The sequence below is a fragment of the Methylopila henanensis genome, from assembly GCF_042681025.1.
Classification (GTDB): Bacteria; Pseudomonadota; Alphaproteobacteria; order Rhizobiales; family Methylopilaceae; genus Methylopila; species Methylopila henanensis.
Genome location: NZ_JBHUER010000004.1, coordinates 80146 through 134862, shown reverse-complemented (window position 1 = coordinate 134862; position 54717 = coordinate 80146). Strand labels below are relative to the sequence as shown.

The window sequence follows — 54717 nt, the reverse complement described above, 5'->3', positions numbered from 1 at the left end:
GTTGATCGCCGTGGTGCTGCTGTGCGCCTGGCTGATCCGCAGCTTCGGCGGCAAGCGCCTCGGAGGCTCGGCCGCGACCGGCCGCTCACGGCAGCCCCGGCTCGGCGTGCTCGACGTGCTCGCCATCGACGGACGCCGCCGCCTCGTGATCGTGCGCCGCGACAATGTCGAGCATCTGGTGCTGCTCGGCGGTCCGAACGACGTCGTGGTCGAGAGCGGCATCCTGCGCACGCCCGCCGGCTCCGGCCAGCGCGAGCCGATCGCCTTCCCGGCCGAGACGCGGTCGGCGGCGCCGCAGCCGGCGCCAGCCGCCTCCGCGCCCGTCCGCGCGCCGCAGCCTCAGCCCGAGCGCGCCCCCGCGGCGGCCCGCGCGCCCGAACCTCCCCGCGCGGCCCAGCCCGCGCCGACCCCGGCGAAGGCCGCCGAGGCCCCTCCCGTCGCGCCGCCTACGCGCGAAACCCCGAAGCCGCAGGCCCCGGCCGCGCCGGCCGTCGCCCCCGTAATTCGTCCGGGCGCGGCTCCCGCAGCGCCGCGTCAGGCGCCGCCGGTCGATGCTCCTCCGACCGCCGCCCCGGCTCAGCCGGCGGCCCCGAAGCCCCAGCCCGCGGCCGCTCCCGTCGCATCCGCGACCCCCGCCCCGGCCGTGCAGCCCGCCGCCGCCGCGCCGCGGTCGAGCGAGATCGCCGACCGTCTCGCCGCCGCGCTCAAACGCCCGGTGACGCCGGTCAACGACGCGCCGAAGCCGGCGCCGGCCGCGCCCAAGGTCGAGGCGCCAAAGGCCGAAGCCCCCAAGGTCGAGACGCCCCGGAGCGACGAGCCCAGGCCCGCCCCCGCCGCTGCGCCCGCTCCGAGACCGGCCGCGCCGGCTCCTGCGCCCGCCGCCGCCGCTCCGGCCCCGGCCACGCCCGCCGCCCCGAAGCCCGCCGCTCCCGCCGTGAAGCCGGAGCAGCGCGCCGCGCCGGCCCCCGCGCCGAAGGCCGACGACGACGATCCGCTGGCCTCGCTCGAAGCCGAGATGGCGAGCCTTCTCGGGCGGGACCTGAGCAAACCGCAGTCGTGACGACGCCCCGAACCACGGCGCCGGCGCTCCGCCGCGCGGAGCCGTGACGGGGATCGCGAACCGCGCCACGGCCGCGGCCGCCGCAGGGCTCGCGCTGGCGCTCGTCGCCGCGCCGGGACCGGCGTTCGCGCAGTCGATCACGCTCGATCTCGGACAGGGCGGCGGCGTCAGCGAGCGGGCGCTTCAGCTCGTCGCGCTGATCACGGTGCTGAGCCTCGCGCCGTCGATCCTGATCATGGTGACGTGCTTCACTCGCATCGTGGTGGTGCTGTCGCTGCTGCGCACGGCGATCGGCACCCAGACCGCCCCGCCGAACACCGTCGTCACGGCGCTGGCGCTGTTTCTCACCGCCTTCGTGATGGCCCCGACCTTCCAGGCCGCCTACGATCAGGCGATCGCCCCTCGCCTCGCCGGCCAGATCGACGACGCGACCGCCTTCCAGCGCGGCGTCGCGCCGTTCCGCGCCTTCATGCTGGCGCATGTGCGCGAGAAGGACCTGGCGTTGTTCCAGGAGCTGTCGCGCGAGCCGACGCCGGAGGGGCCGGAGGCGGTGTCGCTCAGGGTGCTGGTTCCAGCCTTCATGATCTCGGAGCTCCGGCGCGCCTTCGAGATCGGCTTCCTGCTGTTCGTGCCGTTCCTCGTCATCGACCTCGTGGTGGCCTCGGTGCTGATGTCGATGGGCATGATGATGCTGCCGCCGGCGATCGTGTCGCTGCCGTTCAAGCTCATCTTCTTCGTGCTGGTGGACGGCTGGAACCTGATCGCGGGCAGTCTGGTCCAGAGCTACGGCTAGCGCCACGCCCTGTCAGTTTGAAGCGCGGCGTCATGGTCCGGCTTGACCGGACCATTCATGCCCAGCGTAGAGCTCGGCGCCCACGGCGGGTCCTCCGGTCAAGCCGGAGGACGACGAGCGGATAGGGCGGCGCTCCATCGGTCGCGATGCGGCCCGGTTTCGCCAAACGCCGTTCAGCGACGCGCTCCACGCCCGCGCAACAAGGGAGCCTGCTTGGCGCCGGGAACCCCAGACGCTCAGTCGTCGGCGATCCAGCCGCGGCGGCGGGCGTGGCGGATTTCGTCGCGCGGGGTGACGGAGCCGATCCTGCGGTCGGGCACGGCAACCGGCCGTGAGCCCGCGAGCGCGTCGTAGTCCTCATAGGTGTCGACGGCGAGCATCGCGGCGTAGAACGGCGCGCGCGGGTCGTCCCGCTCGGCGTGCTCCCGCAGGAGCGCCTCCTTCACGCGGATGAAGCGCCCGCTCAGCGGACCCTGGCCTCCCGACATCTGGCTCCCTTCTACCCTTGGCCCCGGCGCCGCTCGCAAGAGCCGCGCTGAACGCAAAGAGCCCCGGCGTCGCCGCCGGGGCCCCTCGCAACCTCCGGCCTCAGGAAAGACCGGAAAGCGTCGAACCGATCACTCGCGGTTGCCGAACAGCGACAACAGCATGGTGAAGAGGTTGATGAAGTTCAGGTAGAGCGACAGAGCGCCCATGATCGCCGACCGGCTGAGCGTGTCGCCGTCATAGCCGCCGTAGTAGCTCTCCTTGATGCGCTGGGTGTCGTAGGCGGTGAGACCCGAGAACACCAGCACGCCGACGACCGACACCACGAACTGCACCATGGTCGAGCCGATGAAGATGTTCACCAGGCTCGCGATCACGATGCCGAACAGGCCCATGATCAGGAAGGTGCCCATGCCCGACAAGTCGCGCTTGGTCGTGTAGCCCCAAAGGCTGAGCGCGCCGAAGGCGGCCGCCGTGATGAAGAACACGCGCGCGATCGAGGCGCCGGTGTAGACGAGGAAGATCGACGACAGCGACAGGCCCATCAGGCCCGCGAAGACGTAGAAGGCGATCTGGCCCGAGGCCGGCGACATCTTGTGGAGACGCGCCGACAGGAAGAACACCATGCCGAGCGGGGCGAGCATGACGACCCACTTCAGCGGGCTCGCGAACAGCGCGTAGCCGAACTGGGTGAGATGCATGCCGCGGGCGGTGGCGACCGCGGAGGCCGGATCGCTGGTCACGGCGAGCATGAACGCGCCGATCGCGGCGAAGCCGGTGATGGCGAGGCCGAGCGACATGTAGTTGTAGACGCTCAGCATGTAGGAGCGCAGACCCTGGTCGACGACGGCCGACGTGGTCGCGCCTCCGACGGCCGTACGGCCCCAAGCGTTGCGTTGGAAGTCGGACATAGTCTGAGTTCCTCAATGATCCTTCAGAACCGCCGAACACCGGCGATCTCTTGCGGGATGATATGGTGAGGGCCGGTGCGCGCACAAGTTCGCGAGGCCCCGGCCTTGCTGACATCTTCGTCAGGTCGGCGCGGCGGGCGCATGTCAGGATTTGCGGCGACGCGGCCTCGACGGCGCGCCCACGCGCAGCACCGTGTCCGGCCCCATGAGCGCGATCAGCCGGCGGAGCTTCGCGGGCGCGACCGCCACGCAGCCCGCGGTCGGCGTGAAGCCGGGGCGCGCGGCGTGCAGGAAGATCGCGCTGCCGCGGCCCTGCCGCGCCGGGCGGTCGTTCCAGCCGAGCTCGACCACCAGGTCATAGAGGCCGTCGTCGCGCCACATCCGCTCGTGGGACGCAGCGAACGGCGTCCGCACGAGGCGGTTGTAGAGCCTGTGGCCGGCGGCGTCGCACCAGCCGTCGTCGGGGCGGATGGCGCGGGTCGGAGCGGCCGTCGTCGGCCGCCGCCCGCGGTCAGGCCGCCAGAACACGCGCCGCACGGCGAGGTCGCCGCGGGGGGTCGCGCCGTCGCCCTCGCGCTTGTCGACCACGACGCCGGCCGGTCCCAGCGCGCAGGGCAGGACGAACGGCCCCGCGGCGAGCCGCCCCCGCGCCCGCGCCCCGGGCAGCGGCCGGACGGCGATGATTTTGAGCGAACGGCGCATGGCGTGATCTGGTCGTCGCGGTCAGAATGGCGTGAGGCGTGGCGTGATGACGCCCGGCGACGGCCGGTTCACCTTGCCGAGCGCGGGGTACGTGCTCTAGTTCACGCGGCAGTCAAGCGGCGGAACTGCATCGGAGATGACCCCTGAATGGCCACCAAGCGCAAGATACTCGTAGTCGATGACGACGCTGACCTCCGCGGCGAGCTCACCGAACAGCTCAACCTGCACGACGAGTTCGAAGCGGATTCGGCCGAGACGGCCAGCATTGGCCTCGCCAAAGCGCGCGCGGACCATCTCGACCTCGTGCTGATGGACGTCGGCCTGCCGGACATCGACGGCCGCGAGGCCGTGAAGATGATGCGCCGCGACGGCTTCCGCGGGCCGGTCATCATGCTGACCGGACAGGATTCCGACGCCGACCAGATTCTCGGCCTCGAGGCCGGCGCCAACGACTATGTGGCGAAGCCGGTGCGTTTCGCGGTGCTGCTCGCCCGCATCCGCGCCCAGCTCCGCAGCCACGAGGCGAGCGAGGACGCGGTGTTCGCCGTCGGCCCTTACACGTTCAAGCCCGGCGCCAAGATGCTGGTGACCGACAAGAACGCCCGCATCCGCCTGACCGAGAAGGAAACCGCGATCCTGCGCTACCTTTATCGCGCCGGGCCCGCGGTGGTCGGGCGCGAAACGCTTCTTCAGGAAGTCTGGGGGTACAATTCGGGCGTGACGACTCACACGCTCGAAACGCACGTTTATCGGCTAAGACAGAAGATCGAGGCCGATCCGTCGAATGCGCGTCTGCTCGTCACGGAGGCCGGGGGCTACAAGCTCGTTCCCTGAGACGAGCTGACGACGTGCGTGCGGGGTTCGATTGGCGCTTGAGGACGACATCCGGACGCTCGGCCGCACGCCCCTGCTCGACGAGCTCGGCCGCGATGCGCTGCGGCTGATCGCGTTTTCCGCCGACCGGCTCGACCTCGCCGACGGCGCCGTCCTGTTTCGCGAAGGCGAGGACGCCCTCGGCGCGTTCGTCGTTGTTTCGGGCTTCGTCCGGCTGACGCGGTCGAACGGCGCCAGCCGCCGCGTCGGCGAAGGCGCGCTCATCGGCGAGCTCGCCCTGCTGTGCGAGACCCGCCGGCCTGCGACGGCCGCAGCCGAGGGTCAGGCCACGGTCTACCGGATCGCGCGCACGCTGTTCGCGCGGCTGTTCGACGAATATCCCGACCTCGCCCGGAAGCTGCGCGCCCGAATCGCGGCGCGCGTGACGACCAACGCCGAGGACCTCAAGGCGATCGAGGCGGCGCTCCGGCGCTGAGGCCGCGGGCCTGTCAGGCCTGCCGATGGACGGCGTCCGACCGCAGCGACGGCGACGCGAGCAGCGAGCCCTGCAGATAGGTCGCGCCCCACGCGGTCAGCATCTCGGCGACGGTCTCCGTCTCGACCTGCTCCGCCACCGTCTCGAACCCGAGTTCGCGCGACAGCGCCAGCAGAGCGCGGACGAAGGCCCCGCTGTCCGCCGATCGGCCGAGGTCGCGAACGAACGACCCGTCGATCTTCACCAGGTCGATCGCCAGCTCCTTCAGCGCCTTGAACGAGGTGTGGCCCGTGCCGAAATCGTCGATCGCGACCTTCACGCCGAGCGCCCGGAGGTCGGCGACGAAGCGCGACGTGGCGACGATGTCGGCGATCGCCGCGGTCTCGGTGATCTCCACCATCATCCGTTCGGCGAGGTCGGGGCGCAGCGTGAACCACGAGGTCAGCGCGTCCATCCAGCTTTCGTCGTTGGTGGTGGACGCCGAGATGTTGACCGCGAGCCGGATGTCGGGATCGGCCGCGAGCTTGCGGATCGCAAGGTCGAGCACGCGGTGGTCCAGCATGTGGACGATGCCGACTTCTTCCGCCGCCTCCACGAGCGGTCCGCCCGAGATGAGGTCGCCGCCCTCGGTGCGCACCCGCACCAGCGCCTCGCTCCAGACCGGCTCGCGCGAGTCGGCGCGGAACACCGGCTGGAACGCGAGCGCCACGCGGTGGGCGTTGAGCGCCGCCACCAGTTCGTCGGCGAGCCGCACATGGGCGCGGCGCGCGGCCTCCCGCTCGGGGTCCGGCGCGTAGATGCTGAAACCGGACGACACGCCGCTCGCCCGGTCGAGCGCGGTGCGGGCGCGCGACACCAGCTCCGTCGTGTCGCGGGCGTGGCGGGGCGCGACCACCGCGCCGACCGCGACCCGCACCGAGACTGGGCCGAACTCCGTGGCCATCGGCTCCTCGTTGACGGCGGCGAGCAGGCGGCGGCCAGCGACCTGAAGGTCGCTGGCGTCGCACTCCTGAAGCACGACGCCGAAGGTCGAGGTCGAGAACCGGCCAAGCGAATCGCCGCCGCGCATGGCGCCGCGCAGCCGGCGGGCGACCTCGACCACGGCGCGGTCTCCGATGTCGAAGCCGTAGGCGTCGTTGATGGCGCCGAGATTGACGAGCGCGGCGAGAGCGAAGGACGAGGAGGTCTGCATCCGCGCGCCGGCCGCCAGCGCGCTCGCGGCGATCTCGATCAGCCGCGCCCGCGCGAGCTGCCCGGTGAGCGGATCGAACCGCGACATCACGGCGATCTCGCCGGGGCGTTCCTGATGGTCGCCGAGACGCCGCACCACGCCGACGACCCGTTGCGGACGGCCGTCGGACCCTGCGTACCAGCGCCCGCGATCTTGGAGCCAGAGCCGCTGCGCCCGCCCGCCACGCAGGAGCGGATACTCGATCTCGAACGGAACGCCGGCGCCGTCGTCGGCCTGCGAGGCGCCGAACACCGCCGAACGGCGGGTGGTCAGCGCCTCGGGATCCAGCAGGGATTCGAAACGGGCCGCCTCATCGATACGAACCGAAGGCGGCAGCTGAAGCAGAGCCCGCGCGTTGGCCGTCCACTCCAGGCGGTCGGACGCCACGTCCCAGTCATAGGCGGCCTCGCCGACGGCCGACAGCGTCTCCTCGAGGGACAGCGGCTGGGCGGCTCGGGTCGCGGCCGTTTCGACATTCGGCATTCGATCGACCCATGGCTCGAGTGGACGGAGAATCGCGGCTCTGGACTCTAACGAAACTTCCTCTAGCTTTCCTGCAGGCGATCGTGGCTCAGACCATATGGTTTAAGTTCGGTTAACACATTTGCGGTCAGGCGAGGAATTCAAACCTCACTTAAGGTATGACAGACGCGCGGTGGTAAATTGATGCTGATGATCAGCGGCCCCTCCGGTGTGACCCGGTCCGCCTCCGTGGAGCGGACGCGTAAGGCCGCCGACGCCGCGGACCATGACGTCACGCGCGATTCGCCGCCGAAGGAAGCCTCGTCGCCCCCGAAGTTCGGCCGACGCGCGACCGACGCGCCGACTCCGGAGGCCCGCCCGCAGACCTCCGCCGACCCCGAGCCCGCCGCTCCCCGCTCCTACGCACCGCTCGTCGCGCAGTTGATCGCGGGCAAGCTCGGCGTTCCGCAGACCCGCCAGCGCCGACGCGGTCCCGTCGCGGACGCCATCTCGGCCTATCGCCGGACCCGCCGCGCCGTCGCGCGCGCGCCGCACGCGTTCGAAACCAAGGCCTGACGGCCCTTCCTTCCAGCGCACGCAAAAAAGCCGGCCCTTGTGAGGCCGGCTTTTTTTGTCGATGGCGCGAAGTCCTGACCGGAGCCGCCCGCAGGCGGCCGGGATCAGGCCTCCTTCGGCGTCAGGATCTGACGGCCGCGATACATGCCGGTCTTGAGGTCGACATGGTGCGGGCGGCGGAGCTCGCCGGAGTCCTTGTCTTCGACATAGGTCGGGGACTTGAGCGCGTCGGCCGAACGGCGGAAGCCGCGCTTCATCGGGGAGGTCTTTCGCTTCGGAACGGCCATTGTCAAAAACTCCGTCGGATCGGGCCGCAGCGCTCACGCGCGCGCGAATGTCGTTGGGCGGGGCGCTTTCGCCTCGCCGTCAAGCGCGGGCTTATAACGGCATCGCGGCCCGAACGCCAGAGCCAATCCCGCGGCGCCCGTTCGCGGGCTATCGCCCCAGACAGGCGGTGAGCGCGGCGGCCGCCCGCGCCCGCCGCACGATGACCGCCGCGTGCGACGACGCCTGCCGGTTCGGGCGCCGAGCGTCGCGGATGATCGGGTTCGGCAGCGCTGCGGCCATCACCGAGGCCTCCCGCGCCGTCAGGGCGCGCGCGCTCTTGCGGAAGGCGCGCCGCGCTCCGGCCTCGGCGCCGAACACCCCGTCCGGTCCCCACTCCGCGATGTTCAGATAGACCTCCATGATCCGGCGCTTGCTCCAGACCAGCTCGATGCCCTGGGCCAGCACGATCTCCAGCGGCTTGCGGAGATACGGCGCGCCCTGCCACAGGAACAGGTTCTTCGCGACCTGCATGGTGATGGTCGAGGCGCCGCGCCGCGGTCCGTTGTCGCCGCCCTCGCCGAGCACGAGCCGGACGGCCGCCCAGTCGACGCCGCCATGCTGGCAGAAGCGGGCGTCCTCGGAGACCACGACGGCCCGCGGCAGCGTCGCCGCGATCTGGTCGAGCGGCACCCAGACGCGCTCGACCGGCCTGAGCGTCAGCCAGCGCGCGACCATCAGCGTGGAGACCGGCGGAACGACCGTGTAGACGAGCGTCAGGATGAGCGGCGCCGCCGCCAGCAGCGTCAGGGCGATCACGACGAGCCGCAGCCATGGCGTCCTGCGGCCCAGCCTCAACGGCCTTCCGCTCGATATCGACGCCATCGGCACGCCCGTCGCCTCGTGAGAGCCGCAATGTAGCAGAGCGGAACCGGCGCGCCACCGGCCGGACGGCGTGATGACGCCGACTTGACGGGGCCGCGCCCTTGGGGCACGGCCGGGCTCCGCACACGAGGTCTCCCGCCATGGCCTATTCCGCCGTCGAGCGCCGGCTGTCCACGATCGCCGCCTCCGTCGAGGCCGCGCTCGACGGCGTCCTGAGCCTCGAGGCCGGCGCGGGCGAGACCGCCCGCCCCTCCCGGCTGGTGGAGGCCATGCGCTACGCCATGCTCGGCGGCGGCAAGCGGCTGCGGCCTGCGCTGGTGGTCCTGACGGCCGAGCTGTTCCGGGCCGACACGGCCGGGGCGCTGCGGGCCGGGCTCGCGGTCGAATGCGTGCATGGCTACAGCCTGATCCACGATGACCTGCCGGCGATGGACGACGACGCGCTCCGGCGCGGACGCCCGACGCTGCACCGCGCCTTCGACGAGGCCACCGCCATTCTGGCGGGCGACGCGCTGCTGACGCTCGCCTTCGATCTGCTCGCGGCGCCGGCGACGCATCCGGACGCGGACGTCCGCATCGGCCTGGTCGCGGAGCTGGCGCGCGCGGCGGGCGTCGGCGGCATGGTCGGCGGACAGATGCTCGATCTCGCCGCGGAGGGACGCTTCTCGGATGCTCCCGGCGGACCGCAGGACGAGGCGGCGGTGCTGCGGCTGCAGGCGATGAAGACGGGCGCCCTGATCGCGGCGCCGATCGCGATGGGGGCCGCGCTCGGCGGCGCGACGCCGGAGCAGCGCGCGGCGCTGACCGCCTATGGCCGCGCGCTGGGGGCCGCGTTCCAGGTCGCGGACGACCTGCTCGACGTCGAGGGCGAGGCGGCGACCGTGGGCAAGGCCACCGGCAAGGACGCCGCCGCCGGCAAGGCGACGCTGGTGGCCGCGCTCGGCGTCGAGGGCGCGCGGCGACGCCTCGTGGACCTCACCGCGCAGGCGAGCGGCGCGCTGTCGCCGTTCGGCGCGGACGCGGACGGCTTGCGCGACCTCGCGCGCTTCGTGGCCGAACGCCAGGCCTGACCGCGGCCTAGCTGTTCGAACCCGCGACCTTGTCGAGCCGGGCGCGCATCTCCGCCATCTCGCGACGAAGCTCGTCGAGATCGATGCTCGGCTTCTCGTCGCGCGCGGGCGCCGCCTGCTCCGGCGTGGAGGCGGCCTCCGTCTGCCCGGGGAAGGCGGTGAACATGCGGAACGCGCGCTCCATGATGGCGACGTTGGTCCGCATCTGCTCCTCGACCGCGGACTGGAAGCTCGCGCCGCCGAACGCCCCGAGGCTCGCGCGCATCTTGTCCTGGTCGCGCGTCAGGGCGCCCATCGAAAGCTCCAGATACTTCGGCACGATGCTCTGGATGCTGTCGCCGTAGAACCGGATCAACTGCCGGAGGAACGTGATGGGCAGCAGATTCTGGCCCTTGTTCTCCTGCTCGAAGATGATCTGCGTCAGCACCTGATGGGTGATGTCGTCGCCGGACTTGGCGTCGACCACATGAAAATCCTCACCCTTCTTCACCATCGCGGCGAGGTCTTCGAGCGTGACGTAGGTGCTCGTGCCGGTGTTGTACAAACGGCGGTTGGCGTACTTCTTGATCGTGATCGGATCGGTCGTGCTCGGCATATCGCCCTGATCTCCGCGCGTCTGGCGGCCTTGTTCTTCGGCTTCTTCGGCGTTCCTCCCGCGGCGCGGCACGCCCGCGCCGGCCGAGGCCATTGGACGATAAGGCGATAATGAGGCGGCGGCTAGATTTTTGTGCAGTGCGGAGCCTCCAAGGGCCGCTCCATACTCCGAAAGGTCTAGTCGTCCGGGGACGACGCTAGTCCATTCGGCGATTTGCGAGCCGAATCGACCTAGGTCGTCTTGACGTCGCGAACGGCGCCTACCGATAACCAGCACTCTTTCGGCCGTGCAGCGCGGTCGGCATCGAACGTGCGGAGGACTGAACATGGCCGAGACCGACGTCGTGATCGTGGGCGCCGCCCGCACCGCGGTCGGCGCCTTCAACGGCGCGCTGAGCTCCCTCCCCGCCCACGAACTCGGGAAGATCGCCATCAAGGCGGCGCTGGAGCGCGCCGGCGTGGAGCCGGGCGAGGTCTCCGAGACGATCCTCGGCCAGGTGCTGACCGCCGCCCAGGGGCAGAACCCGGCCCGACAGGCTTCGATCGCGGCCGGCATCCCGATCGAAGCGGCGGCGTGGGGCATCAACCAGGTGTGCGGCTCCGGCCTGCGCGCCGTGGCGCTCGCCGCCCAGGCGGTCGCTCAGGGCGACAGCGCCTTCGTCGTCGCCGGCGGCCAGGAGAGCATGAGCCAATCGGCCCACGCCGCGCACATGCGCGCCGGCACCAAGATGGGCGACGTCAAGTTCATCGACACGATGATCAAGGACGGCCTCTGGGACGCCTTCAACGGCTACCACATGGGCACCACCGCCGAGAACGTCGCGCAGAAGTGGCAGATCACCCGCGAGCAGCAGGACGAGTTCGCGGTCGCCTCGCAGAACAAGGCCGAGGCGGCGCAGAAGGCGGGCAAGTTCAAGGACGAGATCGCTCCGGTGACGATCTCGTCGAAGAAGGGCGACGTCGTCGTCGACCAGGACGAGTACATCCGCCACGGCGCGACCCTCGACAGCGTCGCCAAGCTGCGGCCTGCCTTCTCCAAGGACGGCACGGTGACCGCCGGCAACGCCTCGGGCATCAACGACGGCGCCGCGGCGCTGGTGGTGACCTCGGCGTCGGCGGCGTCGGCGAAGGGCCTGAAGCCGCTCGCCCGCATCGTGAGCTGGGCGCAGGCCGGCGTCGACCCGTCGGTGATGGGCTCCGGCCCGATCCCGGCCTCGCGCAAGGCGCTCGAGAAGGCCGGCTGGTCCATCGACGACCTCGACCTGATCGAGGCCAACGAGGCCTTCGCGGCGCAGGCCTGCGCGGTGAACAAGGACCTCGGCTGGGACCTCTCGAAGGTGAACGTCAACGGCGGCGCGATCGCGATCGGCCATCCGATCGGCGCCTCCGGCGCCCGCGTGCTGGTCACGCTGCTGCACGAGATGATCCGGCGGGACGCCAAGAAGGGCCTCGCCACGCTCTGCATCGGCGGCGGCATGGGCATCGCCCTGACGGTCGCCCGCGACTGAAGACGTCTTCTCGATAGCCGGCCGCCGCGGCGGCCGGCCGGTTCCTTGACGGGCGGGGACAACGCCCGAACCCTTTGTGATTCCTGGGAGGCACGACATGGCACGGACGGCGCTCGTCACCGGCGGCACGCGCGGCATCGGCGAGGCGATCTCGATCGCGCTCAAGAAGGCCGGCTACAACGTGGCCGCCACGTACGCGGGCAATGACGAGAAGGCGAACGCCTTCAAGGCGGAACACGGCATCGCCGTGTTCAAGTGGGACGTCGCCGATCCGGACGCCTGCGCCGCCGGCGTCGCCAAGGTCGAGGCCGAGGTCGGCCCGATCGACATCCTCGTGAACAACGCCGGCATCACCCGCGACGGCATGTTCCACAAGGCCACGTTCCAGCAGTGGCGCGAGGTGATGAGCACCAACCTCGACTCCATGTTCACGATGACCCGTCCCGTCATCGACGGCATGCGCGAGCGCGGCTTCGGGCGCATCATCAACATCACCTCGATCAACGGCCAGAAGGGCCAGATGGGCCAGGCCAACTACTCCGCCGCCAAGGCCGGCGTGATCGGCTTCACCAAGGCGCTGGCGCAGGAGAACGCCAAGAAAGGCGTGACCGTGAACGCCATCGCCCCCGGCTACATCGCGACCGAGATGGTGATGGCGGTGCCGGAGAAGGTGCGCGAGGGGATCATCGCCACGATCCCGGTCGGCCGCCTCGGCGAGAGCGAGGAGATCGCCGAAGCGGTGGTCTATCTCGCCGGCGAGAAGGCCGGCTTCGTGACCGGCTCCACGCTGACCATCAACGGCGGCCAGTACATCGCATGACGCCCGCCGACCCTTGGGTCCGGACAAACGAAACGGCCGGGTCTCCCCGGCCGTTTTTTTGTCCGCCGCGTCATGAACGGGCCCGGCCGGACCATGTCATGCCGCGCGCGGCGGCGGGCCCCTTCCAGCGATCCGCGGAACGCGGAGCCCGGCGGGCCCGATCCGCTTACTTGACGATCATCACGACCACGCCGCGGCCGGCCTTGGAGTCGAGCTCGGCCGCCGTGAGCTTGCCGTCCTTGTTCTTGTCCGCGGCGTTGAAGCGCTTGCGGGCGATCGACAGCCACTCGTCCATCTCGAGCGTGTCGTCACCGTCCTTGTTGGCGCGCTTCCAGTCGGCCTTGGTCAGCCGGCCTTCGGTCTCGTCCGGCTCGAGGGTCGAGTCGCCGTCCGGATTGATCTCCGCATAGAGCTTGCTCGCGAGGTGGATGACCTCGGCGATCTCGAGCGTGTCGTCGCCGTCCTTGTTGTAGGTCTTGATGACCTCGGCGCCCGTGATGGTCTTGGTCTGGGCGAACGCAGGCGCGGCGACGAACATCAGAGCGGCTGCGCCCATGACGAGGCGGCTGGCGGTCTTCATCTTGGCTCTCCAAATAATAATAAGTTCAGCGGCTCGGCGCATCGAAGTCCGCTGATGCACCATGCTGCTCTAGCTGGCGCAGCAAAATAAGAAAACAATAAAAAACAAGACTGTCCCCTGCGCGCCGTCCGGACGCCGGCGCGGCGCGCAGGCCAGAACGGCGCGCGTCAGTCCGACCGCGCGAGATTCGACGCCTGCTCGACCCACTTGTCGCGGGCGATGCGTCCGGGCGGCGTCATCTTGGCGTCGAGGGCTTCGCGCTCAGGGCCGTCGAGCCGGGCGATCTGCCAGAAGTGGAAAATGCCCTCCTCGTTCAGCAGCTTCTGCAGCTTGGGTCCAACGCCCGCGATCCTGGTGAGGTCGTCGGCCGGGCCCTTGGGCTCGTCCAGCCGCGCCGGCTCCGGGACCGGCTGGGTCGCGCGGTCCGCCTTCGCGGCCTTCGGAGCGCGGGCGAGGCCCGGCTCGTTCGAGAGGATGAAGTCGTGGATGCGCGGCGCGATCTCGGCGCGGAAGCGCGAGCCGTTGAACACGCCGTAATGGCCGACGCGCTCCTGCAGATAGTGCACGCGCTTGTCGTCGCTGAGGCTGGAGCAGAGCTTGTGCGCGGCCTTCGTCTGCCCGACGCCCGAAATGTCGTCGCGCTCGCCCTCGACCGTCATCAGCGCGCAGCGCGTGATCTTCGAGCAGTCGACCGGCTTGCCGCGGTGGGTCATCTCGCCCTTCGGCAGCGCGTGGCGGATGAACACGGTGTCGACCGTCTGCAGGTAGAACTCCGCGGTCAGGTCCATCACCGCGAGGTACTCGTCGTAGAACTCGCGGTGCTTCTCGGCGTTGTCGCCGTCGCCGTCCACGAGATGGTTGAAGAACTCGGTGTGCGCGGTGACGTGCCGGTCGAGGTTCATCGACACGAAGCCGGTAAGCTGCAGGAAGCCGGGATAGACCTGCCGCATCACGCCCGGATTGGGCCAGGGCACGACGGTGATGACGTTGCGCCGGAACCAGTCGAGGCCGCGCTCATGGGCGAGGTCGTTGACCGCCGTCGGGTTCTCGCGGGTGTCGATCGGCCCGCCCATCAGCGTCATGGAGCGCGGCACGTAGGGATCGTTCTCGGCCTCCATGCGCGCGATCGCCGCGAGCACCGGCACCGCCGGCTGGCACACCGCCATCACGTGGCAGTCGCCTTTCATGAAGCGGAAGATCGAGATCAGATAGTCGATGTAGTCGTCGAGGTCGAAGGCCCCCTCCGACAGCGGCACCATCCGCGCGTCGGTCCAGTCGGTGATGTAGACCTCGTGGTCCGGCAGCATCGCCTCGACCGTGCCGCGCAGCAGGGTGGCGTAGTGCCCGGACATCGGCGCCACGATGATCAGGTTCGGCTGCTTGCGCGCGTTCGCGCTCCGCATGCGCTCGAAATGGATGAGGTCGCAGAACGGCCGGCTCCACACCCGCTTCTCGGTCACCGCCACCCGCTCGCCGCGCGCGAGCGTGGTCGGAAGGCCGAATTCGGGCTTGCCGTAGCGGCGGGTGGCGCGCTCGAACACCTCGCAGAGCGCGCTCACCTTGCGGCCCCACTCCGTATGCGCGATTGGGTTCGCGGGATTCTTGAAGTACAGCTTTCCGGCGTCCGCGAGGGCGCGGGCGGGACCGAGGGAGGACTGCGCCGCCTCATAAAGCCAGTAGAGCGGCAGGGAGGTCGCCGAGCCGCCCCAGTCGGCGTAGGCGGGCGCGCCGCCGAACTCTCCGATTCCGCTTTCCTTGGAGCTGCGTGGCATCGGTCAACCCTCGCCGATTGTGCGGCGCATCATAGCGTCGGAGCCTCAAGATTCCGCCGATCTTGCGTTGCGTCAATGGGGCCATCGTCTGCGGCGTCGCAGCGTAGCCTTCCCTCGGCCCCTCCCCCCTGAAAACCGGAAAGCCCGTCTGGTGACGTCCCCTCTCTCTCCCCCGCGCGATCGCCTGCTGAACCAGCACCAGCTCCGGCTGGACACGCTGATCCGTCTGCGCTGGCTCGCTATCGCGGGCCAGAGCGTCGCGGTCGTCGCCGTGCATGTGGCGTTCGGCTTCCCGCTGCCGCTCGCGGCCTGCTTCGCCTTCATCGCCATGTCGGCCCTGCTGAACGTGGTTCTGCGGCTCAGCTACCCCGTGAGCCACCGGCTGCTGCCGTCGGCGGCCTGCGCGCTGCTCGCCTATGACGTGCTGCAGCTCGCGGCGCTGCTGTTCCTGACGGGCGGGATGGAGAATCCGTTCTCGATCCTGTTCCTCGCGCCGGTGATGATCTCGGCGACGGCCCTGCCGCCCCAGACCACCGCCATTCTCGGCGCCCTCGTCATGGGCTGCGCCACGATCCTCGGGGTGGCGCACCTTCCCCTGCCCTGGACGACTCCGCAGCCGCTGGAGATGCCGTTCCTCTATGTCGCGGGCATCTGGACCGCGCTGCTGCTCTCGCTCGGCTTCATCGGCGTCTACGCGTGGCGCGTCGCGGAGGAAGGGCGGGAGCTCAGCCAGGCGCTCGCGGCGACGGAGCTCGTGCTCGCGCGCGAACAGCATCTGTCCGCGCTCGACGGACTGGCGGCCGCCGCGGCCCACGAGCTCGGCACGCCGCTCGCCACCATCGCGCTGGTGTCGAAGGAGCTCGAAAGGGCGCTCGCGCCGGGCCCGCACGCCGAGGACATTGCCCTTCTGCGCGAGCAGGTCGCTCGCTGCCGCGAGATCCTAAAGAAGCTGACCTCCCTCGACGAGCACGGCGCGCCGTTCGACGTGCTCTCCATGAGCCACCTGCTCGAGGAGATCGTCGCCCCGCACCGCAATTTCGGCGTCGCGCTCGAGGTCGTCCTCACCGGCGACCCCGCGACCGCGCCACGGTGGCGGCGCAACCCGTCCGTGCTTTATGGCTTGGGCAATATCGCCGAGAACGCGGTCGACTTCGCCAAGGAGCGCGTGCGGCTGGCGGTGCGCTGGGACGACGACGAAGTGGCGATCGAGATCGCCGACGACGGCCCTGGCTTCGCGCCGGAGGTGCTGACCAAGCTCGGCGAGCCCTACATCTCGACCCGCTCCGACAGCCACGCCCATGACGTGGAGGCCGGGGGGCTCGGGCTCGGCTTCTTCATCGCCAAGACCCTGCTGGAGCGGTCCGGCGCCACCCTTGTGCTCGGCAACGCCGCCCCGCCGGCCTCCGGAGCCGTGGTGCGCGCGATCTGGCCGCGGGCTCGCTTCGCCGCGGACGCGGCCGGCGCGCTCGGGAGCCATGCGTAGTTCCCGCGCCGTTGACGGCGCAGGCGACTGTTGCTAGGAGACCGGCTCCGCGGCGGGCGCAAGCTCGCCCACAGACGTTCGTCGACGCGCCCTCAGAGCCGCGCGTCCACCGCAGACAAAAAGGAACGAGACGCCCATGGCCAACACGCCGTCGGCCAAGAAGGCCGTTCGCAAGATCGCCCGCCGCACCAAGGTGAACGGCGCGCGCCGCAGCCGGGTCCGCACCTTCCTCCGCAAGGTCGAAGAGGCCATCGCCTCCGGCCAGCCGGAGGAGGCAAAGACCGCCCTTCGCGCGGCCGAGCCGGAGATCATGCGCGCCGCCCAGAAGGGCGTGCTGCACAAGAACACCGCCTCGCGGAAGGTCTCGCGGCTCGCGGCCCGGGTGCGTTCCCTCAGCGCCTGAAAACGACGCTTCCAAGACGATCGAAAACCCGGCCAAGCGCCGGGTTTTTTCGTTTGTGTCCCTTTTGCGACGCGGGGCTCGATCGTCGCGACGCGCATGAATCCGTATTGACTCGCGGATTCCGCCGCTCCCCCGCCGAAGCCGGTTCCGCCGTCAATCGACGAGCAAAAAAAGCTATTCAATTTCATATGTTTACGGGCAAGTCACACGCAGGACCCCGGAATCCGGAGCCCCGCCGATCGGAATCACAGACAGCGCAAAAAGAATCTCGCGGCGCCCGGTGCGGAGGCTCCAGGCGCCACGTCAATTCGATTTTGCTGGCTATGCAGAGGTTTGAGCAAAGCGGCCCGGCGCCCACGGCGACGGCGTCATCCGATTCGCGCCTGCGCTGCGCCGATTCGCAGCTCCCCCACCCGTTGCGCGCCCTCGGACCGCTGTGTATCGTCCGAAGCCATGGAGAGACGCCGCAACTACTTCTTCCCTGCGGACGAGGATAAGATGGCGAGCTTCGAGAGAAACAACGATAGCGGGCTCTGTTTCGCAGTCGGCTGATGTGTTCTCTGTAGTAAAACCTCAACCTATGCACCGGCGTATCAGCGGCTTCGGCGCTAGCGGTAACACGCGCCTGGCGTAAGCGTATGCGCAACTTGGACAGAGAGGCGCTCGGCGCACTGCCGGCGAAGAGATTTCTATGGTTGAACCGCGCGGATCCTATGCTGGCGACGTCGCGCCGCGCGACGCCTGGGAGAGCCTTGAAACGGACCCCGCCGCAGCCCTGGTCGACGTCCGCACCAGCGCGGAGTGGTCGTTCGTAGGCGTGCCGGACCTGTCGCCGGCCGGCAAGCGCGTCCTGCTCCAGGAGTGGCAGCGCTTCCCGTCCATGCAGATCGATCCCGGCTTCGCGGAGGCCGTGGCGGAGACGCTGAAGTCCGCAGGCGCGACCGAGGACACGCCAGTCTATTTCCTTTGCCGCAGCGGCGCGCGCAGCCAGGCGGCGGCCGCCGCGCTCGCGGCGCTCGGCTGGACCCGCGCCTACAATGTCGTCGGGGGCTTCGAAGGCCCGCTGGACGGCGAACGCCGCCGGGGTTCGGTCGCCGGCTGGAAGGCCGACGGCCTTCCCTGGGTCCAGAGTTGATCCCTCCCGCGTCCGCCGCCCGTCCCCTATCCGATCGCCGCACCGAAATTTCCCGGAGATGTCCGATGCTTCCTGCGCAGTCCGAACGTTTTGCGGCCGCGTCTCCGGCGATTGGCGATGACGACGGCCACGAGGCGGCCTGGCGGCGGGCGACCGCACGCCTGCGCGCAGAGTATGGCGACGACGTCTATCTCAGCTGGTTCGGCCGCATCGCGCTCGACCGCGTCGAGGACGGCGTCGCGCATCTGACGGTGCCGACCCGTTTCCTGAAAAGCTGGATCCAGTCGCATTACGCCGACCGGATCACCGTGGTGCTTTCGGAGGAGGCTCCGGAGGTCGACCGCATCACGCTCACCGTCCGGGTCGCCGCGCCCAAGCTCGCCGCAAGCGGCGGCGACGTCATCGTAGCTCCCGCCCCGCGGATGGAGCAGCAGCAGGAGGAGCGCGCCTCGGCGCCGGTCCCGACAGGATTCGCTCCGTCGCGCGACGGCCAGCGGCTGACCGGCTCCCCGCTCGACAAGCGCCTCACGCTCGACACTTTCCTCGTCGGCCGCTCGAACCAGCTCGCGCACGCCGCCGCGCTTCAGGTGGCGAGCGCCAAGGCCGGCGATCCCGTCACCTTCAATCCGCTCGTGATCCACGCCGCGGTCGGCCTCGGCAAGACCCACCTGCTGCAGGCAACCGCCCACGCGGTCGAGGCGACGGGCCGCCGGGTCATGTACCTCACGGCCGAGAAGTTCATGTTCGACTTCGTGGCCTCGCTCAAGGCGCAGACCGCGCTGACCTTCAAGGAGCGGCTGCGGGCGATCGACCTCCTGATCATCGACGACCTCCAGTTCCTTCAGGGCAAGACCGTGCAGCAGGAGTTCGGCCACACGCTGAACGCGCTGCTCGACGGGCGCCAGCAGGTGATCGTCGCCGCCGACCGCGCGCCGTCCGAGCTCGAAAGCGTCGACGAACGCCTGCGCTCGCGCCTCGCCGGCGGCCTGACGCTCGAGATGGGCGCGCTCGACGAGGGCCTGCGCGCCAAGATTCTCGAGGTGCGGATCGAGGCGGCCCGCCGCCTGCATCCGAAGTTCGACGTGCCGGCCGACGTCGTCGCCTATGTCGCGCGCATCATCACCGCGAACGGCCGCGATCTCGACGGCGCGGTCAACCGGCTGCTCGCCCACAACACGCTGACCGGCGCTCCGATCAGCGTCGAGATGGCGGAGACCGCGCTGCGCGACCTCGTGCGGCAGGTCGAGCCGAAGCGTGTGAAGATCGAGGACATCCAGCGCATCGTCGCGCGGCACTACAACGTCAGCCGCGCCGACCTGCTGTCCTCGCGGCGCACCCAGACCGTGGTGCGTCCGCGCCAGGTCGCGATGTACCTCTCGAAGCAGATGACGCTGCGCTCCCTGCCCGAGATCGGGCGGCGCTTCGGCGGGCGCGACCACACCACGGTGCTGCACGCCGTGCGCAAGATCGACGAACTGGTCAAGACCGACGTCGCGCTCAGCGACGAGATCGAGCTGCTGAAGCGGATGCTGCTCGACTGAGGCCTCGGCGCCGGCCGCGCCCGTCGTCCCTTGCGCCGCGGCCGGCGCGTTTTCTCCAAGCGGCTCTTTGACTTTCGGATCAGATCGACCGCCTTTCGGCGCGTTGACTTCGCAGGCGCCGCACCCCTACTGTCCGCCCCGGTCAGCGGCGCGCCACCCCCGAACTTCGGCGCAGCCAAGCGGGCATCGGCAGCGAATCCGAGGTGAACGACGCGATGAAGGTTCTCGTCCCGGTCAAGCGAGTGGTCGACTACAACGTGAAAATCCGGGTGAAACCGGACGGGTCGGGCGTCGAGCTTGCGAACGTCAAAATGTCGATGAACCCGTTCGACGAGATCGCGGTCGAAGAAGCGCTGCGCCTCAAGGAGGCCGGCAAGGCGACCGAAGTGGTGGTCGTCTCCGTCGGCCCGGCCCAGGCGGCCGAAACCATCCGCACCGGCCTCGCCATGGGTGGCGACCGCGGCGTCCTAGTGAAGACCGACCAGCCGACGGAGCCGCTCGCCGTCGCCAAGATCCTCGCCAAGATCGTCGAGGAGGAGAAGCCGGGCCTGGTCGTGATGGGCAAGCAGGCGATCGACGACGACTGCAACCAGACCGGCCAGATGCTCGCGGCCCTGCTCGGCTGGCCGCAGGGCACCTTCGCCTCGAAGGTCGCGCCGGGCGGCGAGAGCGTCGAGGTCACCCGCGAGGTCGACGGCGGTCTCCAGACCGTGTCGCTCAAGCTGCCGGCGGTGGTCACCACCGACCTGCGCCTGAACGAGCCGCGCTACGCCTCGCTGCCCAACATCATGAAGGCGAAGAAGAAGCCGATCGACGAGAAGTCCGCGGCCGATCTCGGCGTCGACCTCGCGCCGCGGCTCGAGGTGCTGAAGACGACCGAACCGCCGAAGCGGCAGGCCGGCGCCAAGGTCGGCTCCGTCGCCGAACTCGTCGCGAAGCTCAAGTCCGAAGCGGGAGTGATCTGACCATGACGACCCTGCTCCTCGCCGACCATCACGAAGACCACCTCGGCGACGCCACCGCCAAGGCGCTGACCGCGGCCAGAGCGCTGGGCGCGCCCGTGCACGTGCTTGTCGCCGGCAAGGGCCCGCGCGGCGCGGCGGACGCCGCGGCCAGGCTCGAGGGCGTCGAGAAGGTGCTGCTCGTGAACGGGGAATCCTACGGCCATGGCCTCGCCGAGCCGTTCGCGGAGCTCATCCTTGGCCTGATGGGCTCCTATGACGCGCTTGTGGCCTCGTCCTCCACGACCGGGAAGAACATCCTGCCGCGCGTCGCCGCCAAGCTCGACGTGATGCAGATCTCCGACATCACCAAGGTCGAAGGCCCCGACACGTTCGAGCGGCCGATCTACGCCGGCAACGCGCTCCAGACGGTCAAGTCGAAAGACCCGAAGAAGGTCATCACCGTCCGCACGGCCTCCTTCGCGCCGACGGGCGACGGCGGCTCGGCCACGGTCGAGGAAATCTCGGGCGCGGCCGACCCTGCGCTGTCGAGCTTCGTGGGCGAGGACCTCACCCAGTCCGACCGGCCGGAGCTCGGCTCCGCCAAGGTCGTGGTCTCGGGCGGGCGGGCGCTCGGTTCGGCCGAGAAGTTCAAGGAGGTGATCGAGCCTCTCGCCGACGCCTTCGGCGCCGCGATCGGCGCGAGCCGGGCCGCGGTGGACGCGGGCTACGCGCCCAACGACCAGCAGGTCGGCCAAACCGGCAAGATCGTCGCCCCCGAACTCTACGTGGCCCTCGGCATCTCCGGCGCGATCCAGCATCTCGCCGGCATGAAGGACTCGAAGGTCATCGTCGCGATCAACAAGGACGAGGACGCGCCGATCTTCCAGGTGGCGGATTACGGCCTGGTGGCCGATCTCTTCGCCGCGGCGCCGGAGCTGCAGGCGGAGCTCGCCAAGGCCAAGTGACGAACCGCAGCGCCGGAAGAACCCTCTTCCGGCGCTGGTTTTGTGCGTTGCAATAACTATAATTATCCGGCGCGCCGTATGAGGCGCGCCAAGGACCCAAGAAACGGCCAGGCGGATCAAATGGCGACGGAGATTGGCAGGATCGGCGTGATCGGCGCCGGCCAGATGGGCAGCGGCATCGCGCATGTCTGCGCGCTCGCAGGCCTCGACGTCTCCTTCAACGACATCGACCAGAGCCGGATCGCCGCGGCGATCGAGCGGATCGACCACAACATCAAGCGTCAGGTCGGCAAGGGCGCCGTCACTGACGCGGACCGCGCCGCAGCCCTTGCGCGCATCCACCCCGTCAGCACCTACGCCGACCTCGCGGACTGCGATCTGGTGATCGAGGCCGCGACCGAGGACGAGCAGATCAAGCGGAAGATCTTCTCGGAACTCTGCCCGACGCTGAAGCCCGAGACGATGGTCGCGACCAACACCTCGTCGATCTCGATCACGCGGCTCGCCGCCTCGACCGACAGGCCCGAGCGCTTCATCGGCATCCACTTCATGAACCCGGTCCCGGTGATGCAGCTCGTGGAGCTCATCCGCGGCATCGCGACCGAGGACGAGACCTTCGACAGCGCTCGCGCGCTGATCGACAAGCTCGGCAAGACGGTCGCCGTCTCCGAGGACTTCCCGGCCTTCATGGTCAACCGCATCCTGCTGCCGATGATCAACGAGGCGATCTACACGCTTTACGAGGGCGTGGGCTCGGTCGACGCCATCGACACCGCCATGAAGCTCGGCGCCAACCACCCGATGGGGCCGCTGCAGCTTGCGGACTTCATAGGCCTCGACACCTGCCTGTCGATCATGCAGGTGCTGTACGAGGGGCTGGCGGACAGCAAGTACCGCCCCTGCCCGCTTCTGGTGAAATACGTCGAGGCCGGCTGGCTCGGGCGGAAGACGCAGCGCGGCTTCTACGACTACCGCGGCGCCGAGCCCGTCCCCACGCGCTGATCGATCGCTCATCACGTTAGCTTTGCGTTAATCCGGGCGCCTCAAGGTACCTCCCCACGCCGTGAGGAGGGACGCCATGGAGATCGGTTCGCTTGCGGCCTCCGCCGTCGCCACGTCGGCGCAGCAGACCCGCGACGGCTTCACCATCGCCGCGCTCAAAATCGCCAACGAACAGCAGCAGGCGGTCGCCGGTCTGGTCGCCCAGGTGGCCGAGACGGTGAAGGCCCAGACTCCCGACGGCGTCGGCCGTCTGCTCGACGTCAGCGCCTAGATCGCGGTGCAGGCCGGCGGCCGGGCGTCGTTCCGACGCCCTCCCGCCGCGCGGTTGAGCGCCGCCCGCACGACCGACCCCTCGGCCGCACACGCGTTCCACGGCCGCGCGACCGCCCGTCGGCGGCCAGCCTCAAGACGTGGCCTGCCGTTTGCTCAGCCCAAAAAAGGCGACCAGACGTGAACAGACGGCCATGGCGATTCGCATGATGACATCGGAGGCCACAGGACGGGCGGCCTATCTGGACGCGGTTCCTTCCGATCCGGGTTTCGCTGAAGCGATCGAGGCCCTGACGCGCGTGCGGACACGGGAGCTGCGGCTGCCGCCGGCCATCCACGCGGCGTTTCGTCATGCGACCTGGCCAAGTCGCAAGAAGATCATCAGGGCGTGGCTGGTCTCGATCGCGATCCTGAACGCGCTGTGCTTTCCGCTCGACCCGCTGCTCGCTGACCAGAACGCCTTCGGAGCCTTCGCCGCGGCGCGGTTCGGACTGACCGTGTTCCTGCTGGCGGCCGCATGGCTGATCCACGCCATGGCGAAACCCGGGCTCGAGGGCGTGATCGTCATCGTGTGCTGCGCGGCGGTCATGTTTGTCGCCGGCGCGACCGGCCTCAGCTACGGGCCCGAGCTGACGGAGCGTTACATCGTCCACGCCGCCTTCGTCGCAGGCAGCGGCGTCATGGTCACGCGCATCGCATGGCGCGACACTCTTATCCTGACCGGCGTCTCGATCGCCCTGTTCTGCGGGTTCCTGCTCCAGATCCCCGATCCCCCGCTGTCGACCAACGAAGCGGCGCAGATGGCGCTGTTCTATGGCGGCGGGCTCGCAGGCCTCACCTTCGCGCGCCGCGCCCACGACCGGCTGCATTACCGCGTCTTCGTGCTGACGATGAGCGAGCGGCTGAAGATGCGTGAGATCGAGGCCGTGAACAGCCGGCTGTTCGCCATGGCGCGGACCGATCCGCTAACCTCGCTGTCGAACCGGCGCCATTTCGACGAGGTGTTCGGAGCCCTCAGGATCGGGGCCGACGAGCGCTCGACGATCGGTCTCTTCATGATCGACGTCGACCGCTTCAAGCAGCTCAACGACGAACTCGGCCACGCCGCCGGCGACGAACGGCTCGCGGCGGTCGCCGGCCTGATCCGATCGGAGCTCAGGGAGGGGGTGGACTTCGTCGCGCGTTTTGGCGGGGAGGAGTTCGTCGTCCTGCTGCCGGACGTCGTGCTGGAGGAAGCCCGCGCGATCGCCGAGCGGGTGCGCGCGAGCGTCGAGAACCGGGCGCTCGTGAATCCGGGCGGCCTTGCGGGCGTGGTGACGGTGAGCATCGGCGTCGCGGCGGCGCCGCCCGGCCGGCTCGAGCGCCTGATCGAGGAGGCGGACGCCGCGCTCTACGCGGCCAAGCAGCGCGGGCGCAACCGGGTCGAGCTGGCGGCGGGTCAGGCCGCCGAGACCGCCTGAAGCCCAAGCCGGCTCAAGCGCTTCCGGTCAGCCCCGCACGAACCAGACCACGACCAAGCCGATCACGGCGCAGCCGACGCCGAGCGCGCGCAGCGCGCCGTCGTCGGTTTCGAGAATGTGGGCGCAGGATCTCTTCGCCGCCGCGGGAAAGCCCGCGAACAGGACGCCCTCGATCACGAGCACGAGACCGAGGGCGGCGAAGAAGTCGATCATTGCGGCGCGGGCGTTCCAGCCGGTGCCGCCGGACGGGCCGGCGCGGGAAGGCCGCCCGACTGCTCGAAGAAGCGGAAGAAGGCGCTGTCGGGCGCCAGCACCAGCCGGGTGCCGGCCCTCATGCTCTTCTCATAGGCGTCCATCGAGCGGGAGAAGGCGAAGAACTCCTGATTGGCGCCGAACGCCTCCGCGAGGATGCGGGTCTTCTCGGCCTCGCCCTGGCCGCGCTGGATCTCCGCGTCGCGGTTCGCTTCGGCCACGATGACCTGCGCGTCGCGCTCCGAGCGAGCCCGGATGCCCTGCGCCTGCTCGGCGCCGCGGGCGCGGATCTGGGCCGCCTCCTGGGCGCGCTCGGACTGCATGCGTTCGAACACCGCCTTCGAGTTCTGTTCCGGAAGGTCGGCGCGGCGGATGCGGACGTCGACGATCTGGATGCCGAAGCGATCGGCCTCGCGGTTCGCCTGATCCCGGATGCGCGCCATGATCTGATCGCGGCGGTCCCGGACGACGTGCTCGAAATTGTTGGAGCGGATAGCTTCGAGCAGAGCGTCGGTCAGCACCGCCGTGAGCCGGACGTTCGCCTGCTCCACCGACGCCGACACCGCCTGCCGGAAGCGGAGCGGGTTGGTGATCCTGTAGCGGGAGAACGCGTCCACCACGAGCCGCTTCTGGTCGTTCGCGGTCGCCTCCCGCTCGGGCAAATCGAGATCGAGGATGCGCTTGTCGATGCGCACCACCGTCTCGATGAATGGCACCTTCACGTGCAGGCCCGGCTCCGTGACGGTGTCGACCGGCTGGCCGAAGCGCAGCACGATGACCTGCTCGGTCTGGGCGACGGTGTAGAGCGCGCTGTAGCCCGCCACGAGAGCGGCGACCGCGAGGATGGCGAGGAAGCCGCCGAGAATGTTGCGGTTCACTGGTTCGCTCCCGCGCCGGCGCGCGGCGCCTGCTGCTGACGTTGCTGTTGCTGCTGCTGGCCGCCGAGCTGGTCGAGCGGCAGGAAGGGCACGACGCCCTGGCCGGAGGCCTTGGGATCGATGATCACCTTGTCGACCGCGCCCATCACACGCTCCATCGTCTCGATGAAGATGCGCTCACGGGTCACCTCGGGCGCCTTGCTGTACTCGGTCACGACCTGCGAGAAGCGCGAGGCCTGACCCTGCGCCTCGGCGACGATCGCGGCCTTGTAGCCCTCCGCGCGTTGCAGCGTCTGGGCCGCCTGACCGCGGGCCTCGGGCACGATGCGGTTGGCGTAGGCCTGCGCCTCGTTGGTCAGCCGGATGCGGTCGGCCTGCGCGGCCTGGACCTCGCGGAAGGCCCCGATGACTTCGCCCGGAGGCGCGATCTTCTGGAGCTGGACCTGCGCGATGTCGATGCCGGCGTCGTAGCTGTCGAGCGTCTTCTGCATCAGCTCGCGCACCGCCGCCGCCGTCACCGCCGCCGACTGGACGTCTTCGGGCTTGCGCACCGGCTCTACGGCGGGAGCGCCCGGCGTCGTCGGCTGCGCCGTGACGTCGGTCTCGGGCGTGCCTTCGGTCAGGATCTGCTGAAGCCGCGACCGTCCCACCACCTCGCGCATCGCGCTTTCGGCGACCGCCTTGATCGTGCTTTCCGGATTCTGGAGATTGAACAGATAGTCCGCTGCGCCGCTGGGGCGGCCGCTGGTGGGATCGGCCGGCTTGATCATCCAGACGACCGAGAAGTTGACGTCGACGATGTTCTCGTCGCCCGTCAGCATCAGGCTTTCCTGCGGCACTTCACGGCTGGTCGCCGACCGCGCGCCGCCGCTCACCGCGGTGCGCATGCCGACCTCGATCGAGTTCTGCGCGGTGACCTTGGGCGTCAGCACCGTCTCGATCGGGTAAGGCAGATGGTAGTTCAGGCCAGGTTGCGTGGTGCGGTCATACGCGCCGAACTGCAGCACGATGCCTTCCTCGTCCGCCTCGACCCGGTAGAAGCCGGAGACGGCCCAGGCGACCACCGCGACCGCCACGAGCGCGAGCACGCCGCGACCGCCGCCGCCCCCGCCGGGCAGCACGGTGCGCAGGCGTTCCTGGCCGCGACGGATCAGATCCTCCAGATCGGGCGGATTAGGCCCGCCCTGCTGCTGGGGACCCTGCCCCCACGGGCCGCCGGGCTTGTTGCCCCACGGTCCGCCGCCGCCGCCACCACCACTCTGGTTGCTCCAGGGCATCGAACGTCCTTCTGGCTGGCGGCCCCGAGGGAGCCGCACGACCTCACGAGCCGCGCTTATAGGCGACCGCTCCCCGCCATTCAACGCGAAGAGACTCTTAGCGCTCCGCGAGGTGGCGCCGCGAGCGCGCGAAATCAATCCTTCGCGACGACGCAGCCGATCACGAGCGCTTCAGCCCGCGCTCGCGCACGAGGTCCCGGAAGGTGAAGGCGAACTCGTCGCGCGGGCCCGCGGCGTGCGCTTCGCGGAACGTCTCGCGCCATTGCGCGGGGTCGTATTCGGGGAACAGCACGTCGCCGTCCGGAACGGCCGCGATCTCCGTCAGCCGCATGCGCTCGGCGAGCGGCAGCGTCAGCGCGTAGATCTCGCCGCCGCCGGCGCTGATGATCTCGTCCGCGCCCATCTCCTCCGCCAGCGCCTCGGCGAGGCCGAGCGCATCCTGGAGGTCGTGGGCGACGTGGACGCCGGGCTCGCTGAAGGTACGGTCGCGCGTCAGCACGATCGTCTGCCGGCCGGGGAGTGGACGGCCGATCGCCTGATGGTTGCGGCGGCCGACGATGAGCGGCTTGCCCATCGTCACCGCTTTGAACCGCTTCAGATCGCTGGAGATCCGCCACGGCATGTCGTTGTCGCGGCCGATCACGCGATTTAGGGCGACGGCCGCGACGATGACGATCGGGAGGGTCAATTGATCGGGCGGCCGCGCAGGCAGAGCGGCGTCCAGAGAGCCTGAACCGTGCGCGTGTCGTCGGCGCCGAGCGTCTCGATCGCGGCGTCCCCGGCGTTGTAACGGTAGACGAAGCGCACCAGGCTCGGCTTGTCGCGGCCGATATAGATCGTCGCCTGGCCGCAGACGGCCTCGTCCTTGCCGTTGGTGCGGCGCCGGAAATTCTCGAAGCCGAAGCGCGCCGGCTGGCCGGCGTAGGCCGACTTGAGCTTGGCGCGCAGCGTCTCCTCGGTCTGCGCGAACAGCTGCGGCGTGCTCTGCGCCAGCGCGACCGTCGCCCCTGTCATGACCATCACCGCGGCCGCCGCGGTCCGTGCCCAGAAAAACATCGTCGTCCGTCCTCGCCCTCGCGCGATCTCGCGCGACACCCCTCGCCGCGGCCGCCGGTCGAGTCGCCGCCCGGCCGCAACGTCCTTTCGCGATACACGTTCCGATCCTTCGCCGCCATCGCTTAAGGCTCGCCTAAGCGTCGCGTGACCGGCCTTCACTCCTGCTTCGCGCCGCCGAGAGCCGCCAGCGCCCCGCCGTCGAGCCGGTAGCCGGTCCAGCCCTCGACCGGGCGCGCGCCGAGCCCCTGATAGAACTCGATCGACGGCGCGTTCCAGTCGAGCACGGACCACTCCAGCCGGCCGAGCCCTTCGTCGCGGCAGCGTTCCGCGAGACGCGCGACCAGGGCCTTGCCGAGTCCCCGCCCGCGGAACTCCGGACGCACGAACAGATCTTCCAGATAGATCCCGTGCCGGCCGCGGAAGGTCGAGAACGTGTAGAACCAGAGCGCGAAGCCCGCCGGCGCGCCGTCCCAGTCGACGATCTCGCAGAACACGCGGGGCTGCGGCGCGAACAGCGCGGCGGCGATGTCCGCCTCGGAGGCCGCGACCTCATGGGTCAGCTTCTCGTAGACCGCGAGCTCGCCGATCAGCGCGTAGACAAGGCTGGCGTCCGAAGGGACGGCGGCGCGAAGCGAAACGCTCACACCGCCACCGGCGCCTTGATGGCGGGATGGGGATCGTAGCCCTCGAACACGATGTCGTCGAAGCGGACGTCGAACACCGAGCGCACGGCCGCGTTCAGGCGCAGCTTCGGCAGCGGACGCGGCTCGCGCGCAAGCTGCTCGCGGGCCTGGTCGAGATGGTTGAGGTAGAGATGGGCGTCGCCGAGCGTGTGCACGAAGTCGCCCACGGCGAGCCCGGCCTCATGGGCGACGAGGTGGGTCAGCAGCGCATAGGAGGCGATGTTGAACGGCACGCCGAGGAAGACGTCGGCCGAGCGCTGGTAGAGCTGGCAGGACAGCCGGCCGTCGGTCACGTCGAACTGGAACAGGCAGTGGCACGGCGCGAGCGCCATGGCCGGGACGTCGGCCGGGTTCCAGGACGAGACGATCAGCCGGCGCGACGACGGATTGCGCTTCAGCTCCGCCAGCACGTCCTTCATCTGGTCGATGGTCCGTCCGTCGGGCGCGGCCCAGGAGCGCCACTGCCGGCCGTAGACCGGACCGAGCTCGCCCGAGGCGTCCGCCCACTCGTCCCAGATCGTGACGCCGTTCTCCTGCAGGTAGCGGACGTTGGTGTCGCCCGCGAGGAACCACAGCAGCTCGTGGACGATCGACTTCAGGTGCAGCTTCTTCGTCGTGACGAGCGGAAAGCCCTCCGTCAGGTCGAAGCGCATCTGGGCGCCGAACACCGACAGGGTGCCGGTGCCGGTGCGGTCGTCCTTGCGGACGCCCTCTTCGAGGATCCGCCGGAGAAGGTCGAGATAGGTCTGCATGCCCGGGCCGTGACGCGTGTGCCAGCCGGCGCACCATAGCACCGAGGGCGCCCGCGTCAGCAGGCGCCCTCCCATGCGTCCACAGCTCTGGCGCCGATGTCAGGCGGCGCGCACCTCGTGCAGGAAGTCGTCGACCTCCTTGCCGAGCTGCGAGGACTGCTGGGCGAGCTCGCCCGCCGCGATCCGGAGCTGGCCGGCGCCGGCGCCGGCCTGGTCGGCCGCGATACGGACCTCGTCCATGTCCTGGCTGACGCGCTGCGTGCCGCGGGCGGCCTCGCTGACGTTGCGCGCGATCTCGTTGGTGGCGGCCTGCTGCTCCTCCACCGCGGCGGAGACGCTGGTCGCGATCTGGTGGACTTCGCCGATGGTGACGCCGATGCCCTCGATCGCCTGGACCGTCTCGCGGGTCGCGGCCTGGATCGCGTTGATCTGCGCCGTGATCTCCTCGGTCGCCTTGCCCGTCTGGCCGGCGAGCTGCTTGACCTCGGCAGCGACGATCGCGAAGCCGCGGCCGGCTTCGCCCGCCCGCGCCGCCTCAATGGTGGCGTTGAGCGCGAGCAGGTTGGTCTGCTCGGCGATCTCGCGGATGAGCTGCACGAACTGGCCGATCTTGTTCGAGCCGTCGACGAGCTGGCGCACGCAGGCGTGGGCGCTGTCGACGTTCGCGACCGCGGCGGAGGCCGCCTCCGTGGTGCGGGCGACCTGCGAGCCGATCTCGCCGGCGCAGGCCGCGAACTCCTCGGCCGCCGCCGCCACCGCGTTGACGTTTGCCGCGGTCTCGTTGGCGACGGCGAGCACGGCGCCGGACTGCGCGTTGGTCTGGTCTGCGTTGGCCGCGAGCGAGCGCGAGGTGACCTCGAGCTCCTGCGCCGCCGCCGCAAGCTGCTGCACCAGTTCGCCGACGCTGCCCTGGAAGCGGCCGGCGAGCCCGTTCATCTCGGCGCGGCGGCGTTCGATCCGCGTGCGCTCGCTCTCGGCCTGCTCGGCGCGCAGGCGTTCGGCCTCGCGCATCTCGCGGGCGAAAACCTCCATGCTGCGGGAGATGTCGCCGACCTCGTCCTTCGAGGCGCGGGCCGGCGGCAGGTTGAAGTCGCCCGCGGCGAGCTTGCCGAGCGCCGCGGCGACCTGCTGCAGCGGAGCGGCGATCTGCCGGTGCGCCACGACGCCGGCGATCGCGAGCGCCAGGCCGGTGCCGCCGAAGCTGACCAGCAGGATCAGGGTGAGCCGCTCGTCGAAGAGCGCGTCGGAGCGGTCGTGGACATCGGAAACCGCCTTTTGGCTCCGCTCGGTCATCGCGTCGACGCTGGCCTGGAACGCCTGGCGGTTGGCGCGGTTCGCCTCGTTGTTGCCCTGCTCGTTGGCCGCTTGGGGCGAGACTTCGACGCCAAGCCGCGCGGTTTCGGTGCGGAAGGTCTTGAACCCGGCGGCGCTGGCCGTGACCGCGTCGAACAGGCCGCGGTCCGCCTCCGGCACGGTCGGCGCCCAGCTTGCGAGCAGCGCGTCGATGTCGGCGAGGCCGGCGAGGATGCCCTCGCTGAACTTCCGGGCTTCCGCCGTGCTGTCGGCGCTGTAGACGCCGCGCGACTCCATGACGACGCGCGTCACCAGCCGGTTCAGCCGCTCGCTGTTGAGCGCCTGTTCGGCCGCGCTCTTCACGTCGTCGACGGAATCCTCCATCGCGTGCAGGGACGACAGGCCGATGGCCGCCGTCAGCAGGGCGACGGCGCCCAGCCCGCCCACCAGCATGAAAATCTTCGACCGAATGCGCACGACCTTCTGGCCTCCCGCCTCGGGCCCGCCCCTGCGGAACCCGGCGCGCGCAGGCTAGCGTCGCATCCTTAAAAATTGATCGACGGTTGAAAGGACGCGTTAGCGAAAACGGTCCGCGCGGCCTGCGACGCGGTGGGGGGCTTCCGGTGCGCCACGGGCACGCCTATATTCATGGGCGTCGGGCTTGCCCGACTATGGTGATAAACGGTCGCCGCAATAAACCCTTCGGACCCGGGGGCAGCACCCGGCGCCTCCACCGAAGCCCATGGTCCGCCGTGGGTTTCGGCGGGGGCGAAACAGGATCGACGGGGGCGTAAAGGGCGAGCTTTCACCCGGCATGGCACCGCCGTTATCGGGCTCAATCTATAGTTGCCAACGACAACTATGCTCCGGTTGCTCAGGCCGCGTGAGCGGTTTGAAAAACCAAATTAAAGTCCTAAGGGGTTAGCTCTTTTAGGCGGGGTTCGGAGGTACCTGGCAACAGAAACCTCCACTTCTCTTTTGACGCCGGCGACGCCGAATTTCCGCCTGCGACAGCCGGCGCGGTGTTTCCCGGTCGTCGAATCCGGTTATGTGGCAGACATGACGACCGAGCAGACGCCGCCCGCCCAGGACTTCATGCGCTACGACCTGCTGACGCAGAAGGCGCTGCGGGGCGTCGTGCGCGACGTGCTGTCCCGGGTCGCCCGCGAAGGCACGCCCGGCGAGCATCACTTCTACATCTCCTTCCGCACAACCGATCCGGACGTGAAGCTCTCGAACCGCCTGCGCGAGCGCTACCCGGCCGAGATGACGATCGTGCTCCAGCACCAGTTCTGGGACCTCGAGGTCTCGGACTACGGCTTCGAGGTCGGCCTGTCGTTCGGCGGCGTGCCGGAGAAGCTCGTGGTGCCGTTCGAATCGGTCACCGGATTCTTCGATCCGTCGGTCCAGTTCGGGCTGAAGTTCGACAATCCGGACGCGGCCGAGAGCGAGGACGCGGTCGAGGCCGAAGCCGAGGAGCCGACCGAGGCCGCCGCGGCGGAGCCGGACGACGCCGCCGGGACGCCCGCCGCGGACGGCGGCGCTGAGGTCGTAAGCCTCGACAAGTTCCGCAAGAAGTAAGCTCTCCCCGCATGGCGTGACGCGGCGCGAAGGCGCGTGCTAAGCACCGGACCGCGGCGCGTTGACGCGCCGATCCGGTCCATCCAGCACGAGAGCCGCGCCATGACGTCGACCCGCACCGAAACCGACAGCTTCGGGCCGCTCGAGGTCCCCGCCGACAGGTATTGGGGCGCGCAGACCCAGCGTTCGCTGCAGAACTTCAAGATCGGCGGCGAGACCATGCCGAAGCCGCTCATCCGCGCGCTCGGCGTGGTGAAGCGCTCGGCGGCGCTCGCGAACCGCGAGCTCGGCGTCCTCAAGCCGGAGCTCGCCGACGCGATCGCGAGCGCGGCGCAGGAAGTGATCGACGGCAAGTTCGACGACCACTTCCCGCTGGTGGTCTGGCAGACCGGCTCCGGCACCCAGTCGAACATGAACGCGAACGAGGTGATCTCGAACCGCGCGATCGAGATCCTGGGCGGCGAGCTCGGCTCCAAGAAGCCGGTGCATCCGAACGACCACGTCAACATGAGCCAGTCGTCCAACGACACCTTCCCGACCGCGATGCACATCGCCGCCGCCGAGGAGATCGAGAACCGGCTGATTCCGTCCCTCAAACACCTCGAGGACGCGCTCGACGCCAAGGCGAAGGCGTTCGAGCACATCATCAAGATCGGCCGCACCCACACTCAGGACGCCACGCCGCTGACGCTCGGGCAGGAGTTCTCCGGCTACGTCGCGCAGATCCGCCTCGGCGTCGCGCGGGTGAAGGAAGGGCTCCAGCACCTCTATCCGCTGGCCCAGGGCGGCACGGCGGTCGGCACCGGCATCAACGCCAAGATCGGCTTCGCCGAGAAATTCGCCGAGAAGGCGGCCGAGATCACCGGCCTGCCCTTCGTCACCGCGCCGAATAAGTTCGAGGCGCTCGCCGCCCACGACGCCTATGTCTACGCCCATGGCGCGCTGAACGCCGTCGCCGCCGGACTGTTCAAGATCGCGAACGACATCCGGTTCCTGGGCTCCGGCCCGCGCTCCGGGCTCGGCGAGCTGATCCTGCCCGAGAACGAGCCGGGCTCCTCGATCATGCCGGGCAAGGTCAACCCGACCCAGTGCGAGGCGCTGACGATGGTCTGCGCCCAGGTGTTCGGCAACAACGCCGCCGTGACCTTCGCCGGCAGCCAGGGCCATTTCGAGCTGAACGTCTTCAAGCCGGTGCTCGCCTACAACATGCTGCAGTCGATCCGGCTGATCGCGGACGCGGCGGTCAGCTTCGCCGACAACTGCGTGGTCGGCATCGAGGCCGACGAGGTCCGCATCGCCGACCTGATGGGCCGCTCGCTGATGCTGGTGACCGCGCTCGCGCCCACCATCGGCTACGACAACGCCACCAAGGTCGCGAAGACCGCGCACAAGAACGGCACGACGCTGAAGGAGGAGGCCGTGAAGCTCGGCTTCGTCACGGCCGAGGAGTTCGACCGCGTGGTGCGGCCGGAGACGATGATCAAGCCGGGCTGAGGCCCGGCCATCGGGCGCCGGGCCGTCTCGGCGCTCGATTTCCTGCGCGCGGGCGTGTAAAACGCGCCGCGATGGCCGACATCGTCAATCTGCGCCAGGCGCGCAAGCAGCGAAAGCGGGACGCGAAGGAGGCGGGGGCCTCCGAGAACCGCATTCGTTTTGGCCGCAGCAAGGGCGAGAAGGCTGCTGAGGCCGCGCGGCGCGAGCAGACGGCGCGGCTTCTCGACGGGCACCGCCGAGAGAATGGGGGCGACGCAGACGCATGAACCGGGTTTCCGAAGCCATCGACCTGGCCGAAGCCAACGCCCCGCGCGCGGGCGACGGCATCCTGATGACCGATCTTGGCGCCCCCGCTGGCCTTCCGGACGGCGCCTTCAGCGGCGGCGAGGTCGCGAACCCCGACATCGTCAAGCGCTCGATCGTCGTCGCCGGCCACAAGACCAGCGTCAGCCTCGAGGACGCCTTCTGGCACGCGCTGAAGGACATCGCGCGTGAGCGCGGCCAGTCGCTGCGCAGCCTCGTCGCGGAGATCGACGCCGGCCGCAAGGGCGGCAACCTGTCCTCGGCCGTGCGCCTGCATGTGCTCGACCACTACCGCCGCCGGGCCGGCGCCGCGGCGAGCGTCGCGGGCGTCTGAGCCGCCTCAGCGGAGCTGCGGCGGAGCGCCCGTCAGCGGATCGGCCGACGCGCCCGGTCCACCGGGCGGGGTGATGTCGATCGCGGGCGTCAGCGCCGGAGTCGCGGGGCCGATCTCGGGACGCGGCGGCGCCTGAAGCGCGGCGCGAGCGCGCTCCTCCGCCTCCTGCCGCCGTCGCTCCTCCTCGACCGCCCGCGCGCGCTCCTCGTCGGCGCGCCGCTTCTCCTCCGCCCGTCGTTTCTCCTCGGCGACCGCCCGCTCGCGCGCGATTCGGGCGCGCTCGCGCATCTCCGCCTCCATCGCCTCGATACGCCGGGTCTCGCGCTCGACCGCCCGCACCGACAGCCAGCCGGTGAGCGCGGTCGCGTCGACCCGTCGCTTCGGCGTCGCGAGCGGCCCCTCGAAGGCGACCGTCGCAGCCTGCGGCGCGTCCGGCCGGCGGGGTGCCAGACCGAGCGTCGCGTCGAGCGTGAGCCGCGACAGGTCGAGGCTTATCGCGCCGCCGAGCCGCGCGGGCCCGCCACCGTCGTCGAGCGCGCCGGTGCGGACCACGCCGCCCGAGACCGTGAAGGGCGCCGACGCCCGCGCGAGGACGAGGTCGCCGCCCGCAAACGCGCGATCGAGTTCGGCCGCGATCTTCGGCGCCTCGAGCGGCAGGCCGGCGATCACCCTTGGCTCGATCCGGTCGAGGGCCGCCGGGTCGAGCCTGCGCACCACGCCGTCGCGCAGCGAAATCTGGCCCGCGCCGGACAGGGTCGCGACGATCGCCCCGAGCGTCCGGCCGGAGCCCTGGACGTCGGCCGCGACGTCGACCACGCCGGCCACGGGAGAGGCCGGCTCGGAAAGACCTGCGAGCCGCTCGATACGGGCGCCGGTCAGCTTCGCGCGCAGGGCGACGGTCGCGTTGGCGTCGGGGCGCCCGACGTCGAGCGACGCGTCGAGCCGGCCGCCGGCGAAGGCGGCGGAGAAGTCGCGGATCGCGATCGAGCCGGGCCGGGCCCCGAAGGTGAAGCGCGCCTCCGTCGCGGCGCGGCCCGGCGCGACATCCACGGATTTCGCCGTCACCGCGAGGCTGCCTGCGAGGCCCTGCAGCGGCGAGGGGCCGAACGGTTGCGACGGCCAGACCGGGCGTCGCGCGCTGGCCGCGGGCGCAAGCGCGTCGGGCGACAGCGCGACGCCGAGGACGGCGGCCAGCGGCAGGTTGTCGAACGCCAGTTCGCCCTCCACCCCCCGGCGCGGATCGACCGGGGCCAACAGCCGTCCGGAGACCGTTCTGCCGGCGATCGCCCCCTTGAGCCCGTCCAGCGCGACACCGTCGCGGCCGAGCGAGACGCGCGCCGCGAGGTCGACGGGAATCGCGGGCGCCGCGCCCGGCACGAGCCGGCCCAGCGCCTCCAGCGCCCCGGTGACGTCGCCGGAGGCGAGCGTCGCGTCGGCGGCCGCGGTCCAGGATCCTCCCTCCCCGGCGGCCGCCTCGCCGCGCCCGGCGAGATCGAGGCCGAGCGCCCGCGCGCGCGCCTCGCCCGCCATCCGCCGCGCCGGAACGCCCTTCAGGTTCAGGCTGACCTCGCCGCCCTCGGCCTGCGCGACCGGGCTGAGCGCCAGACCTGCCAGCGCCGCGAGCCGGCGTCCGTCCGGGCTCGTCAGCCGCGCCGTCAGCTCCGTCTCCGCGTCGGGCGAAAAGGCCGGCGCGGCGTAGCGCGCCTCGATCGCGCCGCCGGCGAGCCCGCCGGTCACGGTCGCCACGCCGCCGTCCTCGGCGATCGTCACATCAATCGACAGCTTCACCGGCGCGAGCTCGGACGACCGCGCTTCGATCGCGGCCACGGCCGCCTCCGGCAGGCCGGCCGCGCGCGCGAGCGTGAGAAGGCCGCGGAGATCATCGCCCTCGATGTCGAAGGCGAGATCGCCGTCCTGCGCGGCGGCCGCGATTCGGCCGGCGCCGGACACCTTGACGCCGCCGGCGTCCCCGACGAGCAGCTTGCGGACGTCGAGCCCGTTCTTGTCGACGGTCGCATCGATCTCGACGTCCTCGAAGGCCACGCCCAGCAGCCGCAGCGCCTTGGCGTCGAGCGCCAGCATGAGGTCGACGCCGCCGCCCCCGCGGGCCGCCGATCGGATCAGCCGGTCGAGCCCAAGCGCGTCGAGATCCAGCCGGTCCGCGCTGAGCGCCGCCTCGACGCGCTCCCGTTCGCCCCGCTCCGCCGCGCGCCAGGCGATGCGTCCGGAGCTCGCGGCGCCGTCGGCCGTCACGCGGGCGTTCTCGACGGTGAGCCCGCCGATGCGCGCCGTGACGTCGCCTTTGACCGCGAGCTTTCGGACCGCCGCGCGCCCGTCGACACCGCCGCCTTCGAGCCACCGCCGGAAGGCGCCGAGGTCGCCGGTCGAGAAGTCCACGGATCCGGCGAAGCCCGGCGCCTGCCCCATGAAGGCGATCGCGCCGCGGGCGCCGAGCGCGGCCTCGCCCGGAAGCTGCGCCGTCAGGCGGCCGATCCGCCAGGCGCCCTTGTCGCTGACGAGTTCGGCGCGCAGCCCGCGCACCACGTCGCCTGCGAGCAGAAGCCCGCCGAGATCGACCTTCACGGCGCCGTCGAGCGCGGGATGCGCCACAGGTCCCAGCCGCTGCAGCAGCGCCTCGATCCGCGCCGCCGGCCCGCCGCCTCCCAGGTCGAGGCTGCGGTCGAGATCGATCTGGCGGGAAGCGAGCGCGAGGTCGAAGCGTGGCGCGGAGCCGAGCGTCAGCGCGCCCTCGCCGCCGAGCCGGACCGCCCGCTCGTCCGGGCCGTAGACAGCGTCGATCGCCTCGAATCCGAGACGCCCGGGATCGCCCGCCACTTTCGTCGCGAGCCGCCACGGCGGAGCCTTCGCCGCCGCCTGCTCCGGGGTCTCGCCCTCGCCCGGCCGCGGGGTCGGGCGCGCGAGCGCCGCCTGACCCTCGAAGCGCGGCTTCGCGCCGACCGTCAGAAGGCCGTCCGCGTCGAACGTTTCAGGTCGCCCGTCGATCGTCGCGGCGAGCTTGAGCCGCAGCGCGCCGGCCGCGTCCGCGCGTCCCGTCGACAGCTTCAGCGCGGCCCGGCCGAGCGGCGTGCCGGCGGCGCCCTCGAAGCGGAACGGCCCTTTCAGCGAACCGGCCTCGGCGATCCCCGTCAGCCCCGTCAGGGCGATGCGGCCGGCCGGCGCCGCGACGTCGATCCGGCCGTCGACGATCTCGGCCCGCTCCAGCGCGATGCTGGTCTCCTGCGCAGCCGACGCGGCGCCGCCGGGCCACTTCACCGCGCCGTCGGCCCCGACCGTGACCGACAGCCGCGGCCGCACGATCCGGACGCTCTGCGCGACCACGTCGCCGCGGAGCAGCGGGCCGACGCCGAGCGTGATCTCGATCTCCGCGGCCTGAAGCCGGGCGTCCGCCGCGCCCGCGGCCACGTCGCGGAAGCGCACATAGGGGCTCGGCAGCAGCCGCGCGTCCACCGCGCCGGACACCGTCACCGGCGCGCCGACGATCCGGCTCGCCTGACGCTCGAAGTCGGCGCGGTAGGCGTTCCAGTCGACGAACCACGGCCCCACCAGCGCGGCGACGAGCGCAAGCACGAGCGCGAGCCCCAGACCGGTGAGGGTGTTGTTCACGTGAAAGCCTATGTCCGTCCGGCGTTTGGCGGCCGCCCCGCCCCGGCGATCTTATACGTCGCAGGGCGGCTCAAGGAGTCACGATCTTGCCGGGATTCATGATGTTCAGCGGATCGAGCGCCCGCTTGATCGCGCGCATGGCGTCGAGCGCGCCGCGCCCATGCTCGGCCTCGAGATACTTCATCTTCGCCTGTCCCACGCCGTGCTCGCCGGTGCAGGTGCCGCCCATGGCGATCGCCCGCTCCACGAGACGGCCGAGGAAGGCTTGTCCGGTCGCCACCTCCGCGGGGTCCGACATGTCGAACAGCGGCTGGCAATGGAAATTGCCGTCGCCGACATGGCCGACGATCGGCGAGACGACGCCGGAGCGCGCGATGTCGCGCTTGGTCTCAGCCACGCATTCGGCCAGCCGCGAGATCGGCACGCAGACGTCGGTCGGCACGCAGCGCGCGCCGGGGCGCAGCGCGAGCGCCGCCCAGAACGCGTCGTGCCGCGCCGCCCAGAGCCGGGTGCGGTCCTCCGCCCGGGTCGCCCAGTCGAACGGCCCGCCGCCGAGCTCGCGCGCGATCTCTCCGAAGCGGGCGGACTGCTCCTTCACCCCCTCCTCCGTGCCGTGGAACTCGAGGAACAGCGTCGGGACCTCCGGCAGCGCGAGCTTCGAGTAGAGGTTCACGGCGCGGATCTGCACCTCGTCCAAGAGCTCGATGCGCGCGACCGGCAGGCCCGACTGGATCGTCGCGATGGTCGCGTCGCAGGCGGCCTCGACGGTCGGGAACGGGCAGACGCCGGCCGCGATCGCCTCCGGAATCCCCTGAAGCCGGAGCGTCAGCTCGGTGATCACGCCGAGCGTGCCTTCCGCGCCGACCAGAAGCCGGGTGAGGTCATAGCCGGCCGACGACTTCCGCGCCCGGCCGCCCGTGCGGATGATCTCGCCCGAAGGGAGCACCGCGGTAAGTCCCAGCACGTTGTCCTTCATGGTGCCGTAGCGCACCGCGTTCGTGCCGGAGGCGCGGGTCGAGGCCATGCCGCCGAGGCTCGCGTCCGCGCCGGGATCGATGGGGAAGAACAGGCCCTGGTCACGCAGATGCTCGTTCAGGCGCTTGCGGGTGACGCCGGGCTGGACGACCACGTCGAGATCCTCGGCGTGGACGGCGACCACCGCGTCCATCCGCGCGGTCGAGATCGACACGCCGCCATAGGGCGCGTTGACGTGGCCTTCGAACGAGGTGCCGGTTCCGAACGGCACCACCGGCACGCCATGGCCTGAGCAGACCGACACGATCTCGGCGGTCTCCTCGGTCGTCTCGGGGAACACGACCGCGTCCGGCGGCTGCGGCTCGACCCAGGTCAGGGTGCTGGCGTGCTGCTCGCGCACCGCCTTCGAGGTGGAGAGCCGCGGACCGAACCGGGCGGCGAGACGTTCGAGCGCGGCGCCGAGCGCATCGGCTTCGGGACGGGCGGCGAGAGCGGGCATGGGAGCGGACGGAATCCTTCGAGGCGACGCCACGGGCGGCGCGACCATAGGAGCATTCGCGCCCGGCCGCGACATCCGGCCCGCGGCTCGCTTTCAGGCGGCCGCTGTCGTAACCCTGCGGCGCCGATCGCAGCCCGAAAGCCCGACCGCATGACCGACCCCGCCTTCGTCACCCCGCCGCTCGCGATCGAGGCCTCCTATCTCGACCACAACGGCCATGTGAACATGGCCTATCATCTGGTTCTGGCGGACACGGCGCTCGACCTCGCCTTCTCGGCGTTCAAGGCGGGGCCGGAGTTCGGCGAACGCGGCCTCACCACCTTCGCGGGCGAGATGCATGTGCGCTACCTCGCCGAGATGAACTTCGGCGACGAGATCGTGGGGCGCGTCATCCTGATCGAGTCCGACGCCAAGCGGGCGCGCTGGGCGGTCGAGCTGGTGCGCCGGCCGGACGGGACGGTGGTGACGACGGTCGAGGGCGTGTCGCTCGTGGTCTCGCTCGAGACGCGGCGCGTCGCGCAATGGCCGGACGACGTGCGCGCGCTGATCGAGGCGACCGTCGAGCGATGCCGCCCCGCCGCGGCGGAACTCGACTGGCTCGGCCGTTCGGTCGGGATGCGGCGCTGACGCAAAAAACCCCGCGCCCAGGGCGCGGGGTTCGCAAAGGGCCCATCAAAGCCCGCTCAGGTCATTCGACGACTTCGATCACCTGCCGATCCTGGTCGACGATGTAACGCTTGTCGTTGACGATCGTGTAGCTGTAGTCGCTGTCCGGCACGCGGTAGACCTCGACGGTCTCCGGCAGCGGCTTGCCGACGACGACCTCGCCCTCATAGACGACGGACGGGCGCTGCTCCTGGACGACGTAGGTGCGGACCTGCTTCGGCGGCGCGATCAGGGTGCCGGCCACGGCGCCGGCGACGCCGCCGACCGCGGCGCCCACGGGGCCGCCGACCACCGCGCCGGTGACCGCGCCGCCGGCGGCGCCGGACACAGTGCCTTCCTGAGCGAAGGACGCCGCCGGGACGGCGAGGGCGAAGGCGGCGCCAAGAACGGCTGTGCGGATGCGCATGGACTGAAGTCTCCTCATGTTGATCGGCAAAGCAACGCCGCCCAGATGAAATTGGTTCCTTGAACTGGACCGAAGCTTCTTCGCCCGGAAAGTCACGTGCGGACGCAGGCGGCGACTTTCACTTCAATACATGCCCGAATGCTTCCGGAACCGCTTGTCCGCAGCCTCCTGCGCCCTAGGCGCGCCGCGCGCTCGCATTTCGGACCTTCCGGCGCCATTTTGTTCTCCTAGACGACTTTCGAGTCGCGCAGAGCTTTCGCCGCGCGCCCGTCCGGAGCTTATCGACGCCTTGTCCGACTTCCACGACCGTCCGTCCGACGACCTGACGCTGCCGGCGCCCCGCGCCGGCGGCATCGCCGCGCGCGCGGCCGCCGCGCTCCGTCCGGCCGGCGCGCCCGATTATCTGCAGGGCCTGAACCCCGAACAGCGGGAAGCGGTGGAGACGCTCGACGGCCCGCTGCTGGTGCTGGCCGGCGCCGGCACAGGCAAGACCCGCGTGCTGACCACGCGCATCGCCCACATCCTGGCGCTCGGAAAAGCGCGGCCGTTCGAGATCCTCTCCGTCACCTTCACCAACAAGGCCGCGCGCGAGATGCGCGAGCGGGTCGGCAAGCTGCTGGGCGAAGTGGCCGAGGGCATGCAGTGGCTCGGCACCTTCCACTCGATCGGCACCCGCATCCTGCGCCGCCACGCCGAACTCGCCGGCCTGTCCTCGAGCTTCACCATCCTCGACACCGACGACCAGATCCGCCTGCTGAAACAGGTGCTGGCCGCCGAGAACATCGACGACAAGCGCTGGCCGGCGCGCCAGCTGGCCTTCGCCATCGACGGTTGGAAAAACCGCGCGCTGTCCCCGAAGGACGTGCCGGCGGGCGAGGCCCAGAGCTTCGCGGCCGGGCGCGGCGCCGAACTCTACGCCATCTATCAGGCGCGGCTGCGCCAACTGAACGCGGTCGATTTCGGCGACCTGCTGCTGGAGCCGATCAAGCTGTTCCGCGACCATCCGGACGTGCTGGAGCAGTACCATCGGCGGTTCAAATACATGCTGGTGGACGAGTATCAGGACACCAACGTCGCGCAGTACCTGTGGCTGCGGCTGCTGGCGAAGGGCTCGACCAACCTCGCCTGCGTCGGCGACGACGACCAGTCGATCTACGGCTGGCGCGGCGCGGAGGTGGAGAACATCCTGCGCTTCGAGCGCGATTTTCCGGGCGCGAAGGTGGTGCGGCTCGAACGCAACTACCGCTCCACGGGCCACATCCTGAACGCCGCCTCCCACCTCATCGCCCACAATCAAGGTCGCCTCGGCAAGACGCTGAGGCCCCAGACCGAGCTCGGCGAGAAGGTGACGGTCGCCGGCGCCTGGGATTCAGGCGAGGAGGCGCGCCAGATCGGCGACGAGATCGAGGCGCTGCAGTCCAAGGGCCACAAGCTCGACGAGATCGCGATCCTCGTGCGGGCCTCGTTCCAGATGCGCGAGTTCGAGGAACGCTTCATCACCCTCGGTCTGCCCTACCGCGTCATCGGCGGCCCTCGCTTCTACGAGCGCGCCGAGATCAGGGACGCCCTCGCCTATCTGCGCGTCGTCGCGAGCCCGGCGGACGACCTGGCCTTCGAGCGCATCTACAACACCCCGAAGCGGGGCCTGGGCGACGCGGCTCTGAAGCAGATCGTGGAGGTCGCCCGCGCCGAGGAGATTCCGCTGCTCGAGGCCGCGCGCCGGCTGCTCGACGGGCCCGACCTCAAGCCGAAGCCGCGCGCGACCTTGAAGGAGCTGGCGCAGTCCTTCGACCGCTGGTCGGCGCTCGTCGACAAGATTCCCCACACCGAGCTCGCCGAGCAGGTGCTGGAGGAGAGCGGCTACACCGACATGTGGACCAAGGACCGCTCGGCGGAGGCTCAAGGCAGGCTCGAGAACCTCAAGGAGCTGGTGCGCTCCATGGAGCCGTTCGAGAACCTGCGCGGCTTCCTGGAGCACGTCTCGCTCGTCATGGACGCCGACCGCGGTCCCGGCGAGGACGCCGTCACCATCATGACGCTGCACGCCGCGAAGGGGCTGGAGTTCGACACGGTCTTCCTGCCGGGGTGGGAGGAAGGTCTGTTCCCGCACCAGCGCTCGCTCGACGAGAGCGGCCGCGCCGGCCTCGAGGAGGAGCGCCGCCTCGCCTATGTCGGCGTCACCCGCGCGCGACGTCGGGCCAAGCTGTGGTTCGCCTCCAACCGGCGCATCCACGGCATGTGGCAGTCCTCGATCCCGTCGCGCTTCCTCGACGAGCTGCCGGAGGCCGACGTCGACGTGATCGAGGCGCCGGCCACCTTCGGCGGCGGCGGAATGGGCGGCTCCTACGGCGCCAGCCGCTTCGACCGCGCCGAGCCGTTCAAATCCACCTACGACACGCCGGGCTGGCGGCGCGCGCAGGAGAGCCGCGGCCCCGCCTCCCCCGGCCCCGGCGCCCGCCGCGGCGGGCCGGTGACGATCGAAGGCGAGCTGGTCGCCTCATCCACCGCCAAATCCGCCGGCTTCGGCAAGGGCGCTCGCGTGTTCCACCAGAAGTTCGGCAACGGCACGGTGGTGGAGGTCGACGGCAACAAGCTCACCGTCGCCTTCGACAAGGCCGGCCACAAGCGCGTGGTGGACAGCTTCGTGAAGGCGGCGTGATGCGCGGACGCGCCGCCTTTCTCGTCCTCGCCGCCGCGCTGATGGGAGCGAGCATGCCGGCGCCGGCCCGCGCCTTCGATTTCGACGACTGGGAGAAGAGCGAGGACGCCCAGGGCGTGCTCACCTTCGACTGCGCCAGGTTCGACGCCTGCGGGTCCGGGTCGCGCATCACGGTCGCGAGCGCGTCGGACGGTCCGCCCATCGCCGCCGCGGACTACCGCGCCCAGCACGAGCGCAACGCCTTGGAGCGCCCCGAGCTCCGAGGCAAGGTGACGCTGGGCCCCGCCGCCACGCGTACGGTCCGCGGCTTCGACGTGGTGGAGGTGGAGCGCGAAGTCCGGCTCGCCGGCGGCCTGACCCACCATGCGATCAACGCGATCCTGCACCGCGGCGGCAAGCGCTACCAGATCATCTGCTCGGCCAAAGACAAGGCGATGGCGCGGGCCAATTTCGAGGGCGTGCTGCTGGAGACGATCGCGTTCGTATCCCGCTGACCGGCGTCGCAGGATTGGACGGAGGCGCGCCGATCGCCTATCGGATCGCCAACGCCTCCCGGGAGCCCGATCGTCCCATGTCCACCCCCCTCGTCCGCCTGCGTCTCGACGAGGCGACCGCCAAGCGCGTCGCCGACGTGCTGGAGGACGCCTTTCCGTTCGGCGAAGCCTCGATCGCCGCCTTCGAGGTGACGAAGGACGACTGGTCGGTCGAGGTCTATGGCGGCCCGGAGGCGACGGCGGACGAGCTCGCCGCCGCCCTGCGCGAGGCGCTGGGACCTGAGAGCGCCGGCCTGCGCATCGAGGCGGACGCGATCGAGGAGGCGGACTGGGTGGCGAAGAGCCTCGCCGGGCTCGCGCCCGTGCCGGCCGGCCGCTTCGTGGTCCACGGCTCCCACGACCGCGACAAGGTCCCGGCCGACGTCATCGGCATCGAGATCGAGGCGGCGCTCGCCTTCGGCACCGGCCACCACGGCACCACCCGCGGCTGCCTGCTCGCGATCGACGAGCTGCTGACGGAGCGCCGGTTCGAGCGCGTGCTCGACCTCGGCTCCGGCACCGGCGTGCTCGCGATCGCGATCGCGCGGGCCCAGCAGTCGCCCGTGCTCGCGACCGACATCGACGAGACCTCCGCCCGCATCGCCGGCGAGAACGCCGAGGCGAACGGCGCCGGCGCCTTCGTGGAGTCCATCCACGCCACCAGCTTCGACCATCCCGTCTTCGCGGAGCGCGGCCCGTTCGACCTGATCGTCGCGAACATACTCGCCGGCCCGCTGGTCGAGCTCGCGCCCGATGTGAAGGGCCATCTCGCGCCGGAGGGCCGCGTGGTGCTGTCGGGGCTCATGAACCACGAGGAGGAGCGCGTGCTCGCGGCCTATGTGGCGGAAGGCCTCGCGCTTGTGGGGTCTCGCCAGCTCGAAGGCTGGTCGACGCTTGTGCTCAAGGGGTGAGGGCTCCGCGTCGTCCTCCGGCTTGCGTTCAGATCGGCTTTTGCCGATCTGAGTTACTGGTTCAAAGAAACCCGGAAACATCCGGGTTTCCGGAGGACCCATCTTGGGCGTCGTGCGAGGCGGTAAGCGTGGATGGTCCGGTCAAGCCGGACCATGACGGCGCGTGAACGGGACCCGGCTCGACGCCCGGGCGCGAGGTTGAGGTGTCATCTCCCATGTTCGAAGCGAAGTTCCAGACCTTCGACGAGACCGCCGATCCCTCGCAGGGGGCGCCGCGGCTCGCCGCGCTCATGGCGAGGCTGGCCGCCCAGGGTCTCGACGGCTTCCTGCTGCCGCGCGCGGACGAGCACCAGAACGAGTACCTTCCGCCCTCCGCCGAGCGCGTCGCCTGGCTCACCGGCTTCACCGGCTCGTTCGGCTTCGTCGCGGTGCTCGCCGACCGCGCCGCGCTGTTCGTGGACGGGCGCTACACCGTGCAGGCGCGGACGCAGGTGGACCCGTCCGCCTTCACGGCCGTGAATGTCGGCGACACGCCGCCGGGCGAATGGCTGAAGCGGAACCTGAAGGCCGGCGCCCGCGTCGGCTACGACCCGCGGCTCCACACCATCGAGGGGCTGGAGCGGCTGGAGAAGGCCGCCGAGCACGCCGGCGCCGAGTTGGTCGCGGTGGCGGAAAACCCGGTCGACGCGATCTGGGCCGACCGCCCCGCCCCGCCGCTCACGCCGGTCGTGGCCCACGACGCCGCCTTCGCCGGCGAGACCGTGGAGAGCAAGCTCGGCCGGATTGCGGAGGAGCTCGCCAAGACGCGGGCCGACGCGCTGCTGGTGACGGACGCGCACGCGCTCGCCTGGGCGTTCAACATCCGCGGCGCCGACGTCGCGCACACGCCGTTGCCGCTGGGCTTCGCGCTCATCCCGGCGCAGGGCCGCGCCGCCGTGTTCCTCGATGGCCGCAAGCTCTCGAACGCCGTCCGGGCCGAGCTCGAAAGCCTGGCCGAGGTGGCGGAGCCCGCGGCGCTCGACGCGGCGCTGGAGCGGCTTTCGGGCAAGACCGTGCGGGTGGACGCGTCGTCGGCCGCCGCCGCGTTCGGCCGCAGGCTGGAGGCCGCCGGCGCCAAGCTGCAGCGCGGCCCCGACCCGATCGCCAAGCTCAAGGCGGTGAAGAACGCCGTCGAGATCGAAGGCGCGCGCGCCGCGCAGCTCCGCGACGGCGCGGCGCTCTGCCGTTTCCTCGCCTGGCTCGACGCCGAAGCGCCGAAGGGCGCGCTGGACGAGATAGGCGCCGCGGAAGCGCTCGAAAGCTTCCGCCGCGAGACCGGGCTGCTGAAGGACGTGTCGTTCCCGTCGATCTCGGCGGCCGGCGAGCACGCCGCGCTGCCGCACTACCGGGTGACGCGGGCGAGCAACGCGCGGCTGACGCCGGGCTTCTACCTGATCGACAGCGGGGCGCAGTACGAGGACGCCACCACCGACGTCACCCGCACCGTGGTGATCGGCTCCGCGACAGAGGAGATGAAGGACCGCTTCACGCGCGTGCTGAAGGGGCATGTCGCGATCTCGACCGCGGTGTTTCCCAAGGGCGTCTCCGGCGCGCAGATCGACGCCTTCGCGCGCCGCCCGCTGTGGGAGGCGGGCCTCGACTTCGACCACGGCACGGGCCACGGCGTCGGCTCGTACCTGTCGGTGCACGAGGGGCCGCAGCGCATCTCGAAGCTCGGGACCACGCCGCTGGAGCCCGGAATGATCCTCTCCAACGAGCCCGGCTATTACAAAGAGGGCCATTACGGCATCCGCACCGAGACGCTGGTGCTGGTGGAGCGCCTGACGATTCCCGGCGCCGAGCGCGAGATGTACGGCTTCGAGACCCTGACGCTCGCGCCGATCGACCGCCGCGCTATCGCGCCTAGCCTGCTGACGGCGGAGGAACGCGGCTGGCTCGACGCCTACCACGCGCGGGTGCTGGCCGAGATCGGCCGCCTCGTGGACGCGGACACGCGGGCCTGGCTGCAGGCCGCCTGCGCGCCGCTCTGAGGCGGCCCCCTCCTCCGGCTCAGGCCTGATTGCGGGCCTTGGCCTGTGCGCGCTCGGTGAAGAACAGCGTTCCGGCGAAGGTCGCGAACGTGGCGACGACCAGAGCGACGACGATGGCGGATTCGATCGGCATGGAGCCCTCCCTTGGCGACGGGAGCAGCTTTGTCCGGAGCCGTGCGCCCCGCCTTGCGCTGGATCAAATGGCGCGGAGAGAAGCTCCGGCCGGGGTCCGCCCGCGCTTCAAGCCTGCTTGCGCCAGCGGCCGTCGTCGTCCTGCCGCCAGTAGGTCAAGGCGTGGCCGGCCTCCTTCAGCGCCTTCCACTGCGCGCGGGCGGCGTCGACGGCGTCGGGGTCATGGCCGTCGAACATGATCAGCGCGCGCTCGTAGGCGCCGAGGTCCGGCGGGGCGGCTCCGTCCACTAGCACGCGCACGGCGGCGCCGTTGGGATTGCGGTCGGAGGTGGTGAGCCAGACGGTCTCGTCGGCGCCGTCCGCCTCCGCGCCATGGGGCAGGAAGCTTTCGTCGGCGTAGGTCCACAGCGCGTCGTCGAGCGCCGCGACGCGCTCGGGCGCGGCGGCCTGCACGACCACCTTCCACTTCCGCTCCAGGCACTTCTCCAGCAGCGCCGGCAGGGCCTTGGCGAGCGGATGCGCGGTGAGGTGGTAGAAGAGGACTTCGGTCATCGCGCCCCGGCCGCCGTCATCCTATGACCTTCTGCATGCAGACGGTCCGCATGTCGCGGTATCCGAGGCTCTCGTAGAACCGCCGGACGCCGACGTTGTCCTCCCGGATCAGGAGCTGGACCTTCCAGACGCCGCGCGCGGCGAGCCAGGCCTCGGCCGCCGCCATGACGTCATGGCCGAACCCCTCGCCCTGACGGTCGGGATCGACCGCGACATAGTAGACCCATCCCCGGTGGCCGTCCTCGCCGACCATCGCGGTCGCCACCACCTGTCCGTCGGCTTCCGCCACCAGGACCGTGGAATGCGGATCGCGGCGGGCGAAGGCGATGTCGCGCGCCGGGTCGTTCCAGGGGCGGGCGACGCCGGACGCCGCCCAGACCGCGACGACGGCCTCGACGTCGCGGTCGGTCATCGCGCGGATCGCCGGACGCCGCCCGGCGGCGGTCTCGCCGGCGGCGCTCACTCCTCGTAATAGTCCTTCACGAGCCGGTCGAGCAGCCGCACGCCCCAGCCCGAGCCCCAGCTGCGGTTGATGTCGCTCGCGGGGCTGCCCATGCCGGTGCCGGCGATGTCGAGATGCGCCCAGGGCGTGTCGTTGACGTGCCGCTTCAGGAATTGGGCGGCGGTGATCGAGCCGCCGTGGCGTCCGCCGGTCTGCTTCATGTCGGCGAACTTCGAGTCGATCAGCTTGTCGAACTCCGGGCCCATCGGCATGCGCCACACCTTCTCGCCGGTGGCGAGGCCGGTCTTGTACAGCCGCTCCGACAGTTCGTCGTCGTTCGAGAACAGGCCGGCGTTGTCGACGCCGAGCGCGACCAGGATCGCGCCGGTGAGCGTCGCGAGGTCGACCATGAACTTCGGCTTGAAGCGGTCCTGCACGTGCCAGAGCACGTCGGCCAGCACGAGCCGCCCTTCGGCGTCGGTGTTGATGATCTCGATGGTCTGGCCGGACAGGCCGGTGATGATGTCGCCGGGGCGATAGGAGCCGCCGTCCGGCATGTTCTCGACGCAGCCGATCGCGCCGATCACGTTGACCTTGGCCTTGCGGGAGGCGAGCGCGTGCATGAGGCCGACGACGCAGGCGGCGCCCGCCATGTCGCCCTTCATGTCCTCCATGCTGGCGGACGGCTTGATGGAGATGCCGCCGGTGTCGAAGATCACGCCCTTGCCGACGAAGGCGACGGGCTGGGCGTTCTTCTCCTTCGCGCCGTTCCAGCGCATGATCGCGACCTTGCTCTCCTGCACGGAGCCCTGGCCGACCGCCAGCAGCGCGCCGAAGCCGGCCTTCTTCAGCTCCTTCTCGCCGAGAATCTCGACCTCGACGCCGAGCTTCTCGAGCGCCGCGGCGCGTTTGGCGAACTCGGTCGGCGTCAGCACGTTCGGCGGCTCGTTCACGAGCGTGCGGGCGAGCTCGACGCCCTCGGCGAGGCCCTCCTTCAGCTTCCACGCCTTCTTGGCGGCCGCCTCGTCCCCGACGGCGAACGTGACCTTCGCGAGCCTGCCGCGCTCGTCGTCCTTCTTCTTGGTCTTGTAGACGTCGAAGGCGTAGTCGCGCAGCCGGACGCCGAGCGCGATGTCGGCGACAGCCTCGGCGGCGAGAGCGCCTTCCGCCGTCTCGGCGATCACGGTGAACTCGGTCGCGCCGGAGGCGACCTTGCCGCGGATCTGGCCGCCGAGCTTCACCCAGTCGGTCGGCTCCTTGCCGTCGCCGAGCCCGACGACGATCAGGCGCTCGACCCCGTCGAGCGCCGGCGCCAGCAGCTCGAAGCCGGAGCCCTGCGCCGCCTTGAACCGCTCGGCCGTCGCCGCCCGACCGAGCGCCTCGCGCGCCGGCGCGATCGCGGCGGCCGTCGCGGGACCGAAGGCGAGGTCGGGGCCGGCGAGCGCGACCACGACGCCCGAGACGTCTGCGTCGGGCTTCTGGAACGCGATCTTCAGCGCGCCGCTGGGGGCGTCCGCGGACTTGGCCATGAGGACGAAGGCTCCTTGAGAAACGAAGGCGGGCGGAGGGCGGCCCGCAGGGCAAGCGTCGGCGTCACATCTATACGACAGGTCCGCCGCCTTCCAGCGCCCGCGACGGCGTCGCGCAGGCGGCGCGCTTGCGCGGGCGCGCGATCCGGCATTCAAGTGGGCGCGGGAGACGCGTTCACGGCCGCCGCGGCGGCCGTGCGCCTGGTCAGACGGTATGCCGCTTGTCGAACGCTACATCTTCGGACTGACGGCCAAGGCCTTCATCGGGATCCTCGTGATCCTGACGGCCGTGATCTGGACCACGCAGGCGCTGCGCGAACTCGACCTGGTCACCGCCAAGGGCCAGACGATCTGGATCTTCTTCGCGATCACCGGCCTGACGATCCCGTCGCTTTCCGTGATTCTCGCGCCGGTGGCGCTGTTCGGCGCGGCGGCCTGGGCGCTGAACCGGCTGAACGGCGATTCGGAGATCGTGGTGATGAGCGCGGCCGGCGTCGGTCCGGGCCGGCTGCTGCGGCCGCTGCTCGCGCTCGCCCTGATCGTGTCGACCTTCGTCGGGCTCATGAGCGTGTGGGCGATCCCGGAATCGCTGCGCCTGCTCCGGACGCAGCTCACCCAGGTCCGCGCCGACGTGGTCGCCAACATCCTGCGCGAGGGCCAGTTCACCCGGATCGAGAACAACCTCGTCGTCCATGTCCGCGAACGCCGCGGCGGAGCGCTGCTCGGCATCTTCGTGCAGGACGCGCGCGACGCGCCGCAGGAGGTGACCTACCTCGCCGAGCGCGGCCAGATCGTCGAGGAGCGGGGCTCGACCTTCCTCGTGCTGGAGGACGGCTCGGTGCAGCGGCGGGAATCCGCCGGCAAGGACCCCGCCATCGTGGTGTTCCAGCGCTACGCTTTCGACCTCTCGCCGTTCACGGGCGCGAGCGAGGTCACGTCCTATAAACCACGCGAGCGCTACACTTCGGAGCTCATGTCTCCGGACGCCAACGACAGCGCCTACAAGGCGCAGCCGGGCCGCTTCCGGGCGGAGCTTCACGAGCGGCTGGTCAATCCGCTCTATCCGGTCGCGTTCATGCTCATCGCTTTCGCGGCCCTCGGCCGCCCCCGGACGACGCGCCAGAGCCGGGCGACCGCGATCCTCGCGGCGGTCGTGGCGGTGGCCGCGACGCGCATCGCCGGGCTCGGCGTGACCAACCTGCTGGTCTCCACCGCCTGGGCCGTGGCCGCGGTCTACGCCCTGCCGATCCTCGCCGGAGCCGCGGCGCTGGCCTTCGCCTTCCGGCGGCCCCGCGCGGCGGGTCCGCGCCCCGGCGCATCCGGTCCGGTCGCGGCGGCGCGCGCATGAGCACGGGGGTCAACGCCCTCACCGGCACGCTCGCGCGCTACCTTGCGGCGCGGGTCGCGACCACGATCGTCGCCGTGATCGCGGGCTCGCTGCTGCTCGTCTTCGTCATCGACTTCGTCGAGCTGCTGCGGCGCGCCGGCGACGCCTCCAACGCCTCGATCGCGACGATCGCGAACCTCTCGCTGCACCGCGTGCCGGCGATCGTGGAGCGGGTGCTGCCCTTCGCCGTGCTGTTCGGCGCCCTCGGCGCCTTCGTCATGCTGAGCCGGCGGCTGGAGCTGGTGATCGCGCGCGCGAGCGGCGTCTCCGCCTGGCAGTTCCTGACGCCCGCGGTCGCGGTCGCGGCGCTGGTCGGCGTGGTCGCGACCGCCGCCTTCAATCCGATCGCCGCGCACATGCAGGATCGCGCCGAACGCATGGAGAGCCGGCTGTTCGCCAACGCCGGATCGACGTCGACCCAGGCGCGCTGGATCCGCCAGCGAAGCATGGACGGCCAGGCCATCATCCGCGCCAGCTCCGCCTCGAGCTCCGGCGTCACGCTGAACGGCGTGACCGTGTTCAGCTTCACGCCCGACGGCGAGTTCCGGGAGCGAATCGAGGCCCGCACCGCGCGGCTCGTCGCCGACGCCTGGGACCTCGACGAGGCGCGCGTCATAGCGGTCGGGCGCGAGCCCCAGGTGCTGCCGCGTTACCGCCTCGCGACGAATCTCTCCGCCGCCCAGGTGCGCGAGACCCTCGGCGCGAAGACCATGGTGGGGTTCTGGGACCTGCCCGACGCGATCGCGCTCGCAGGCCGCGCCGGGCTTTCGCCGCTCCGGCACCAGCTTCAACTTCAAGAGCTTCTCGCCCGCCCGGCCCTCCTGATCGCGATGGTGCTGATCGCGGCCACGGTCGCGCTGCGCTTCTTCCGCTTCGGCGGCGTGGCGCGGACGATTCTCGGTGGCGTGGCCGCAGGCTTCGTGCTTTATGTCGTCACCGAGTTCGCCGACGATCTGGGGGCGGCGGGCTTGATGCACCCCGTCGCGGCGGCCTGGCTTCCCGCGATCGTCGGGTGTCTCATGAGCGTTACCGTGTTGTTGAATCAGGAGGACGGATGACGCTCGCTACGCGCCGCGCCGCTCTCCATCGCGCGCGGAAGGCGCGGCCTGTCGCCGTGCTGACGTCCCGCATCGCAGCCCTCGCGCTTCTCGGCTCCGCTTCGCTGCTCGCGCTCGGCGCGACCGCGTCCGCGCAGGTCGCGAACGAGTTCATCCCTGCTCCGCCCAAGCACCAGAACGCCAAGTCGCGCGGGCTGCCGAACGCCCTCGGCGGCGGCGCGGTGGTCGATGGCGGCTCACTCCAGCGCCGCGATCCCAACGCGCGGATGCTGATGGAGGCCAAGGAGCTCGTCTACGACTACAACACCGAGGTCGTGACCGCGGTCGGGCCGGTCGACATCTATTATGACGGCCGCGCCCTGCAGGCCGAGCGGGTGATCTACGACCAGAAGAAGAACCGCGTGCGGGCGGCCGGCAACGTCAAGCTCACCGAGCGCGACGGCAACATCGTCTACGCCGACAGCCTCGACCTGACCGACGACTTCCGCGACGGCTTCGTTGATTCGCTGCGCGTCCACACCACCGACCGCACGCGCTTCGCCGCGGCCCGCGGGCGGCGGGAGGAGGGCAAGCTCTCGGTGTTCGACCGCGGCGTCTACACCGCCTGTGAGCCCTGCCGCGAGAACCCCGAGAAGCCGCCGCTCTGGCAGATCAAGGCCAAGCGCATCATCTTCCGCGAAGACGAGAAGATGGTCTATTACGAGGACGCCACCTTCGAGCTGTGGGGCCAGCCGATCGCGTGGCTGCCGTTCTTCTCGCATCCCGATCCGTCGGTGAAGCGCAAGTCCGGCTTCCTCGCGCCGAGCGTGGGGCACGCCTCCGACCTCGGCTACACGCTGGAGACGCCGTACTTCTGGGCGATCGCGCCCAATATGGACGCGACCCTGTCGCCGATGTTCACGTCCAAGCAGGGCGTGATGATGAAGGGTGAGTTCCGGCACCGCCTGATCGATGGCGCCTACTCGATCCGGGCCGCCGGCATCCACCAGCTCGACGCGGACGAGTTCAACGACAAGCTGGATTCATCCGATCCCAACAGCCTGACGGTCGGCCCCGGCGACAAGAAAAACCGCTGGGCGTTCTCAACCGACGGCCGGTTCGCCATCAACGACAAGTGGACGTTCGGCTGGGACGTCAGCCTGTACTCGGACAAGTGGGTGCGCGGCGACTACAGCCTCTGGGGCAGCAGCCGCACGGCGGTCTCCACGCTCTACCTGCAGGGCCAGGGCGACCGGAGCTGGTTCGATCTGCGCGGCTACCACTTCTACGGCATGACCCGCTACGACCGGCAGGACCGCCTGCCGAACGTCGCGCCGGTGCTCGACTACAACTACGTGTTCGAGGATCCGGTCCAGGGCGGCGAGCTCGCGTTCAACCTCAACGCGACCAGCCTCTACCGCGAGGAGAGCGAGTACCGCCGTGGCCGGCTCGGCGTCGGCCCGCGCAACGACGTCGCCGTGATCGGCGCCGCGGGCACCTACAGCCGCCTTTCCGCCGACGCCCAGTGGCGCCGCCGCTTCATCGACCCGATCGGACAGGTCTGGACGCCGTTCGCCTTCGTGCGCGGCGACCTGATCTACACGAACCCGGATGACGACGCCCGGCTCGGGCCGTTCCTCGACAACGGCCAGGACGCGCTGCTGCGCGGCATGGCCGGCGTCGGGCTCGAATACCGCTACCCGTTCGTCGCCCAGAGCAGCTACGGCACCCACCAGATCGAGCCGATCGCCCAGATCCTGCTGCGTCCGAACGAGACCAACATCGGCGACCTGCCGAACGAGGACGCCCAGAGCCTGACCTTCGACGACACCACGCTGTTCGCCTGGGACAAGTTCTCCGGCTACGACCGCGTCGAGGGCGGCAGCCGCGCCAATGTGGGGCTGCAGTACACCCTGACGATGAACAGCGGCGCGATGTTCAACGTCATGTTCGGCCAGTCCTATCACCTGTTCGGCCGCAACTCGTTCGCCAAGGGCGGGCTCGACGCGACCCGCACCGGCCTCGATTCCGGGCTCGAGACGACGCGGTCGGACTACGTCGCCGGCTTCACGATCGTGCCGACGACGAACTTCGCGCTCGGCACGCATTTCCGGTTCGACGAGGACAGCTTCGCGGTGCGCTCCGCCGAGATCGAAGGCCGCGCCACGCTCGACCGCTTCCAGGCCAATGTCGCCTACGGCCGCTATGACAGGCAGGCCAAGCTCGGCTACGACGACATCCGCGAAGGCGTCCTCGCCGGCGCCCGGGTGTTCGTCACCAAGGACCTCTATGTCGGCGGCGGCGCCCGCTACAATTTCGACCGCAACGAGTTCGACCGCACCCAGGTCGGCTTCGGCGTCAACAACATCCAGGACTGCATCTCGCTCGCGTTCGACTACATCCGCGAATACGACGTCGACACCAGCGCGAGCCGGCTGGACTCGATCGACCACCGGTTCCTGCTGCGGGTCGATCTGCGGACGCTGGGCTCCGTCAGCGCCTCCACGAGTTCGTCGTCGGACGTTTTCGACAGCGAATCCAGCCGCGCCAACACCCTTCAGTGAACGGCCCCGACGGGCGTCGCGGTTGACGCAGGCGCCGTCGCGCCGGAAAAAGACGCCGTTGCTGCGCGTGGTTTCGTGGGGAGATCGCGCGACGCCGGGGATCAAGTGGGACCGCCTAGCCATGTCGACGCGTCTTCGTCTGTTCGTCGCTCTAGCCTGCCTGGCCGCCGCGGCCGCGCCCGCCCGCGCCCAGTCGGTCGCGGTGGTCGTCAACGGCCAGCCGATCCTGTCGAGCGAGATCAAGAGCCGCGCGGCGCTGATCGCGCTCGCCGGCGGCGGCAAGGGCGGCGGCGTCGCGGCCGCCCGCGACGAGCTGATCGACGAAAAGCTGAAGGTCGCCGAGGCGAAGCGCTACGGCATGGAGGCGAGCGACGCGCAGGTGGACGCCGCCTTCGCCTCGATCGCGCAGCGCACCAAGCTCACTCCGGCCCAGTTCACGCAGGCGATCGGCCAGCGCGGCGTCAGCGCGCAGACGCTGAAGAGCCGCCTTAAGGCGGAGATGACCTGGGCGATGCTCGTGCGCCGCAAGTTCGCGGCCCAGGCCGCCGCCCGTGAAAAGACCGCCATAGCCTCCGCCGCCAACCGCGGCGGCCAGATCGACAACCGCGCCATCCAGTACACGCTGCGCCAGGTGATCTTCGT

General features: G+C 70.4%; 53 protein-coding genes and 1 other RNA gene (2 of these 54 cut by a window edge). 31 read left to right on the top strand and 23 right to left on the bottom strand.

The genetic code is table 11. The features are described from left to right. Both ACFSCV_RS06960 and fliP read left to right on the top strand, forming a co-directional pair. Positions 1 to 1060, top strand: the 3' portion of a protein-coding gene (locus ACFSCV_RS06960) for a flagellar biosynthesis protein FliO (RefSeq protein ID WP_378798315.1). Its footprint begins 65 nt before the window's first position; the window shows 1060 of its 1125 coding nt (coding positions 66–1125); its start codon lies beyond the left edge, outside the window; its stop codon occupies positions 1058 to 1060. A 43-nt stretch (positions 1061 to 1103) separates the two neighbouring features. Next, positions 1104 to 1853, top strand: coding sequence for a flagellar type III secretion system pore protein FliP (gene fliP, locus ACFSCV_RS06955; RefSeq protein WP_378798313.1), 750 nt, complete (start codon positions 1104 to 1106; stop codon positions 1851 to 1853). Between the two features lie 236 nt (positions 1854 to 2089). Here the strand turns inward: fliP and ACFSCV_RS06950 are convergent, their stop codons facing one another. The 3 genes from ACFSCV_RS06950 to ACFSCV_RS06940 all read right to left on the bottom strand — a co-directional run bounded on the left by ACFSCV_RS06950 (position 2090) and on the right by ACFSCV_RS06940 (position 3952). After that, positions 2090 to 2341 (bottom strand): hypothetical protein, encoded by a 252-nt coding sequence (locus ACFSCV_RS06950; RefSeq protein ID WP_378798311.1) that lies wholly within the window; start codon positions 2339 to 2341, stop codon positions 2090 to 2092. A gap of 129 nt (positions 2342 to 2470) precedes the next feature. Next, a complete protein-coding gene (locus ACFSCV_RS06945) occupies positions 2471 to 3250 on the bottom strand; it encodes a Bax inhibitor-1/YccA family protein (protein ID WP_378798309.1) in 780 nt (259 codons plus the stop codon). Between the two features lie 144 nt (positions 3251 to 3394). Further along, positions 3395 to 3952, bottom strand: a complete 558-nt coding sequence (locus ACFSCV_RS06940) for a L,D-transpeptidase family protein (protein WP_378798307.1) — start codon at positions 3950 to 3952, stop codon at positions 3395 to 3397. A 147-nt stretch (positions 3953 to 4099) separates the two neighbouring features. On the opposite strand from ACFSCV_RS06940, the gene ACFSCV_RS06935 reads away from it, so the two are divergent. Continuing rightward, positions 4100 to 4786 (top strand): response regulator transcription factor, encoded by a 687-nt coding sequence (locus ACFSCV_RS06935; protein ID WP_378798305.1) that lies wholly within the window; start codon positions 4100 to 4102, stop codon positions 4784 to 4786. Between the two features lie 31 nt (positions 4787 to 4817). After that, a complete protein-coding gene (locus ACFSCV_RS06930) occupies positions 4818 to 5261 on the top strand; it encodes a cyclic nucleotide-binding domain-containing protein (RefSeq protein ID WP_378798303.1) in 444 nt (147 codons plus the stop codon). Between the two features lie 13 nt (positions 5262 to 5274). Here ACFSCV_RS06930 and ACFSCV_RS06925 read toward each other — a convergent pair whose 3' ends face one another. Then, positions 5275 to 6975 carry an EAL domain-containing protein gene (locus tag ACFSCV_RS06925; RefSeq protein WP_378798301.1) on the bottom strand — a complete coding sequence of 567 codons (1701 nt, stop codon included), beginning with the start codon at positions 6973 to 6975 and terminating at the stop codon, positions 5275 to 5277. A gap of 183 nt (positions 6976 to 7158) precedes the next feature. Here ACFSCV_RS06925 and ACFSCV_RS06920 point away from each other — a divergent pair, with 183 nt between their 5' ends. Next, positions 7159 to 7530 carry a hypothetical protein gene (locus tag ACFSCV_RS06920; protein WP_378798300.1) on the top strand — a complete coding sequence of 124 codons (372 nt, stop codon included), beginning with the start codon at positions 7159 to 7161 and terminating at the stop codon, positions 7528 to 7530. A 104-nt stretch (positions 7531 to 7634) separates the two neighbouring features. On the opposite strand, the gene rpmF is transcribed toward ACFSCV_RS06920, so the two are convergent. Next, a complete protein-coding gene (gene rpmF, locus ACFSCV_RS06915) occupies positions 7635 to 7817 on the bottom strand; it encodes a 50S ribosomal protein L32 (RefSeq protein WP_271200398.1) in 183 nt (60 codons plus the stop codon). A 148-nt stretch (positions 7818 to 7965) separates the two neighbouring features. After that, a complete protein-coding gene (mtgA, locus tag ACFSCV_RS06910) occupies positions 7966 to 8652 on the bottom strand; it encodes a monofunctional biosynthetic peptidoglycan transglycosylase (protein WP_378798297.1) in 687 nt (228 codons plus the stop codon). A 167-nt stretch (positions 8653 to 8819) separates the two neighbouring features. Here mtgA and ACFSCV_RS06905 point away from each other — a divergent pair, with 167 nt between their 5' ends. Further along, on the top strand, positions 8820 to 9749 hold the full coding sequence (locus ACFSCV_RS06905) for a polyprenyl synthetase family protein (protein WP_378798295.1): 930 nt from the start codon (positions 8820 to 8822) through the stop codon (positions 9747 to 9749). Positions 9750 to 9756: 7 nt separating this feature from the next. On the opposite strand, the gene phaR is transcribed toward ACFSCV_RS06905, so the two are convergent. Then, on the bottom strand, positions 9757 to 10344 hold the full coding sequence (gene phaR / locus ACFSCV_RS06900; RefSeq protein WP_378798293.1) for a polyhydroxyalkanoate synthesis repressor PhaR: 588 nt from the start codon (positions 10342 to 10344) through the stop codon (positions 9757 to 9759). A gap of 325 nt (positions 10345 to 10669) precedes the next feature. Here phaR and ACFSCV_RS06895 point away from each other — a divergent pair, with 325 nt between their 5' ends. Further along, positions 10670 to 11851, top strand: coding sequence for an acetyl-CoA C-acetyltransferase (locus ACFSCV_RS06895; protein WP_378798291.1), 1182 nt, complete (start codon positions 10670 to 10672; stop codon positions 11849 to 11851). Between the two features lie 97 nt (positions 11852 to 11948). Next, on the top strand, positions 11949 to 12671 hold the full coding sequence (gene phbB / locus ACFSCV_RS06890; RefSeq protein WP_378798289.1) for an acetoacetyl-CoA reductase: 723 nt from the start codon (positions 11949 to 11951) through the stop codon (positions 12669 to 12671). A 166-nt stretch (positions 12672 to 12837) separates the two neighbouring features. Here the strand turns inward: phbB and ACFSCV_RS06885 are convergent, their stop codons facing one another. Next, positions 12838 to 13251, bottom strand: coding sequence for an EF-hand domain-containing protein (locus tag ACFSCV_RS06885; RefSeq protein WP_378798287.1), 414 nt, complete (start codon positions 13249 to 13251; stop codon positions 12838 to 12840). Between the two features lie 167 nt (positions 13252 to 13418). After that, positions 13419 to 15023 carry a polyhydroxyalkanoate depolymerase gene (gene phaZ, locus ACFSCV_RS06880; RefSeq protein ID WP_378798285.1) on the bottom strand — a complete coding sequence of 535 codons (1605 nt, stop codon included), beginning with the start codon at positions 15021 to 15023 and terminating at the stop codon, positions 13419 to 13421. 151 nt (positions 15024 to 15174) lie between these two features. Here phaZ and ACFSCV_RS06875 point away from each other — a divergent pair, with 151 nt between their 5' ends. The 9 genes from ACFSCV_RS06875 (at position 15175) to ACFSCV_RS06835 (ending at position 24226) form a co-directional block, all read left to right on the top strand. Continuing rightward, positions 15175 to 16506, top strand: coding sequence for an ActS/PrrB/RegB family redox-sensitive histidine kinase (locus tag ACFSCV_RS06875; protein WP_378798283.1), 1332 nt, complete (start codon positions 15175 to 15177; stop codon positions 16504 to 16506). A 136-nt stretch (positions 16507 to 16642) separates the two neighbouring features. Continuing rightward, positions 16643 to 16909, top strand: coding sequence for a 30S ribosomal protein S20 (gene rpsT / locus ACFSCV_RS06870; RefSeq protein ID WP_271200406.1), 267 nt, complete (start codon positions 16643 to 16645; stop codon positions 16907 to 16909). Positions 16910 to 17600: 691 nt separating this feature from the next. Continuing rightward, the gene (locus tag ACFSCV_RS06865) at positions 17601 to 18044 is read left to right on the top strand and encodes a rhodanese-like domain-containing protein (RefSeq protein ID WP_378798281.1); all 444 of its coding nucleotides are present in this window, start codon (positions 17601 to 17603) and stop codon (positions 18042 to 18044) included. A gap of 65 nt (positions 18045 to 18109) precedes the next feature. Beyond that, positions 18110 to 19585 (top strand): chromosomal replication initiator protein DnaA, encoded by a 1476-nt coding sequence (gene dnaA / locus ACFSCV_RS06860; protein WP_378798279.1) that lies wholly within the window; start codon positions 18110 to 18112, stop codon positions 19583 to 19585. A gap of 215 nt (positions 19586 to 19800) precedes the next feature. Next, positions 19801 to 20550, top strand: coding sequence for an electron transfer flavoprotein subunit beta/FixA family protein (locus tag ACFSCV_RS06855; protein WP_378798277.1), 750 nt, complete (start codon positions 19801 to 19803; stop codon positions 20548 to 20550). A 2-nt stretch (positions 20551 to 20552) separates the two neighbouring features. Continuing rightward, a complete protein-coding gene (locus tag ACFSCV_RS06850; protein WP_378798275.1) occupies positions 20553 to 21494 on the top strand; it encodes an electron transfer flavoprotein subunit alpha/FixB family protein in 942 nt (313 codons plus the stop codon). A 120-nt stretch (positions 21495 to 21614) separates the two neighbouring features. After that, positions 21615 to 22496: a 3-hydroxybutyryl-CoA dehydrogenase gene (locus ACFSCV_RS06845; protein WP_378798273.1), complete on the top strand. Its 882-nt coding sequence runs from the start codon at positions 21615 to 21617 to the stop codon at positions 22494 to 22496. Between the two features lie 76 nt (positions 22497 to 22572). Then, positions 22573 to 22767 carry a hypothetical protein gene (locus ACFSCV_RS06840; RefSeq protein ID WP_271200412.1) on the top strand — a complete coding sequence of 65 codons (195 nt, stop codon included), beginning with the start codon at positions 22573 to 22575 and terminating at the stop codon, positions 22765 to 22767. Positions 22768 to 22972: 205 nt separating this feature from the next. After that, positions 22973 to 24226: a GGDEF domain-containing protein gene (locus ACFSCV_RS06835; RefSeq protein WP_378798270.1), complete on the top strand. Its 1254-nt coding sequence runs from the start codon at positions 22973 to 22975 to the stop codon at positions 24224 to 24226. Between the two features lie 27 nt (positions 24227 to 24253). Here ACFSCV_RS06835 and ACFSCV_RS06830 read toward each other — a convergent pair whose 3' ends face one another. From ACFSCV_RS06830 to ACFSCV_RS06795, 8 genes are all read right to left on the bottom strand, one after another. Continuing rightward, positions 24254 to 24439: a DUF2065 domain-containing protein gene (locus tag ACFSCV_RS06830; protein WP_378798268.1), complete on the bottom strand. Its 186-nt coding sequence runs from the start codon at positions 24437 to 24439 to the stop codon at positions 24254 to 24256. Beyond that, complete coding sequence (gene hflC / locus ACFSCV_RS06825; protein WP_378798266.1) at positions 24436 to 25356, bottom strand: protease modulator HflC; 921 nt, start codon at positions 25354 to 25356, stop codon at positions 24436 to 24438. Before hflC ends, ACFSCV_RS06830 begins: the two co-directional genes overlap by 4 nt. After that, a complete protein-coding gene (hflK, locus tag ACFSCV_RS06820) occupies positions 25353 to 26633 on the bottom strand; it encodes a protease modulator HflK (protein WP_378798264.1) in 1281 nt (426 codons plus the stop codon). The genes hflC and hflK overlap by 4 nt, the downstream gene beginning before the upstream one ends. A gap of 160 nt (positions 26634 to 26793) precedes the next feature. Then, entirely contained in the window at positions 26794 to 27321 is a 528-nt protein-coding gene (locus tag ACFSCV_RS06815; protein WP_378798262.1) for a dihydrofolate reductase, read from the bottom strand. Further along, positions 27318 to 27689, bottom strand: a complete 372-nt coding sequence (locus ACFSCV_RS06810) for a hypothetical protein (RefSeq protein ID WP_378798260.1) — start codon at positions 27687 to 27689, stop codon at positions 27318 to 27320. The genes ACFSCV_RS06815 and ACFSCV_RS06810 overlap by 4 nt, the downstream gene beginning before the upstream one ends. A gap of 155 nt (positions 27690 to 27844) precedes the next feature. Then, on the bottom strand, positions 27845 to 28333 hold the full coding sequence (locus tag ACFSCV_RS06805; protein WP_378798258.1) for a GNAT family N-acetyltransferase: 489 nt from the start codon (positions 28331 to 28333) through the stop codon (positions 27845 to 27847). Next, positions 28330 to 29124: a thymidylate synthase gene (locus ACFSCV_RS06800; RefSeq protein WP_378798820.1), complete on the bottom strand. Its 795-nt coding sequence runs from the start codon at positions 29122 to 29124 to the stop codon at positions 28330 to 28332. Before ACFSCV_RS06800 ends, ACFSCV_RS06805 begins: the two co-directional genes overlap by 4 nt. Before the next feature lie 99 nt (positions 29125 to 29223). Continuing rightward, on the bottom strand, positions 29224 to 30894 hold the full coding sequence (locus ACFSCV_RS06795) for a methyl-accepting chemotaxis protein (RefSeq protein WP_378798256.1): 1671 nt from the start codon (positions 30892 to 30894) through the stop codon (positions 29224 to 29226). Positions 30895 to 31031: 137 nt separating this feature from the next. On the opposite strand from ACFSCV_RS06795, the gene ssrA reads away from it, so the two are divergent. From ssrA to ACFSCV_RS06770, 5 genes are all read left to right on the top strand, one after another. After that, positions 31032 to 31389: a transfer-messenger RNA gene (gene ssrA, locus ACFSCV_RS06790) on the top strand. Positions 31390 to 31476: 87 nt separating this feature from the next. Further along, a complete protein-coding gene (locus ACFSCV_RS06785; protein ID WP_378798255.1) occupies positions 31477 to 31998 on the top strand; it encodes an SspB family protein in 522 nt (173 codons plus the stop codon). A 102-nt stretch (positions 31999 to 32100) separates the two neighbouring features. Continuing rightward, positions 32101 to 33492 (top strand): class II fumarate hydratase, encoded by a 1392-nt coding sequence (gene fumC / locus ACFSCV_RS06780; RefSeq protein ID WP_378798253.1) that lies wholly within the window; start codon positions 32101 to 32103, stop codon positions 33490 to 33492. Between the two features lie 71 nt (positions 33493 to 33563). Next, positions 33564 to 33758 carry a DUF4169 family protein gene (locus ACFSCV_RS06775; protein WP_378798251.1) on the top strand — a complete coding sequence of 65 codons (195 nt, stop codon included), beginning with the start codon at positions 33564 to 33566 and terminating at the stop codon, positions 33756 to 33758. A gap of 137 nt (positions 33759 to 33895) precedes the next feature. Then, positions 33896 to 34129, top strand: a complete 234-nt coding sequence (locus tag ACFSCV_RS06770) for a ribbon-helix-helix domain-containing protein (RefSeq protein WP_378798818.1) — start codon at positions 33896 to 33898, stop codon at positions 34127 to 34129. 6 nt (positions 34130 to 34135) lie between these two features. Here the strand turns inward: ACFSCV_RS06770 and ACFSCV_RS06765 are convergent, their stop codons facing one another. Both ACFSCV_RS06765 and ACFSCV_RS06760 read right to left on the bottom strand, forming a co-directional pair. Next, positions 34136 to 37753, bottom strand: coding sequence for an AsmA family protein (locus ACFSCV_RS06765; RefSeq protein WP_378798249.1), 3618 nt, complete (start codon positions 37751 to 37753; stop codon positions 34136 to 34138). A gap of 70 nt (positions 37754 to 37823) precedes the next feature. Continuing rightward, positions 37824 to 39227 carry an FAD-binding oxidoreductase gene (locus tag ACFSCV_RS06760; protein WP_378798247.1) on the bottom strand — a complete coding sequence of 468 codons (1404 nt, stop codon included), beginning with the start codon at positions 39225 to 39227 and terminating at the stop codon, positions 37824 to 37826. Positions 39228 to 39377: 150 nt separating this feature from the next. Between ACFSCV_RS06760 and ACFSCV_RS06755 the strand changes: the two genes are divergently transcribed. Then, complete coding sequence (locus ACFSCV_RS06755) at positions 39378 to 39854, top strand: acyl-CoA thioesterase (RefSeq protein WP_378798245.1); 477 nt, start codon at positions 39378 to 39380, stop codon at positions 39852 to 39854. A gap of 61 nt (positions 39855 to 39915) precedes the next feature. Here ACFSCV_RS06755 and ACFSCV_RS06750 read toward each other — a convergent pair whose 3' ends face one another. Continuing rightward, complete coding sequence (locus tag ACFSCV_RS06750) at positions 39916 to 40299, bottom strand: DUF1236 domain-containing protein (protein WP_378798243.1); 384 nt, start codon at positions 40297 to 40299, stop codon at positions 39916 to 39918. A gap of 289 nt (positions 40300 to 40588) precedes the next feature. Between ACFSCV_RS06750 and ACFSCV_RS06745 the strand changes: the two genes are divergently transcribed. The 4 genes from ACFSCV_RS06745 (at position 40589) to ACFSCV_RS06730 (ending at position 46432) form a co-directional block, all read left to right on the top strand. Further along, positions 40589 to 42958: an ATP-dependent helicase gene (locus tag ACFSCV_RS06745; protein ID WP_378798241.1), complete on the top strand. Its 2370-nt coding sequence runs from the start codon at positions 40589 to 40591 to the stop codon at positions 42956 to 42958. Then, a complete protein-coding gene (locus tag ACFSCV_RS06740) occupies positions 42958 to 43452 on the top strand; it encodes a hypothetical protein (protein WP_378798239.1) in 495 nt (164 codons plus the stop codon). Before ACFSCV_RS06745 ends, ACFSCV_RS06740 begins: the two co-directional genes overlap by 1 nt. 77 nt (positions 43453 to 43529) lie before the next feature. Continuing rightward, positions 43530 to 44402, top strand: a complete 873-nt coding sequence (locus tag ACFSCV_RS06735) for a 50S ribosomal protein L11 methyltransferase (protein ID WP_378798237.1) — start codon at positions 43530 to 43532, stop codon at positions 44400 to 44402. Positions 44403 to 44617: 215 nt separating this feature from the next. Beyond that, a complete protein-coding gene (locus ACFSCV_RS06730; RefSeq protein WP_378798235.1) occupies positions 44618 to 46432 on the top strand; it encodes an aminopeptidase P family protein in 1815 nt (604 codons plus the stop codon). Positions 46433 to 46672: 240 nt separating this feature from the next. Here ACFSCV_RS06730 and ACFSCV_RS06725 read toward each other — a convergent pair whose 3' ends face one another. Genes ACFSCV_RS06725 through ACFSCV_RS06715 form a run of 3 tightly spaced genes read right to left on the bottom strand, consistent with a single transcriptional unit; the run spans position 46673 to position 49087 of the window. Then, positions 46673 to 47116, bottom strand: coding sequence for a DNA polymerase III subunit chi (locus ACFSCV_RS06725; RefSeq protein WP_378798233.1), 444 nt, complete (start codon positions 47114 to 47116; stop codon positions 46673 to 46675). 16 nt (positions 47117 to 47132) lie between these two features. Beyond that, a complete protein-coding gene (locus ACFSCV_RS06720; RefSeq protein ID WP_378798231.1) occupies positions 47133 to 47579 on the bottom strand; it encodes a GNAT family acetyltransferase in 447 nt (148 codons plus the stop codon). Beyond that, positions 47576 to 49087: a leucyl aminopeptidase gene (locus tag ACFSCV_RS06715; protein ID WP_378798229.1), complete on the bottom strand. Its 1512-nt coding sequence runs from the start codon at positions 49085 to 49087 to the stop codon at positions 47576 to 47578. The genes ACFSCV_RS06720 and ACFSCV_RS06715 overlap by 4 nt, the downstream gene beginning before the upstream one ends. A gap of 214 nt (positions 49088 to 49301) precedes the next feature. Here ACFSCV_RS06715 and lptF point away from each other — a divergent pair, with 214 nt between their 5' ends. The 4 genes from lptF to ACFSCV_RS06695 form a co-directional block, all read left to right on the top strand. Next, a complete protein-coding gene (gene lptF / locus ACFSCV_RS06710; RefSeq protein WP_378798227.1) occupies positions 49302 to 50435 on the top strand; it encodes an LPS export ABC transporter permease LptF in 1134 nt (377 codons plus the stop codon). Next, complete coding sequence (gene lptG / locus ACFSCV_RS06705) at positions 50432 to 51532, top strand: LPS export ABC transporter permease LptG (RefSeq protein ID WP_378798225.1); 1101 nt, start codon at positions 50432 to 50434, stop codon at positions 51530 to 51532. Before lptF ends, lptG begins: the two co-directional genes overlap by 4 nt. Next, the gene (locus ACFSCV_RS06700; RefSeq protein WP_378798223.1) at positions 51529 to 54075 is read left to right on the top strand and encodes an LPS-assembly protein LptD; all 2547 of its coding nucleotides are present in this window, start codon (positions 51529 to 51531) and stop codon (positions 54073 to 54075) included. Before lptG ends, ACFSCV_RS06700 begins: the two co-directional genes overlap by 4 nt. A 121-nt stretch (positions 54076 to 54196) precedes the next feature. Next, positions 54197 to 54717 carry the 5' portion of a SurA N-terminal domain-containing protein gene (locus tag ACFSCV_RS06695; protein ID WP_378798221.1) on the top strand. It continues 400 nt past the right edge of the window, so 521 of the gene's 921 nt are visible here — the first part of the coding sequence; the start codon lies at positions 54197 to 54199; its stop codon lies off the right edge, out of view.

What these genes read in the sequence shown, in the direction of transcription:
- ACFSCV_RS06895 (WP_378798291.1), top strand. Translation starts at nt 10,670, where the DNA reads ATGGCCGAGACCGACGTCGTGATCGTGGGCGCCGCCCGCACCGCGGTC.
- ACFSCV_RS06850 (WP_378798275.1), top strand. Translation starts at nt 20,553, where the DNA reads ATGACGACCCTGCTCCTCGCCGACCATCACGAAGACCACCTCGGCGAC.
- ACFSCV_RS06810 (WP_378798260.1), bottom strand. Translation starts at nt 27,689, where the DNA reads ATGTTTTTCTGGGCACGGACCGCGGCGGCCGCGGTGATGGTCATGACA.
- ACFSCV_RS06735 (WP_378798237.1), top strand. Translation starts at nt 43,530, where the DNA reads ATGTCCACCCCCCTCGTCCGCCTGCGTCTCGACGAGGCGACCGCCAAG.
- ACFSCV_RS06775 (WP_378798251.1), top strand. Translation starts at nt 33,564, where the DNA reads ATGGCCGACATCGTCAATCTGCGCCAGGCGCGCAAGCAGCGAAAGCGG.
- phbB (WP_378798289.1), top strand. Translation starts at nt 11,949, where the DNA reads ATGGCACGGACGGCGCTCGTCACCGGCGGCACGCGCGGCATCGGCGAG.
- fumC (WP_378798253.1), top strand. Translation starts at nt 32,101, where the DNA reads ATGACGTCGACCCGCACCGAAACCGACAGCTTCGGGCCGCTCGAGGTC.
- ACFSCV_RS06950 (WP_378798311.1), bottom strand. Translation starts at nt 2,341, where the DNA reads ATGTCGGGAGGCCAGGGTCCGCTGAGCGGGCGCTTCATCCGCGTGAAG.
- ACFSCV_RS06945 (WP_378798309.1), bottom strand. Translation starts at nt 3,250, where the DNA reads ATGTCCGACTTCCAACGCAACGCTTGGGGCCGTACGGCCGTCGGAGGC.
- ACFSCV_RS06835 (WP_378798270.1), top strand. Translation starts at nt 22,973, where the DNA reads ATGATGACATCGGAGGCCACAGGACGGGCGGCCTATCTGGACGCGGTT.
- ACFSCV_RS06700 (WP_378798223.1), top strand. Translation starts at nt 51,529, where the DNA reads ATGACGCTCGCTACGCGCCGCGCCGCTCTCCATCGCGCGCGGAAGGCG.
- ACFSCV_RS06935 (WP_378798305.1), top strand. Translation starts at nt 4,100, where the DNA reads ATGGCCACCAAGCGCAAGATACTCGTAGTCGATGACGACGCTGACCTC.
- ACFSCV_RS06725 (WP_378798233.1), bottom strand. Translation starts at nt 47,116, where the DNA reads ATGACCGAAGTCCTCTTCTACCACCTCACCGCGCATCCGCTCGCCAAG.
- dnaA (WP_378798279.1), top strand. Translation starts at nt 18,110, where the DNA reads ATGCTTCCTGCGCAGTCCGAACGTTTTGCGGCCGCGTCTCCGGCGATT.
- ACFSCV_RS06740 (WP_378798239.1), top strand. Translation starts at nt 42,958, where the DNA reads ATGCGCGGACGCGCCGCCTTTCTCGTCCTCGCCGCCGCGCTGATGGGA.
- ACFSCV_RS06830 (WP_378798268.1), bottom strand. Translation starts at nt 24,439, where the DNA reads ATGATCGACTTCTTCGCCGCCCTCGGTCTCGTGCTCGTGATCGAGGGC.
- ACFSCV_RS06760 (WP_378798247.1), bottom strand. Translation starts at nt 39,227, where the DNA reads ATGCCCGCTCTCGCCGCCCGTCCCGAAGCCGATGCGCTCGGCGCCGCG.
- ACFSCV_RS06845 (WP_378798273.1), top strand. Translation starts at nt 21,615, where the DNA reads ATGGCGACGGAGATTGGCAGGATCGGCGTGATCGGCGCCGGCCAGATG.
- rpsT (WP_271200406.1), top strand. Translation starts at nt 16,643, where the DNA reads ATGGCCAACACGCCGTCGGCCAAGAAGGCCGTTCGCAAGATCGCCCGC.
- ACFSCV_RS06905 (WP_378798295.1), top strand. Translation starts at nt 8,820, where the DNA reads ATGGCCTATTCCGCCGTCGAGCGCCGGCTGTCCACGATCGCCGCCTCC.
- ACFSCV_RS06865 (WP_378798281.1), top strand. Translation starts at nt 17,601, where the DNA reads ATGGTTGAACCGCGCGGATCCTATGCTGGCGACGTCGCGCCGCGCGAC.
- ACFSCV_RS06800 (WP_378798820.1), bottom strand. Translation starts at nt 29,124, where the DNA reads ATGCAGACCTATCTCGACCTTCTCCGGCGGATCCTCGAAGAGGGCGTC.
- ACFSCV_RS06750 (WP_378798243.1), bottom strand. Translation starts at nt 40,299, where the DNA reads ATGCGCATCCGCACAGCCGTTCTTGGCGCCGCCTTCGCCCTCGCCGTC.
- rpmF (WP_271200398.1), bottom strand. Translation starts at nt 7,817, where the DNA reads ATGGCCGTTCCGAAGCGAAAGACCTCCCCGATGAAGCGCGGCTTCCGC.
- ACFSCV_RS06785 (WP_378798255.1), top strand. Translation starts at nt 31,477, where the DNA reads ATGACGACCGAGCAGACGCCGCCCGCCCAGGACTTCATGCGCTACGAC.
- ACFSCV_RS06940 (WP_378798307.1), bottom strand. Translation starts at nt 3,952, where the DNA reads ATGCGCCGTTCGCTCAAAATCATCGCCGTCCGGCCGCTGCCCGGGGCG.
- ACFSCV_RS06840 (WP_271200412.1), top strand. Translation starts at nt 22,573, where the DNA reads ATGGAGATCGGTTCGCTTGCGGCCTCCGCCGTCGCCACGTCGGCGCAG.
- lptF (WP_378798227.1), top strand. Translation starts at nt 49,302, where the DNA reads ATGCCGCTTGTCGAACGCTACATCTTCGGACTGACGGCCAAGGCCTTC.
- ACFSCV_RS06730 (WP_378798235.1), top strand. Translation starts at nt 44,618, where the DNA reads ATGTTCGAAGCGAAGTTCCAGACCTTCGACGAGACCGCCGATCCCTCG.
- phaR (WP_378798293.1), bottom strand. Translation starts at nt 10,344, where the DNA reads ATGCCGAGCACGACCGATCCGATCACGATCAAGAAGTACGCCAACCGC.
- ACFSCV_RS06885 (WP_378798287.1), bottom strand. Translation starts at nt 13,251, where the DNA reads ATGAAGACCGCCAGCCGCCTCGTCATGGGCGCAGCCGCTCTGATGTTC.
- ACFSCV_RS06855 (WP_378798277.1), top strand. Translation starts at nt 19,801, where the DNA reads ATGAAGGTTCTCGTCCCGGTCAAGCGAGTGGTCGACTACAACGTGAAA.
- ACFSCV_RS06755 (WP_378798245.1), top strand. Translation starts at nt 39,378, where the DNA reads ATGACCGACCCCGCCTTCGTCACCCCGCCGCTCGCGATCGAGGCCTCC.
- ACFSCV_RS06925 (WP_378798301.1), bottom strand. Translation starts at nt 6,975, where the DNA reads ATGCCGAATGTCGAAACGGCCGCGACCCGAGCCGCCCAGCCGCTGTCC.
- hflK (WP_378798264.1), bottom strand. Translation starts at nt 26,633, where the DNA reads ATGCCCTGGAGCAACCAGAGTGGTGGTGGCGGCGGCGGCGGACCGTGG.
- lptG (WP_378798225.1), top strand. Translation starts at nt 50,432, where the DNA reads ATGAGCACGGGGGTCAACGCCCTCACCGGCACGCTCGCGCGCTACCTT.
- phaZ (WP_378798285.1), bottom strand. Translation starts at nt 15,023, where the DNA reads ATGCCACGCAGCTCCAAGGAAAGCGGAATCGGAGAGTTCGGCGGCGCG.
- ACFSCV_RS06920 (WP_378798300.1), top strand. Translation starts at nt 7,159, where the DNA reads ATGCTGATGATCAGCGGCCCCTCCGGTGTGACCCGGTCCGCCTCCGTG.
- ACFSCV_RS06715 (WP_378798229.1), bottom strand. Translation starts at nt 49,087, where the DNA reads ATGGCCAAGTCCGCGGACGCCCCCAGCGGCGCGCTGAAGATCGCGTTC.